Annotated in this window: 33 protein-coding genes (1 of these 33 running past the window's edge); 21 read left to right on the forward strand and 12 right to left on the reverse strand. The window is 66.3% G+C overall.

All coding sequences use genetic code 11. The annotated features are described in order from the left end of the window. Together hpnJ and hpnI are read right to left on the reverse strand one after the other, a co-directional pair. Positions 1-90, reverse strand: partial view of a hopanoid biosynthesis associated radical SAM protein HpnJ gene (gene hpnJ / locus WBP07_RS30800; RefSeq protein ID WP_395397039.1) — the start only. It extends 1,356 nt beyond the left edge of the window; the window shows 90 of its 1,446 coding nt (coding positions 1-90); its start codon is at positions 88-90; the stop codon falls past the left edge of the window. Beyond that, the gene (hpnI, locus tag WBP07_RS30805) at positions 87-1,250 is read right to left on the reverse strand and encodes a bacteriohopanetetrol glucosamine biosynthesis glycosyltransferase HpnI (RefSeq protein ID WP_395397040.1); all 1,164 of its coding nucleotides are present in this window, start codon (positions 1,248-1,250) and stop codon (positions 87-89) included. Before hpnI ends, hpnJ begins: the two co-directional genes overlap by 4 nt. A 130-nt stretch (positions 1,251-1,380) precedes the next feature. On the opposite strand from hpnI, the gene hpnA reads away from it, so the two are divergent. Genes hpnA through WBP07_RS30840 form a run of 7 tightly spaced genes read left to right on the forward strand, consistent with a single transcriptional unit; the run spans position 1,381 to position 9,021 of the window. Next, positions 1,381-2,385, forward strand: coding sequence for a hopanoid-associated sugar epimerase (gene hpnA, locus WBP07_RS30810; protein ID WP_395397041.1), 1,005 nt, complete (start codon positions 1,381-1,383; stop codon positions 2,383-2,385). After that, positions 2,382-3,512, forward strand: a complete 1,131-nt coding sequence (locus WBP07_RS30815) for a glycosyltransferase (RefSeq protein ID WP_395397042.1) — start codon at positions 2,382-2,384, stop codon at positions 3,510-3,512. Before hpnA ends, WBP07_RS30815 begins: the two co-directional genes overlap by 4 nt. Further along, positions 3,512-4,348, forward strand: a complete 837-nt coding sequence (gene hpnC / locus WBP07_RS30820; RefSeq protein ID WP_395397043.1) for a squalene synthase HpnC — start codon at positions 3,512-3,514, stop codon at positions 4,346-4,348. The genes WBP07_RS30815 and hpnC overlap by 1 nt, the downstream gene beginning before the upstream one ends. Beyond that, a complete protein-coding gene (gene hpnD, locus WBP07_RS30825) occupies positions 4,345-5,172 on the forward strand; it encodes a presqualene diphosphate synthase HpnD (RefSeq protein ID WP_395397044.1) in 828 nt (275 codons plus the stop codon). The genes hpnC and hpnD overlap by 4 nt, the downstream gene beginning before the upstream one ends. After that, positions 5,169-6,428, forward strand: coding sequence for a hydroxysqualene dehydroxylase HpnE (gene hpnE / locus WBP07_RS30830; RefSeq protein WP_395397046.1), 1,260 nt, complete (start codon positions 5,169-5,171; stop codon positions 6,426-6,428). Before hpnD ends, hpnE begins: the two co-directional genes overlap by 4 nt. Continuing rightward, on the forward strand, positions 6,428-8,365 hold the full coding sequence (shc, locus tag WBP07_RS30835) for a squalene--hopene cyclase (RefSeq protein ID WP_395398286.1): 1,938 nt from the start codon (positions 6,428-6,430) through the stop codon (positions 8,363-8,365). Before hpnE ends, shc begins: the two co-directional genes overlap by 1 nt. Beyond that, positions 8,362-9,021 carry a phosphorylase gene (locus WBP07_RS30840; RefSeq protein ID WP_395397047.1) on the forward strand — a complete coding sequence of 220 codons (660 nt, stop codon included), beginning with the start codon at positions 8,362-8,364 and terminating at the stop codon, positions 9,019-9,021. The genes shc and WBP07_RS30840 overlap by 4 nt, the downstream gene beginning before the upstream one ends. Before the next feature lie 6 nt (positions 9,022-9,027). On the opposite strand, the gene hpnH is transcribed toward WBP07_RS30840, so the two are convergent. Next, positions 9,028-10,173 carry an adenosyl-hopene transferase HpnH gene (gene hpnH, locus WBP07_RS30845; RefSeq protein WP_395397049.1) on the reverse strand — a complete coding sequence of 382 codons (1,146 nt, stop codon included), beginning with the start codon at positions 10,171-10,173 and terminating at the stop codon, positions 9,028-9,030. A gap of 22 nt (positions 10,174-10,195) precedes the next feature. After that, entirely contained in the window at positions 10,196-11,209 is a 1,014-nt protein-coding gene (gene ispH, locus WBP07_RS30850; RefSeq protein ID WP_395397050.1) for a 4-hydroxy-3-methylbut-2-enyl diphosphate reductase, read from the reverse strand. Positions 11,210-11,375: 166 nt separating this feature from the next. Here ispH and WBP07_RS30855 point away from each other — a divergent pair, with 166 nt between their 5' ends. After that, positions 11,376-11,975, forward strand: coding sequence for an ABC transporter substrate-binding protein (locus tag WBP07_RS30855; RefSeq protein WP_395397051.1), 600 nt, complete (start codon positions 11,376-11,378; stop codon positions 11,973-11,975). Beyond that, positions 11,972-12,997, forward strand: coding sequence for a VacJ family lipoprotein (locus WBP07_RS30860; RefSeq protein ID WP_395397052.1), 1,026 nt, complete (start codon positions 11,972-11,974; stop codon positions 12,995-12,997). Before WBP07_RS30855 ends, WBP07_RS30860 begins: the two co-directional genes overlap by 4 nt. Here the strand turns inward: WBP07_RS30860 and WBP07_RS30865 are convergent. From WBP07_RS30865 to WBP07_RS30880, 4 genes are read right to left on the reverse strand one after another with little or no spacing between them, the layout of a single operon-like run. Continuing rightward, positions 12,994-15,588, reverse strand: a complete 2,595-nt coding sequence (locus tag WBP07_RS30865) for an MMPL family transporter (protein WP_395397053.1) — start codon at positions 15,586-15,588, stop codon at positions 12,994-12,996. The genes WBP07_RS30860 and WBP07_RS30865 overlap by 4 nt on opposite strands. Positions 15,589-15,608: 20 nt before the next feature. Beyond that, entirely contained in the window at positions 15,609-16,061 is a 453-nt protein-coding gene (locus WBP07_RS30870) for a DUF2141 domain-containing protein (protein ID WP_395397054.1), read from the reverse strand. Between the two features lie 19 nt (positions 16,062-16,080). After that, positions 16,081-18,009, reverse strand: a complete 1,929-nt coding sequence (gene dxs, locus WBP07_RS30875; protein ID WP_395397055.1) for a 1-deoxy-D-xylulose-5-phosphate synthase — start codon at positions 18,007-18,009, stop codon at positions 16,081-16,083. A gap of 55 nt (positions 18,010-18,064) precedes the next feature. After that, the gene (locus tag WBP07_RS30880) at positions 18,065-18,244 is read right to left on the reverse strand and encodes a hypothetical protein (protein WP_395397056.1); all 180 of its coding nucleotides are present in this window, start codon (positions 18,242-18,244) and stop codon (positions 18,065-18,067) included. A 479-nt stretch (positions 18,245-18,723) separates the two neighbouring features. On the opposite strand from WBP07_RS30880, the gene WBP07_RS30885 reads away from it, so the two are divergent. From WBP07_RS30885 to WBP07_RS30935, 11 genes are all read left to right on the forward strand, one after another. After that, positions 18,724-19,854 (forward strand): helix-turn-helix transcriptional regulator, encoded by a 1,131-nt coding sequence (locus WBP07_RS30885; RefSeq protein WP_395397057.1) that lies wholly within the window; start codon positions 18,724-18,726, stop codon positions 19,852-19,854. Between the two features lie 101 nt (positions 19,855-19,955). Further along, positions 19,956-20,867: a hypothetical protein gene (locus WBP07_RS30890; RefSeq protein WP_395397058.1), complete on the forward strand. Its 912-nt coding sequence runs from the start codon at positions 19,956-19,958 to the stop codon at positions 20,865-20,867. Between the two features lie 73 nt (positions 20,868-20,940). After that, positions 20,941-21,387, forward strand: a complete 447-nt coding sequence (locus WBP07_RS30895) for a hypothetical protein (protein ID WP_395397059.1) — start codon at positions 20,941-20,943, stop codon at positions 21,385-21,387. Continuing rightward, positions 21,371-22,087 (forward strand): C39 family peptidase, encoded by a 717-nt coding sequence (locus WBP07_RS30900; protein ID WP_395397060.1) that lies wholly within the window; start codon positions 21,371-21,373, stop codon positions 22,085-22,087. Before WBP07_RS30895 ends, WBP07_RS30900 begins: the two co-directional genes overlap by 17 nt. Positions 22,088-22,168: 81 nt before the next feature. Then, positions 22,169-22,849 (forward strand): hypothetical protein, encoded by a 681-nt coding sequence (locus WBP07_RS30905; RefSeq protein WP_395397061.1) that lies wholly within the window; start codon positions 22,169-22,171, stop codon positions 22,847-22,849. A gap of 25 nt (positions 22,850-22,874) precedes the next feature. Continuing rightward, positions 22,875-24,236 carry a hypothetical protein gene (locus WBP07_RS30910; protein WP_395397062.1) on the forward strand — a complete coding sequence of 454 codons (1,362 nt, stop codon included), beginning with the start codon at positions 22,875-22,877 and terminating at the stop codon, positions 24,234-24,236. A gap of 263 nt (positions 24,237-24,499) precedes the next feature. After that, positions 24,500-26,626 carry a TonB-dependent receptor gene (locus WBP07_RS30915; RefSeq protein ID WP_395397063.1) on the forward strand — a complete coding sequence of 709 codons (2,127 nt, stop codon included), beginning with the start codon at positions 24,500-24,502 and terminating at the stop codon, positions 26,624-26,626. 569 nt (positions 26,627-27,195) lie between these two features. Then, complete coding sequence (locus tag WBP07_RS30920; protein WP_395397064.1) at positions 27,196-27,990, forward strand: SapC family protein; 795 nt, start codon at positions 27,196-27,198, stop codon at positions 27,988-27,990. 244 nt (positions 27,991-28,234) lie between these two features. After that, positions 28,235-46,357: a hypothetical protein gene (locus tag WBP07_RS30925; RefSeq protein WP_395397065.1), complete on the forward strand. Its 18,123-nt coding sequence runs from the start codon at positions 28,235-28,237 to the stop codon at positions 46,355-46,357. 105 nt (positions 46,358-46,462) lie between these two features. Next, positions 46,463-51,898 carry a hypothetical protein gene (locus WBP07_RS30930; RefSeq protein WP_395397067.1) on the forward strand — a complete coding sequence of 1,812 codons (5,436 nt, stop codon included), beginning with the start codon at positions 46,463-46,465 and terminating at the stop codon, positions 51,896-51,898. Positions 51,899-52,177: 279 nt separating this feature from the next. Next, positions 52,178-52,663, forward strand: coding sequence for a gluconokinase (locus WBP07_RS30935; RefSeq protein ID WP_395398287.1), 486 nt, complete (start codon positions 52,178-52,180; stop codon positions 52,661-52,663). Between the two features lie 2 nt (positions 52,664-52,665). Here WBP07_RS30935 and WBP07_RS30940 read toward each other — a convergent pair whose 3' ends face one another. The 3 genes from WBP07_RS30940 to WBP07_RS30950 all read right to left on the reverse strand — a co-directional run bounded on the left by WBP07_RS30940 (position 52,666) and on the right by WBP07_RS30950 (position 55,726). Further along, the gene (locus WBP07_RS30940; RefSeq protein ID WP_395397068.1) at positions 52,666-53,343 is read right to left on the reverse strand and encodes a FadR/GntR family transcriptional regulator; all 678 of its coding nucleotides are present in this window, start codon (positions 53,341-53,343) and stop codon (positions 52,666-52,668) included. A 13-nt stretch (positions 53,344-53,356) separates the two neighbouring features. Next, positions 53,357-54,703: a gluconate:H+ symporter gene (locus tag WBP07_RS30945; protein WP_395398288.1), complete on the reverse strand. Its 1,347-nt coding sequence runs from the start codon at positions 54,701-54,703 to the stop codon at positions 53,357-53,359. A gap of 357 nt (positions 54,704-55,060) precedes the next feature. After that, complete coding sequence (locus tag WBP07_RS30950; RefSeq protein WP_395397069.1) at positions 55,061-55,726, reverse strand: Crp/Fnr family transcriptional regulator; 666 nt, start codon at positions 55,724-55,726, stop codon at positions 55,061-55,063. 634 nt (positions 55,727-56,360) lie between these two features. On the opposite strand from WBP07_RS30950, the gene WBP07_RS30955 reads away from it, so the two are divergent. Next, positions 56,361-56,696 carry a hypothetical protein gene (locus WBP07_RS30955; RefSeq protein ID WP_395397070.1) on the forward strand — a complete coding sequence of 112 codons (336 nt, stop codon included), beginning with the start codon at positions 56,361-56,363 and terminating at the stop codon, positions 56,694-56,696. 228 nt (positions 56,697-56,924) lie between these two features. On the opposite strand, the gene WBP07_RS30960 is transcribed toward WBP07_RS30955, so the two are convergent. Further along, entirely contained in the window at positions 56,925-57,506 is a 582-nt protein-coding gene (locus WBP07_RS30960) for an outer membrane protein (protein ID WP_395397071.1), read from the reverse strand. Positions 57,507-57,671 lie beyond the last annotated feature (165 nt).

Genomic DNA, 57,671 nt, shown 5'->3' on the forward strand with positions numbered 1-57,671 from the left:
CTTCACCTCGCGCTTCATCTGGTAACGCGCGCCGGCACCGCCGTCGTACCCGTCGAAGGAGGGGGCTTGAAGGAAAAGCGTAGACATCATGTCCCGGCAGTCTCCGAAGAAGCTTGGACTCGTCCGTCACCCAGCATTGTAAGCGCGCTTCCGCGCCAATCAATCGAGCGCACGAAGAAGCTGGCAAAGAAAATCGCGAAATTCAATGCATCGCGTAACGGCAGCATCCAGAAAGGTGCAGAAATGGCGCCGGCATGACGGTCTGCCACGCGTTTCGTCGATAGCCGAACGGCCAGTGTCACGGCGATTGTCGCCAGCGCGGGCACGGGATGGAACGGAATCGCCAACAGGGCCAGCGGAAGCGGCATGGTGACGATCGAGCCGGCATAGCCATCCGGGGCGATGCCGCGAACCGTGGCCGCCCAGCGCAGTTCATGCCGCCACAAGTCGCGGAAATGCGTGTCCGCGAAGGCGTGGGTCAGCAGTATGGGTGGCACCGCCACCGAAAGGCCCAGCTCTTCCACCGCTTGCCCGATGGCGTGATCGTCTGCCAGCACGTCCGCGAAGCGCGCAAACCCGCCTACGGCATCCAGCGTCCCGCGTCGCAGGGCGATGGTCGATCCCATGCACGGGGCCGCCATGCCATGGGCTTTCGCAAAAGCAAGGTTGGGCAGGAATTGATAGCTGCTGCCCGCCGCCGCCAGGCGGGACCAGAAGCCCGCGTCGCCCCGGCCGCGATAGAGGCAGGTGACGGCGCCGATTCCCGGTTGGCGCAGCGCGGCGAGCACCCCAGACAGATAGGTGCGATCCACCACCATGTCGCTGTCGCTGAGGATCAGCGTGTCATGGGCGGCGTGCCGCATCATGTTGACGAGGTTTGATATTTTCCCGTTCGCCCCATGACATGCGGCATCGACGACCAGATCGATACGGATGGAAGGATGGCGCGCCTGAAGCGTCCTGACCGTGTCTATGGCCGGATCGTTCTGCCGCTGCACGCCGCACAGGATCTGGACGGGGCCGCGATGATCCTGTTCGATGAAGCTGGCCAGATTGTCGACAAGGCGGGGTTCACCGCCATGCAGGGGCTTCAGGATGGTAACGGCCTCGTTTCCGGCCGCGGGCGCCCGTCGCACGGCCAGCACCCGGTTCAACGCCAGCGTTGCGGCCACCATATAAAGGACGCCGACCGCCGCCATCAGCAACAGGGCCCAGCCCAGAGCAGAGGTCACGATGGTCAATCCGGCCATTGCTTTCCTTCGAGAGCGGCACGACGGCAACAGGAAAACTTCTGAAACTCAAGAAATATACTTGCCAGTTGCTTTCACGGGAATAGGAATAGCACAGTCTGTCGGCAACCATTCGGATGTTCGGTCAGAAATGCCTGAATCCAATCGATTGATCCTCATTACCGGCGTTTCGGGTTTTGTGGGTTCGGCTGTCGCCCGGGCGCTGGGCGGCCGTGGTTACAGGCTGCGCGGGCTGGTTCGTTCAGGCAGTTCCCCAGTAAACCTCGTGGATTTTCCCGGCGATCTGGTCGAAGGCGATCTGCGCGATGCCGCTGCCATGGATGCTGCCATGCAGGGCGTCGATACGCTGTTCCATGTCGCCGCAGACTATCGCCTGTGGGCGCGCGATCCGGAAGAAATCGTCCGCAACAACGAGTCGGGCACCCGATGCGTGATGGAGGCGGCGCTGAAGGCGGGCGTGCGGCGCATCGTCTACACCAGCAGCGTCGCCACGCTGAAGCCGTCCGATTCCGGTGCGGTGGACGAACGCGCAGCGGCGGGGCCATCGGAAGCGATCGGCGCGTACAAGCGCAGCAAGGTCGTGGCCGAACGGCTGGTGGAACGGATGGTGGCGGAGCAGGGATTGCCCGCCGTGATCGTCCAGCCTTCCACCCCCATCGGCCCGCGCGACGTGAAGCCCACGCCAACGGGCCGGATCATCGTAGAGGCCGCGCGCGGCAAGATGCCTGCCTATATCGATTCCGGACTGAACCTTGCCCATGTCGACGATGTTGCCGAAGGGCACGTGCTGGCGATGGAGAAGGGCAAGGTCGGGGAACGCTACATCCTTGGCGGGCAGGACGTGATGCTGGGCGACATGCTGGGTGAGATTGCAGCCAAAGTGGGCCGCAACCCGCCCCGTGTGCGCCTGCCGCGCGGGCCGCTGATGCCGCTGGCCTGGATCAACGAGGGGTTCACGCGCCTGTCCGGTGGCAGCGATCCCTTTCTTACGATGGATTCGCTGCGCATGGCGCGGCATCGGATGTTCTTCAGTTCGGCCAAGGCGGAGCTTGAGCTAGGCTATGTCGCGCGGCCCTGGCGTCAGGCGATCGGCGATGCGGTGGACTGGTTCCGCCAGCGGGGAACGATCCAGTGATCGCGGAAGGAATCGGGCTGGCCGTACTGGCCATCTGGCTTGGCCTGATCGTGGGGCGGGATGGCTTCTGGATGGCGCGCGAGCGGGACGATCATGACCTGCCGCCTTTCCCCGCGAACTGGCCGGACGTGACCGCTGTCGTGCCCGCCCGCGATGAGGCGGACGTGATCGCGCGCTCCATCGGCAGCCTGATCGCGCAGGACTATCCGGGCCGCTTCCGCATCCTGCTGGCGGACGATTCCAGCAGCGACGGCACGGGCGCCATCGCCCGTTCGCTGGGATCGGAGCGGGTAGAGGTGTTGACCGGCAAGCCGCTGCCCCACGGTTGGACGGGCAAGCTCTGGGCGATGGAGCAGGGCATAGGGCGCGCCGGCACCGAGCCGGAGTGGCTGTGGCTGACCGATGCCGATATCGCCCACGCCCCCGATACGCTGCGCACGCTGGTGGCTCGTGGGGAGGCAAAGGGCCTTTCGCTGGTCAGCCTGATGGCCCGATTGCGCTGCGAAACTTGGGCGGAGCGGATGTTGGTGCCCGCCTTCGTGTTCTTTTTCCAGATGCTCTATCCCTTTGGGCGGGTGAACCGGCCGGGCAGCCTTGGCGCGGCGGCGGGCGGCTGCATGCTGGCGCGGAGGACGGCCCTTGAACGCGCGGGCGGCATCGCCGCGATCAGGGGAGCCTTGATCGACGATTGCTCACTGGGCGCGCTGCTCAAGCGGCAGGGGCCGGTCTGGTTGGGCCTGACCGATCGATCCGTCAGCATACGGCCCTATGACGATTTCGCCTCGGTCGCGGCGATGATCTCGCGCTCCGCCTATGCGCAGCTTCGCTATTCGCCATGGGTTCTGGCGGCAACGCTGGCCGGCATGCTGCTGGTCTATGGCGCGCCGCCTCTTCTAGCCCTGTTCGGACAGGGCGTGACGCGCTGGGCCGGGCTGATCGCGTGGATGGCGATGGCGCTGTCCTTCCAGCCGATATTGCGGTTCTATCGCCGTAATCCCCTGTGGGGACTGGCGCTGCCGGCCATTGCCGCGTTCTATGCGGGCTGCACCCTGCTGTCGGCCTGGCAGCACACACAGGGGCGCGGCGGCATGTGGAAGGGACGGGCTCAAGCAGGGGCGGAAAGCTGATGGACGCGGCCGTAACCACATCGCAGCGCCTGGCCTCGGGCAAAGGGCACCGGGACGAGAATTTTCCCGTCGCCAGCCTGCTCATCAAGGCGGACTACCGGCCGCCGATCATGGCCTTCTATCGCTTCGCCCGCGCGGCGGACGACATTGCCGACCATCCTTCCGCCTCGGCAGAGGAAAAGCTGGCCCTGCTTGCCCGGATGCGTAGCGGCCTTGATGGAGCGGGCGCTGCGGAGGCGATGGCGCTGCGCGATGCCATGGCGGCGCACGGCATCGATCCTGTCCACGCGCATGACCTGCTGGATGCCTTCGTCCGCGACGTCACCGTGACGCGCTATGCCGATTGGGACGATCTGATCGGCTACTGCCGTCTTTCGGCAATGCCCGTAGGGCGCTTCGTCCTCGACGTGCATGGAGAGGATAGGGCGCTCTGGCCGGCGAATGACGCGCTCTGCGCGGCGTTGCAGATCGTCAATCACCTTCAGGACTGTGGCAAGGACTATCGCATGCTCGATCGGGTCTACATTCCGCTGGATACCGGGCTGGACATCGCCGAACTGAAAGGTGACCGGGCGAGTGCGGCACTGCGCGCGATCATTGCCGGGCTGGCGCGTCGAACGCGCGATCTGCTCGATCAGTCGGAAGCCTTTTCCGCCCGCATCCGCGACCGGCGGCTGGCGGCGGAAGTTGCCGTGATCCATCGCCTCGCCCGCAGCCTGACACACCGGTTGGAGCAGCGCGATCCGCTGAGCGAGCGGGTTCACCACGGCAAGGCGGAAGCGCTTTTCCTTGCTGCCGGGGCAGCGCTTCCCGTGTTGCTGCGGTGGCCGGTATGAGCGAGGCCATCGTCGCCAGCGGCGCCTCGCGCAGTTCCTTCTACGCCGGCATGCGCGTGCTACCCAAGGTGGAGCGCAGCGCGATCTTCGCCGTCTACGACTTCTGCCGGATCGTGGACGACATTGCTGACGATCAGCAGGGCGATCGCGCATCGCGGGCCGGGCAGCTCGATCGGTGGCGCCGCGACATCGACGCGCTCTATGCCGGGCGCGATGCGGGGCAGGCGAACTTTCTGCGTTCCGGTGTCGAGCGTTTCGACCTGGATCGCCGCGACTTCGAAGCGGTGATCGACGGCATGGCGATGGACGTGGAGCGCGACATCTGCTGGCCCGCCGAAGCGGAGCTGGACCTCTATTGCGACCGCGTGGCCTCCGCCGTGGGGCGGCTGTCCGTGCGCATATTCGGAATGGAGCGCGAACCCGGGTTGGACCTCGCCCACCATCTTGGCCGGGCTCTGCAACTCACCAATATCCTGCGCGATATCGACGAGGATGCCATGATCGGCCGCGTCTATATCCCGATCGAAGCGCTGGCGGCGGCGGGCATCGTTCCTTCTACGGCGCAGCAGGTGGCTGCCCATCCCGGCATGGATCCGGCCGGGCGCTGGCTGGCGGGGCGGGCGCAGCGTCATTTCGAGGAGGCGAGCCGCCTGCTGGCCTCTCGCCCGCGTGGTCTGCTGCTCGCTCCCCGGCTGATGGAAAGCGCCTACGCGCGGCTGCTGCAGCAGATGTGCCGGGCCGGCTGGGCGCCGCCGCGCAAGAGGGTGCGGACCAACAAGGTGCGCCTGATCCTCACCGTAGCGCGATTGTTGGTGACCGGGTGAAGGCAGGCCGCGCTATCGTCGTCGGGGCGGGGCTGGCGGGGCTGTCGGCTGCCGTGCGCCTGACCGAGGCGGGCCTCAACGTCCGGGTGATGGAAGCCGCCGCGCAGGCTGGCGGGCGCTGCCGTTCCTATCACGATCCGCAGATCGGCCTCACCATCGACAACGGCAATCATCTGGTGCTTGCCGGTAATCACGCGGTGCGCCGCTTTCGCGAGAGCATCGGCGCGCGTGAGCCTCTGGCCGGGCCGGACCATGCCGATTTCCCCTTCGTCGATCTCGGCAACGGTGATCGATGGACGGTGCGTATCAATGATCGCGCGGTGCCCTGGTGGGTGCTCGTCCGCGACCGGCGAGTGCCGGGCACGCGCGCGACGGATTATTTTGCGCTTCGACGGTTGATCTCAGGCAAGGCAGGGGAAACTGTGGGCGAGCGAATGGCGCCCCGGGGAGCCTTGTGGTCGCGGCTGATCGATCCCGTGCTGCTTGCCATCCTGAACACGCCCCCGGCGCAGGGATCGGCACGATTGACGGCTGCCGTGCTGCGGGAATCGCTGCTGCGCGGCGGGCGCGCGAGCCTTCCGCGCATTGCCCATCCCGGTCTGGCAGCAGCGTTCATCGATCCCGCGCTCGACTGGCTGTCCGCGCGCGGCATGGCGGTGGCGATGGGCCGGCGGCTGAAGGCAATGGAGATTGCCGGAGACCGAGTGGCGGCGCTGGATTGGGGGCAGGGGCCTGAAGCGGTGGCGGAGGATGAGGCGATCGTGCTCGCCGTTCCACCCACGGTCGCGGCGGCGCTCATGCCGGGACTGACCGTGCCCGACAGGTTTCATGCCATCGTCAACGCGCATTTTGCCGTGGCACCGCCCGCCGGTGCGCCGGCGATGCTGGGCGTGCTTGGCGGAGCGGCTCAGTGGTTGTTCGCCTTTGCCGATCGCATTTCGGTGACGGTTTCGGCCGCCGATGACTTGGCGGATATGGATCGCGAAGTCTTGGCCCGGCGTTTCTGGAACGATATCCAGGATGCCTACGGCTTTTCCGCGCCGCTTCCGCGATGGCAGGTCGTCAAGGAAAAGCGCGCGACTTTCGCCGCCACACCTGCACAGGATGCCCGTCGACCGGGGCCGCGGACGATGCTGCGCAACCTGTTTCTGGCTGGTGACTGGACGCAGACGGGTCTGCCCGCGACGATAGAGGGTGCCATCCGGTCCGGAGAAACGGCCGCGCGCCTTGCCACTGAACGGATCAGGGGAGCATGATGGCCACAAGTGCCGCATCCACGCCGACACTGACGGCAATCGATACCGCGATCGACCGTGCGGCGGCGGCCCTTGCAGCGGCGCAGCAACCGGATGGTCACTGGGTGTTCGAACTGGAGGCGGACTGCACGATCCCTGCCGAATACGTGCTGCTGCGGCATTATCTGGGGGAGCCGGTCGACAGCGTGCTGGAAGCGAAGATCGGCCGCTATCTGCGCCGAATCCAGTCCGCCGATCATCATGGCTGGGGCTTGTTCCACGCCGGTGCCTTCGATGTAAGCGCCAGCATCAAGGCCTACTACGCGCTGAAGATGATCGGCGATTCCATCGATGCGCCGCACTTGCTGCGTGCCCGAAGCGCCATATTGAGCGCGGGCGGGGCGGAGGCGGCGAACGTCTTCACGCGCATCCAGCTTGCCTTGTTCGGGGCCGGCCCGTGGTCGGCCGTGCCCGATCTGCCGCCCGAAGTGATCCTGCTGCCGCGCTGGTTTCCCATCCACTTGTCCAAGATGTCCTACTGGGCGCGGACAGTGGTGGTGCCTCTGCTGGTGCTCTGCGCGCGCAAGCCGCTGGCGCGCAATGCCAAGGGGATCAAGGTCGACGAACTCTACACGGGCATGGCGGCGCGGCGGCGCACGCAGGCGGCCGATCCCAAGTGGCTGTGGACCTTGGGGTTCAATACGCTCGACCGTGTCCTGAAGTTGGCTGACGGCTTCTGGCCGTCCAGGTTGCGCCAACGGAGCATCGATACATGTGTCGCCTGGGTGACGGAGCGCCTGAATGGTGAGGACGGGCTGGGCGCGATCTATCCGGCCATGGCGAACAGCGTGATGATGTTCGACCTGCTGGGTTATCCGGAAGATCACCCGCACCGCGCCATTGCGCGGCAGTCGGTCGAAAACCTGCTCGTGATCCATGAGGACGAAGCCTATTGCCAGCCTTGCGTCTCGCCAGTGTGGGATACCGCGCTGGCCAGCCACGCCATGATGGAAGCGGGCGGAAAGGAGAACGAGGCACGCGCCGAAGCGGCGCTGGACTGGCTGAAGCCGCGACAGATACTGGAGGTTGCTGGTGACTGGGCAGAGGAACGGCCAGGCGTGCTCCCCGGGGGCTGGGCGTTCCAGTACAACAACGATCACTACCCCGATCTGGACGATACGGCGGTCGTGGTCATGGCAATGGACCGTGCACAAGTCGCCGATCGCGCGCCGATCGATCGGGGCGTGGAATGGACCGTGGGCCTCCAGTCGAAGAATGGCGGTTGGGGCGCTTTCGATGCCGATAACGCCTACGACTACCTCAACAACCTGCCGTTTGCGGACCATGGCGCCTTGCTCGATCCGCCGACGGCGGACGTCTCGGCGCGCTGCGTGTCGATGCTGGCGCAATTGGGCGAGCCGTTGGACAGCCCGCGCATGGCGGCCGCCATCGACTATCTTCGCCGCGAGCAGGAGGCGGAAGGAAGCTGGTTCGGCCGCTGGGGGGTGAACTATATCTACGGCACCTGGTCCGTGCTTTGCGCCTTCAATGCGGCCGAGCTGGATGGACAGGACCCGGCCGTGGCCCGCGCGGTCGACTGGCTCAAGGCGATCCAGAACGCGGATGGCGGTTGGGGCGAGGATTGCGACAGCTATGCGCTGGATCGCAAGGGCCACGTTCCGGCAGCGTCCACCGCGTCGCAAACGGCCTGGGCGATGTTGGGCCTGATGGCGGCGGGTGAGGTGGATAGCGAAGTGGTGGAACGCGGCGCGGCCTGGCTGGCGGAACATCAGGAGGCAGACGGCCTCTGGGGGCAGGAGCACTATACCGGCGGCGGGTTTCCGCGCGTATTCTACCTGCGCTATCACGGTTATCCGAAGTATTTCCCGCTCTGGGCCATGGCACGCTATCGCAATCTCAAGCGATCGAACGCCCGACGCGTCACGGTCGGCATGTGACCCTGCTGATCGCCTGCGGACTGAAGCGCGAGGCGCGTTTGCTGCACCGGCCGGGCGGCAATATCTTCGTGGTTGCCGGCGGCGGCGATGCCACGCGGCTGGAGCGGGAACTGGACGTGCTGGCCACTACCCGGCCCGGCGTGGTGCTGTCCTGCGGGATTGCCGGCGCGCTGGTGCCGGCCTTGCGATCGGGCGATGTGATCGTCGATGGCGATGCCGTGCTTGTCGCCCATGTGCTGGAGCGCCTGCCGGAGGCCATTTCCGGCAAGATTTTCGGAAGCGACGCCATTGTTGCAACCGCAGCGGAAAAGCGCGGCCTGGCGGAACGAACCGGTGCCATTGCTGCCGACATGGAGAGCCATATTGCCCGCCGCGTGGCGGAGCGCAGGCAACTGCCTTTGGCGGCAATCCGCGTCATTGCCGATTGCGTTGATGACGACCTTCCGCCTGCCGCACTTGTCGGGATGAGGCCGGACGGCGGGTTGGCGTTGGGCCCGGTATTGCAATCACTGGCGGTGCGACCTGGGCAGTTGCCTGCGCTTATTCGAACCGGACGGCAGGCGGATCAGGCGCTCCGCTCCTTGTCGCAGGCGTTCGAAAAGCTCGTTGGCGCGGGGTTCGATCGGATCGAACCGATATCACTGCAGGCCCCCTGATTTCGGTCAGCGGCGTCCCGCGACATGCCGGGCGGCGGAGGGATCGGCGGCCTGGATCTTCGCCAGCTCACGTTCGACATGGGAGGAATAGACATCCTCCGCCGGCCTTTGATGCGAAAGGTCCACATCGGGCGCCATCGGTCCCTCCGTACGGACACCCTTTCGCCCAACGGCGAACATCTTCAGCGGATGCCGAATGGCATCGGTGGCGGCCGTGCCCTCGAAGCCGCAATGGGTCATGCAATTGGCGCACTTCTCGTACTTGCCGACGCCGTATTGGTCCCAGTCGGTACCTTCCATCAGTTCGCTGAAGGTGTCGACATAGCCTTCGCCCAGAAGATAACAGGGCTTTTGCCAGCCGAAGACGGTGCGCAAAGGCATCGACCAGGGGGTGCATTCGTAGGTCTGGTTGCCCGCCAGGAAGTCCAGGAACAGCGGTGAGTTGGTGAAGGTCCAGGCCTTGCCGCCCTTGCCCCGCTTGAACACGTCGCGGAAGAATTGCTTGGTGCGTTCGCGGTTGAGGAAGTGGTCCTGATCCGCCGCGCGCTCATAGGCATAGCCGGGCGAGACGGTGATCTCGACGCCCAGCCTCTCCATCTCATCGAAAAAGGCCGCGAGTCGCGCCGGGTCCGCACCGTCGAACACGGTGCAGTTCACTTGCACGCGAAAGCCTTTCGACTTGGCGAGGTGGATGGCCTCCACCGCCACGTCGTAGGTACCGCCCTGATCCACGGCCTCGTCGTGCATCTGCCGGTCGCCATCGAGATGGATCGACCATGTGAAGAAGGGGGAGGGCTGGTAATCGCCGATCTTCTTCTTCAGCAGCAGCGCATTGGTGCACAGGATCACCAGCTTCTTGCGCTCTATGAAGCCCTGCACGATTCGCGGCATATCGCGGTGCAGCAGGGGTTCGCCGCCGGCGATGGAAACAGCCGGCGCACCGCATTCCTCGATCGCTTCCATGCACTGATCGAAGCTGAGGCGCTGGTTGAGGATAGAGTCGGGGTAATCGATCTTGCCGCAGCCGGGGCAGGCCAGATTGCAGCGGAAGAGGGGTTCCAGCATCAGTACCAGCGGGTATTTTCCGCCCTTGATATGCCGGCTGAGAGTATAGGCGCCGATTCGCGCGATCTGAGACAGGGGGAGGGTCATCGGATGCTTCCTATTCGGCGGCCTATTCTGCGGCGGGCACCTGTGCTGGGGCGGCATGGCGCAGTGCGGCGGGCAGGCGGAACTGGATGGTTTCCTTCACCCCGTCGAGTTCGGAAACGGTGGCCGGGCGCAGCCGCTTGAGCGCGGCAATCACACTGTCCACCAGTTCGTCCGGAGCGGAGGCGCCGGCAGTGATGCCCACCGTCCGCACATTGTCCAGCCATTGCGGGTCAATACCGCTGCCATCGTCGATCAGGTGGCTTTCGACGCCCATTTCCGTCCCGATTTCACGCAGGCGCATGGAATTGGAACTGTTGCGCGCGCCGACCACGAGCACCAGGTCGCTGATCGAGGCCAGTTCGCGCACGGCGGTCTGGCGGTTCTGCGTGGCGTAGCAGATATCGTTCACCTCAGGCCCCACCACGTCGACGAAACGTTCGTGCAGGGCGGCGATCACGCTGCGCGTATCGTCGATGCTGAGCGTGGTCTGGGTGATGTAGGCGATCGGCTCATCATCCGCGAAAGGCAGCGCCGTCACGTCTTCGGGCGTTGAAACGAGGTGGATCGGCGCATCGATCTGGCCGATCGTGCCGATCACCTCCGCATGGCCGGGGTGGCCGATCAGCACCACCGTCCGCCCGGCCTTTACATAGCGGCGGCCCTGGAAGTGCACCTTGGTCACCAGCGGGCAGGTGGCGTCTATGGTTGGAAGGCTGCGTTCGCGTGCCTCCTCCTCCACCGATCGCGCAACGCCGTGCGCGCTGAAGATCGTCATCGCGCCGGGGGGGATTTCGGAGAGTTCGTCCACGAAAACCGCGCCTTTGCCGCGCAGTTGATCGACGACGTGCTTGTTATGGACGATTTCATGCCGGACGTAGACCGGCGCGCCGAAACGTTCGAGCGCGCGTTCCACAATTTCGATGGCTCGGGTCACGCCCGCGCAGAAACCGCGCGGGTTGGCGAGCACAATCTGCAACGGTCCGCCTGGGTTGGAATTCGGAGTTACCACCGATATCTCCCCTACTGGGAATGGCATTGCCCCATTGATACTGGTTTAATGCCTTCGAGGGAAGATACGCTAACACAAGAATAAAACAAAGGAAGTTGCAGCGTGATGCAGCTCGTCCTTGCCATCGCGACGGGTGATGGTGCACCACCGTCCGTGCAGAGGGATCGCGATCCGCCAGTGACGGAGTTCTTGAATGCGCCATCCGATTTTAACGCTGGGCCTGGTTTTCTCGCTCGCCCCCGTGGCTGTTGTCGCCCAGACTGTCGACCCAGCCCGCGTAACGGTTCAGCAACTTAATGACAATCTTATCAAGGTGATGAAGGGCGGCGGCACGTTGCAGGCGCGAACGGCCGCGCTCTCGCCGGTGCTGGACCGGGCGTTCGACCTGCCGTTGATGACCCGGCTTGCCGTCGGGCCGAGCTGGACCAAGCTGAGCGCGGCCGATCAGGACGCGCTGGTGCGCAGTTTCCGGCGGATGACGATTTCCCAATATGCCCGAAATTTCGATAGTTGGTCCGGCGAAAGTTTCACAACGGACCCGCAGGTTCAGCAACGCGGCGGGGACAGACTCGTGCGCACGACGCTGAACGTGCCCAAGGACGCGCCCGTCGCCATCAGTTATCGGTTGCGGCAGAGTGGCAGCGACTGGAAGATCATCGACGTCTTCTACCGCAATGCGATCAGCCAGATCGCCACGCGCCGGTCCGATTTCGCTTCCGTGCTGCAAAAGGGAGGCGCGGCTTCGCTGGTCGCCCACATGGATGCCATTGCGGCAAAGGGCGAGAAATTTTGATCACTCCACTGGTCGTTCCGGCGGTGCTGCTTGCGTCGCCGGCCGATCTTCCCTTGCCGAACGATGCTACGGTGGAGGTCGGTCAGCTCCCCGCCGGGACGCTGGCCGCTGCGCAGACTCCGCCGGTCGTGGTGGTTCCTTTGCCGCCGGTGGTTCCCTTTGTTGATCCGGCGCAGGCTGCGAATCAGGTTCCGGCCGCTCCTGCCGCTGAGGGAGATTTGGACGATTTCGGCGCCGATAGCGTCCAGGTCGACAAGGATCCGCTGGAAGGGTTCAACCGTGCCATGTTCGGCGTCTATCGCGCGATGGACAAGGTGCTCTGGCGGCCGCTCGCCATGGGGTACAAGACCGTGGTGCCCAAGCCGGTCCGATCCGGCGCACGAAACGCGCTGAGCAATCTGACCGAGCCCTATATCTTCGTGAACTTCCTTCTGCAGGGCAAGCCGGGTAAGGCCGCGGAGACGTTCGCGCGCTTCGTGATCAATTCCACGCTGGGGATCGGCGGGCTGATCGACGTTGCGAAGACCAAGGACTTCAAGCTGCCGCACAGGCCGAACGGCTTCGGCGCCACGCTGGCACTTCATGGCGTGAAGGCCGGGCCGTATCTGTTCGTGCCTTTCGTCGGCCCGACCACATTTCGCGATGTTCTGGGCGACACCGCCGATGGTAGCTTTCTGCCTCTGGTAGTGGGCAAGCCGTTCTCGACCTGGAAGTATCAGATCGTGACCGGCGTCGTGGACGGGTTGGACATGCGGGCCGAGGCGGATGCCGAACTGCGGACGCTGTTTGCGGATGCCATAGATCCTTATGCCACGCTGCGCGCCGTCTATCTGCAGAACCGTGCGGCCGAGATCGAAGAGGTGCGCGGCCGCCACAGGGCAAAAAAAGTGGACGCCGCGCCGGAACTGGATGAGCCGTTGGACGATCCGGCCGGTTCGCCCAAGGCATCCGATACGCCGCCCAGCCCCCCTTCCGATGCGCCGGAATTGCAGGACCCGATGAAGGATCCTGCAACGAACTAGCGCTTGGCCTGCTCGCGGGGCGGACCAAGCAGCGCGGGTTCGAAGATCAGCGCGCAGATCAGTGTCCAGATCAGCGATATCATCAGGATCTTGCCCATGCTGGCGGTGCCGGGATGGTGGGACAGCCACAGGCTGCCGAAGGCGGTGCCGGTGGCGAAAGCACTGAACATGACCGCACGGGCCAGGCTTGATTGAAGCAGCCCGGTCGCCCCGCCGCGCCAGGCCATGACGAAATAGATGTGGAACGCCACGCCCACGCCGAACAGTAGCGGAAACGCGATGATATTGGCGAAGTTGATGGGTTGGCCGATCAAGACGCAACTGCCCAGCGTCAGGAAAATGGAGAGGATGACCGGGGCAAGCGTGAACGCCACTTCCTTCAGGTCGCGCAGGACCAGGAACAGCAACACGCTGACCAGCAGGAACGCGAGCACGCCTGCCTGCACGAAAGCCCAGGCAACCGTGCCGGCAGCGGCCTGCGTCGCCACCGGAAGGCCGGAAATCGCCGGGGTCACCTGGGCGACGGCATTGCGGAACTGGCGGATGACCGCATTGTCGTTGGCATTCCCGCTCGGGAACACCTGAAGGCGGACCTGCCCGTCGGGCGTCACCCAGTCGCGGACGAGATCGGGGGGCAGCGTCTCGCGCATCACGGGCGCGGCCTGCAACGCCTGCCGGATCTGCTCCAGCATCACGCCGAGCGGCTGGGAGAGCATGGTATTCACCGTCGTGCGCTGCGCTTCGGAGGCCATGTTCAGCCGTTGGAGGGACGCAGCCAGTCGGCGGGCCTCGTTCCCGTCGGGCCCCGTGTGAGCCTTTGCTGCTTCGCGCAGCTTGATTTCGGTGGCACCGATGGCCTCGCGCAACTCTGCATCGCTCGGCGGGGCTGCCGTTTCGAACGGGTTGATCGTCAGGTCGAGCAGCAGCGACGCATCCTGGATCAGCGCCAGCTTGGCATCCTGTTGCTCCGGCACGAAACTGTCGAGCGAGACGACGTGTGCGACTTCGGGCAGACCGGAAAGGCGCTGGGCCAACTTGCGCCCTTCGGCGGGATTGGCGGCCAGCACATCGATCACGTTGGGCGTTCGGTCGGGATCGCGGGTCAGGTCCTTGAGTGCGCGCATCGCGGGGGCATGGGGATCGCGCAAGTCCAGCGGGTTGAAATCGAACACGGCCCAAGGCAGCAGCGCAATGCCTGCGGTCATGGCGATTCCGAAGCTCCACAGGACGGCGCGGCGCTTGCGCTCCAGAAATCGGTCCACCGGGGCGAGGGCCTTGAAGCCGACATCGCCTCGAGGTTTACCGGGGCGCAGTAGCAGGATCAGCGCCGGCAGCAGCGTCAGGCTGAACAGCAGTGCCACGATCATGCCCAGGCCGGCGATCACGCCCAGTTCCGCGATGCCGATATAGGCGGTGGGAAGGAAGGCGCCGAAACCCAGGAAAATGGCGCCTGCCGCCAGCAGGAGCGGCGCGCCCAGCGCCATGGCTGCCTGCCGCAAGGCGGCATCGGGATCGGCCCCGGCAACCCTGTCGGCATTGAAGCGAACGCAGATCTGGATTCCGAAATCGACGCCCAACCCGACGAACAGCGGTATGAAGGCGACCGAGATCAGGTTGAACCGCCCGATCGCCAGCAGCCCGACAGCGCCGGTGACTATAAGGCCGGAAAGGATGGTGATCATGATCGCCGCGACCAGACGCACCGAACGGGTGGCGAGCCAGAGCGTCAGCAGCATCGCGCCCAGCATTACCAGCGCGACCAGCCCGATGTTTTCCTGGAGCGTCGCAAACTCCTCATCGGCAAGCGGCACTTCGCCGGTCAGGCTGATGCGCAGGCCATGTGCCTCGTCCAGCGCGAGTGCCTGAGCGGCCTTGGTCACGGCTTCGCTCGCCGCGGCACCCGGCATCAACGCGCCATGGTCGAGCACGGGCTGGGTCAGGATCAGGCGCCTTGTCGGCGGGTTCAATCCCTTGCCTTCGCCGGCGAGCAACCTTTGCCATGAAAAGTGCGGGTTCTTCCCGTCCAGCGAACCGTCGATAGCGGTGCTGAGGGCGTGGAGCGGCCGATCGATGCGGCTGAGCGGGATGTCGCCGGAGGAAACGCCGTCCAGCATGGTCGAGAGCGAGACCGTCACGCCGCGCAGGCTGGGGTCGGCGGCGAGGGCCCCCAGCATCGGCTGCGCGTCGATCATCGCCTGGGTAGCGCTGCGTACATCGTCCACCGATCCGAACAGCAGGCCTTCCCGCGCGAAGAAATCGCCGCCGTCCGGCCGCGTGACCAGGCGGAAATGCGTCTTGTCGCCGCTGAGGCTGGCCGCAAGCCGCACAGTGGCATCCTCGGCCAGTTCGGGCGTTTCGCCATCGACGATGATGAGCATATTGTCCCGCAACTGCGGGAAAGCGGCCTCCATCCGCTGTTCCTGCTGCCGCCAACCGACCGTGGGTGAGATCAGCGCAGCCGTGTCCGTGGTCATCGCGATACGATCGGCTGCCACGAACAGTGCCAATCCAGTAAGAATCGCCGCCAGTGCCAAGGTCAGCCAGGGCCGGCGAATGCTCGCGATGACGAGCGCGGAGGGCGAAAGGCGCATGGTGCTCGATCTCCGCGTGCTCAATGTCCGCTCGGCCCCTTGTCGCCCAGAAAATAGCGCAAGCCGAAGTGGATCGTTTGGGCGCTGCCGTTGAAATCGAATGCCGCTTCGGCAAATTTGGGCGGGCCAAGGGCGATCTTTGCGTCGTTGGAAAAGCCGACGCCTTCCTTGGGAATGCCGAACAGCGCGCGGTCCACCTTGCCGTTGCCGTTCTCGTCGAGGAACGCCTGTACGGCATAGCGCCCGGCGGGAAGGGAATGGACCTGCACGCGGGTCACGCCCTTCGTGGCGGGCGCTTCGGCGGAATAGGGGCAATCGTCCTTCAGGAACCGGCTTTCGGGGCAGGCATCCACATGCACGCGCCCCTTGCTGATGCGAACGTTGCCGACATCGATGGTCAGCACGCCGCCGCCCGGCGCGGATGCGGCAAGCAGGCAGGGCGCAAGGCACAGCAGCCATGCCGGCCGGTGCAACAATCGGGGGGTGACAGACCTAGGGATTGATCGACCCACGCGTCCGCCCATATTCCGCGCTCTCCCGCCCCAGCGCGGAAAGCACCGTATCCACGATTGCCGTCGCATCCAGTCCAGCTTCGGCATATTGCTTTTCGGGCTTGTCCTGCCCCTGGAACACGTCCGGCAGGCGCATGGTACGAATCCGGAGACCGGCATCGACCAGCCCCAGATCGCTGGCCAGCGTCAGCACATGTCCGCCCAGGCCGCCTACCGCGCCTTCCTCGATCGTGACCGCCACGTCGTGGGTAGCCAGCAGCTTGCGGATCATCGCTTCGTCTAGGGGCTTGGCGAAGCGCAAGTCGGCCACAGTGGTGGAAAGGCCCTTCGCTTCCAGCGTATCGGCGGCCTTCAGCGCCTCTTCCAGCCGCGTGCCCAAGGACAGGATGGCAACGTGGCGCCCTTCGCGCATGATCCGGCCCTTGCCGATCTCCAGCCGCAGGGGTGTTTCGGGCAAAGGCACGCCCACGCCGTTGCCGCGCGGATAGCGCACGGCGATCGGGCCGTCGTCATGGACGGCGCAGGTGTGGACCATGTGCACAAGCTCGGCTTCGTCGGCCGCCGCCATCACCACCATGTTGGGCAGCGTGGCGAGGTAGGCGATGTCGAAACTGCCCGCATGGGTCGATCCATCCGCGCCGACCAGCCCGGCCCGATCTATCGCGAAACGGACCGGCAGGTTCTGCAGCGCCACGTCGTGCACCACCTGATCGTAGGCGCGTTGCAGGAAGGTGGAATAGATTGCGCAGAAGGGGCGCATGCCCTGTGCGGCCAGCCCCGCTGCGAAAGTCACCGCATGCTGTTCGGCAATGCCGACGTCGAAGGTGCGATCGGGAAAGGCGGCGGCGAATTTGTCCAGCCCGGTGCCGGCAGGCATGGCGGCGGTGATCGCGCAGATCGTCTCGTCACGCCGCGCCTCGGCCATCAGCGCCTGCGCGAAGACGCCTGTGTAGCTGGGCGGTCCGGCCGGCGCCTTGGCCTGTGCGCCGGTGATGACGTCGAACTTCTGCACGCCGTGATACTTGTCCGCCGCCGCTTCGGCCGGAGCGTAACCCTTGCCCTTCTGCGTCACGACGTGGACGAGGCATGGCCCTTCCGCCGCATCGCGGACGTTTTCCAGGATCGGGATCAACTGGTCCAGATTGTGGCCATCGATCGGGCCGACATAATAGAAGCCCAGTTCGTCGAACAGGGTTCCCCCCATAGCCATGCCCCGCGCGAAGGCATCGGTCTTGCGCGCGGCGATCATCAGCGGGCGGGGCAGCTTACGTGCCAGTTTCCTGGCAATATCGCGCAGGCCAAGGAATTCGCGGCTCGACACCAGCCGCGCCAGATAGGCAGACAGCCCGCCGACCGGCGGCGCGATCGACATGTCGTTGTCGTTGAGGATGACGATCAGGCGATTGCCCGCCGCGCGCGCGTTGTTCATCGCCTCATAGGCCATGCCGGCGGACATCGATCCATCGCCGATCACGGCGATGGCCTTGCCCGGCTGCCCGCTCAGCTTCCGGGCGACCGCGAAGCCCAGCGCCGCGCTGATCGAGGTGGAACTGTGCGCCGCGCCGAAAGGATCGTAAGGGCTCTCGTCCCGCTTGGTGAAGCCGCTCAGGCCGCCGCCCTGTCGCAAGGTGCGGATGCGGTCACGCCGCCCGGTCAGGATCTTGTGGGGGTAGCATTGATGCCCGACGTCCCACACCAGCCTGTCGTCGGGCGTATTGAACACATAGTGGATGGCGGTAGTCAGTTCCACCACGCCCAATCCCGACCCCAGATGCCCCCCGGTGGTCCCTACTGCGGAAATAACTTCCTGTCGCAGTTCGTCGGCCAGTTGCGGTAGCTGATCCGGCCGCAAGGCGCGCAAGTCAGAAGGCCAGACAACCTGATCGAGAAGGTTCCGCTTGGGCATCATAAGCTTGGGCTCCCTGTATACTTCAGGCTGCGCAGCGCACGATCGGCCCCAAGGGTTAAATCAACTGGTTGATGGATGCCATTAAAATCATGCCGTTCAATACCATGTTGCCGCATCGAACCGCCGTTTCGGATCCATTCTGAACGGCGATTTCGTGCGCCGGGCGCAGGTCTGGCGAGGTTTCGGCACCCGGCAACCGCTGGCCATCGTCATCAGCGCCGGGTTGCCGCTGCAATATCCGCCGGCACTGTTTGCGTGGCCCGTGCTCGTTTGCCCCAATTTGGCGAACAGAGTGGCGATGATGCAATCGGACTTCGCGAAGCGGGGGGCACAAGTTATGCAGCGGCCGCAGGGATTCGGGGAGAATCCCGTGTAAGTCACTCAATCAAATGTAATTAATACGAAGTTGAACTTCTGTGGCAGGAGACTCTTCCTACTGATTTTCACTACTTTTCCGCGGCGGCGAATTCGAGTTACTAAGAGTCGGGAAAGGATAAGTGATAATGTGTCAATATTTCCATTCGTTGTAGTTCTTATGATGTGATCTTGATGATCATCTTAAGAAGTAATACGAGACTTCAAGAAATAAGCGTAATTTGGGTGGAGAAGGCTTGGCCTGTCTGTGCGAATTCGACTGTTGCAAAGGCAATTGTCGAAAGGTGCCAACTTGTGCCTGAGCTACTCCTTCCCGAATGAGTCGGAAGGAAATTTGCCATGGTGCGATCCTCGACGACGCAGTGGGACCAACTGGCGATTGATAGCCTGTTCGATCTGGTAACGCGGCATGTCGATTACCCCATGGCGGTTTTAACGCAGCACAAGGTCGACAGCGAGCATCCGGAGGTCATAGCCGTATCGCAAATGGCGGACAGCCTAGCCCATGGGATTGCCCATTCGATCCAGCAGGCCGCCGCCTATGACGATTGGCGGCCCGAATCCACCACCTTGCGTTGCGGGCATTTCGACATCGAGAACGTGCATTTGCCCGATCGGGTGCGAAACGGGCGAAGGATCACATTTTCATGTCCGATGGACCCGGCTTCGTTCCTGGCCCTCTCGGTCTGCCGCTTCGACGCCGATGAGTGGGCCATGCGCGCCTTGGCCGCGCAAGGTATTTACGGCTGGGTAGAGGCCTATCTCCGGCTGTTCTGGGAGGCGAAGCTGCATCGCAGCCGCGCCGGCGCGCTTGTCGACGTGCTGGACCTATTCGATTTCGGCACTTTCCTTCTCGGCATGGATGGAAACATCATTTTCGCCAATGTCCGCGCGCTGCAATTGCTGGAACTTGGCAATGGACTGCGCCGGGCAGGCCAATCGGTGACGGCAACCGATTTCGACAATGCGGTGCGGTTGCAGACCGCCATCCAGCACCTTTCCCATGACCGGCATGGCTCTGCCGAGGGCGATGGAACGCCGCTGATCCTTATAAAACGCACGAATGCGAGGCCGCTCGTTGCCGTCGTGACGCGACTGTCTGACGCGGCCCCGGTTCATGGCGGGGCGGCGATCGCCCTCTACGTTCTGGATCCGGACATCGACGCCAAGCCGCTGGCCACCGCGCTGTGCCGCGCCCACGGGCTTACGGTGTCGGAGACCGAACTTGTCATGCGTCTGGTCAGGGGGCTCACCATCGAGGCGGCGGCGCGGGACATGCGCATCCAACCGCAGACGGCCCGCGCCTATCTGAAGCAGATCTTCGCCAAGACCGATACGCACCGGCAGACGGATCTGGTGCGGATGATCCTTCGCGGCGTGGTCCACATCCGGCCGTTTGCGGCGCCCCCTTCAAATGGGGGTAGGGATTCCACTCATTTGGGGGCGGGGCATGCACCTGTCTGGGGCTAAGCCGCTCAATCGCTCCGGGTTATATCGCCAAGCCACGGCGTCTTGCGGAAAAGGTGTCGTCAACTGGCTCTCAGCAGCCATCCTAACCAAGAGGATTAGCCATGAGATATGCCCTTTTACTGACTGCATCGGTCGGTGCATTCGCCCTGGCTGCGAGCCCGGCGCTTGCGCAAACGGCCGGCGCCGGCGGCAGCGCTGCGGACGCCACGCGTGGTTCCACGGCAACGTCCACGAACAGTTCGACGAACACGAATACTTCGACGAGCACCCCCACGGACAATTCGAACGCGAGCGACTCGTCCGGCCTTGGTTCCGCCAACAATGGCGGTACATCGGCGGTAACCACTGACGTCAACGCCACCGGCGCCGCCAGCGATTCCAGTGGGCTTGGTTCTGCCAACAACGGCGGCACTTCCGCGATTACCACCGACTCGCACGATTCAAGCAACAGCAGCGATTCCAGCGGTGCGAACTCCGCCAACAACGGCGGCACGTCCAACCTGGCGGTCGACTCGCACGACTCCAGCAACAGCAGCGATTCGAGTGGGCTTGGGTCCGCCAACAACGGCGGTACTGCCAGTTTCGCCCTGAATGCTACCGGCGCGGGCAGTGATTCCAGCGGCGTTGGCTCTGCCAACAACGGTGGCACATCGACCAGCACCTATACCACCCAAACCACATATTCGTCGCTTGCCGGCGAGGTGACGGGCGGTCAAGTCACGTTCTGGCAGCCTTCGGAAGGCGGCTCAGGCGGCGGCGGCGGCGGTGGCGGCAATGCGAATGCCGGCAGCCGCGGTGGCGGCGATGGCGGCACCGGCGGAGCGGGCGGAGCGGGCGGCTCCGGCGGCAATGGTGGATCGCCGGTCATGACCTGGAATGCATCGTTCGATAATGGCGCATTCTCCAACTTTGCCGGCCTGAACGCGATGAACGTCAATACCGGCGTCTTCGCATCTCAAAACGCCAGCATCAATGTTGGCGCGACGATCGGCACGCTCAGCCTGGGCCAATAGTCCGGCAAGGAAGAACCGGCCGCCCGCGTGGCGGCCGGTCTCCGGTGCAACTCCATACGAAGGGGGAACTCCTTTGGCCCGCGTTCATATTTTCCTTGCCGGAATCGTCGCCTCGGGCATTTTTCAGGTTGGGCCTGCCTTCGCCGCTGACGAGGCCGCTCAGCCGGGCCCGGCGGCATCGCCGAGTGCTCCGATCGTGTCCCCGGAGGAAACCTCTCCGCGCGACGCTAAGCCGCAGTTCGGAAACGACGCGCCCTTCGCCAGTGCTGCGGTGGTCGAGGAGACCAAACTGGCCGACATCACCGGCATGGCCGACGTGAATGTCATCGAGCAGGCGGCAAACGTCAGGAATACCAGCACCATTACCGGCAACATCATCAACGGCGATCCGACGACGGGGACGATTTCGTTCGACGGCGGATCGTTCGGCGCGTTCAACGGACTGGCGCTGGTCAGCGCCAACACCGGCAACAACGTATCCATCAATTCCGCGATGAATGTTAATGTCGCGATCCAGTAATGGCGCGGCTTGCCTCCTTCTGGCGGCGGGCGCCATGCTGACGGCCTGCGCCAGCCAGCCGGTGCCGCGTACCGGCTCCACGCTCAGCCTTGCTGCCGGCGATTATGCGCTGCCGGTCAAGAGCATGGCGGAACGCCGCTTTCTCACGGTAGTTCGCCAGCAATACGATTTCAGCTGCGGATCGGCGGCGCTGGCAACCCTGCTGCGCTACCATTACGGCGATCTCCAGAACGAACAGAGCATCTTCGTCGGCATGTGGGACCACGGCGATCGCGACCAGATCAAGCGCCTGGGTTTTTCGCTGCTCGACATGAAGCGCTATCTCAACGCGCGGGGTATCCAGGCGAACGGCTACATCGTGACGCTGGACGACATCCAGAGGACGGGCGTGCCGGGGATCGCGCTGATCAATCTGCGGGGGTACAAGCATTTCGTAGTGGTGAAGGGCATCGAGAACGGCAAAGTTCTCGTCGGCGACCCCTCGCTGGGAATTCGCCTGATCGATACGAAGCAGTTCAGCGGGATGTGGAACGGCATCCTTTTCGCGCTTGCCGATGGGTTGGAGCGCGGCAAGAGCAGCTTTGGCCGCAGGGAAGAGTGGGCCCTCGTCCCGCGCAGCCGCGCGACGCTGATGATGGAGCCGGCAAGCCTGCAGGCCCTCGAACTCACCCGCGCCCAGCCATATCCGTTCGTGATGTAGGAGTGGACGATGGCATCGTGGCGCTCTGGCAAACGGTGGATCGCGGGAGGTTTGCTGCTTGCGACCACTGCGGGCCCCGGCATGGCCGCCGCCGCGGTGCCTCCCCCGCCATTCGAGGGCGGACTGGACGGTGCCGCCGCCGGGAACGCTACGCAGGCCGCTTACCTGCCGGGCCCCGTGTTCGGATCGTCGGCAACTCTCACCGATGCCCAACTCGACGAATTGCGCGGCGGCTTCGAGTTGCCGAACGGGATGGATGTGGTCGTCGGCGTGGACATCCAGACGCTGGTGAACGGCGCGCTGGCGCTGCGCAGCGTGCTCAACACGGATACGGGCACGCCGGTCGTGTTCGTGGGCGATGGCAGTGGTGCCACCAGCTCATCCAGTTCCTCAGGCACGGCAGCGGGTGGCGGGGTTGTCGTCAAAGTCGGGGATACGGCAATGACGATCCAGCCCGCAGCAGGCCAGCAGCAAGTGACGCTGACCGCGAACGGCCCGGCGGTATCCACGCCATCGGGTACCGTGCAGTTGGTCAAGGATGCCAACGGCTCTCAAGTCATTCTGAACGGGAATTCACTTGAATTACGCCAAATGATCGGTAGCTTGACGGGTAGTATTGTTGCAAATACCGCGAACGATAGAACCATCGATACCGTAGTAAACGTCAATGTAGACGTGCGGAATTCCGCGCTGCTTGCGGGTAGTGCGATGCTGCATGCCGATACGATTGCACTTGATGCGGCGGGGCGCGGCATTCGTTAGTGCCGCGCGATTGTGGGGAGGGTTGATGAAGGGCTTCCTGGCAAGCACGGTTGTGCTGTTCGCGATACTTCCCCGACCGGCACTGGCGCAAGCCGATCCGGATGGCACCACAACAGATGCGGCGAAGCGCCCGGTGCCCGACCTGCAGAAGCTTCAGCAGCAGATAGACGCCCAGCGCCGCGCGATAGAGCAGCAGCGCCACGTCCTGGATACGCAGGAAGCGCAGCTTCGCCAGCTTCAGGACTCCTTGCTGGATGCCATGCGCGGCACCGGAATTCCCGGGCCGCAGTTCGCCCAGGCTGCGCCGACGGCGGCATCGCTGGCCGCCGTTCCGCCATCCGATGCGGCCCAACCCGGCGCGCAATCCAATGACGCGATAACCAGCGTGGGCGAGAAGCCGACCGAGCGCCCCCGCCCGCAGGAAGTCGCCGTGCTGGCAGCGCAAGGCAGCGTCCTGACAAGGGCGGGCCGCCTTACGATCGAGCCAACCTTCGAATATGCCCGCGACGACCGCAACCGGTTCGTGTTCCGCGGCATCGAAATCCCGCAGTCCGTGCTCGTTGGCGTGTTCGACATCAACGAAAGCCGGCAGGACATTGTCACCGCTGCGGCGACGGTGCGCTATGGGCTGACCAACCGCATCGAACTGGGTGTCGAGGTTCCGTGGATCTATCGCGACGACACCGCGGTTCTGGTGCCGTTGGTGCAGAACCCGCCGCAATCGGGCACGGGCACGGTGAACACCTCCGCGCATGCATCGGGCCTTGGCGATGTGGAACTGATGGCCCGTTACCAGATCAACAACGGCACGCATGGCTGGCCGTTCCTGACCGCCAATGTCCAGGTGGTGACGCCTACCGGAACCGATCCCTACGGCGTTCCCCGCGATGCGCTGGGCAATGCGACAAAGGCGGCGACGGGCTTTGGCTTCTGGGGTGTGCAGCCCAGCGTCACGGTCATCATGCCGTCCGATCCGGCGACGATATTCGGTGTGCTGGGCTATAACCTGAACTTCGGGAAGAACGTGAATACGCGGATCAGCGATGCCCAGATCGACCATGTGACGCCGGGTTCGGGACCGAACATGACTCTTGGCGTCGGCCTTGCGCTCAACGAACGGACGTCGATCAGCTTCGCCTATGCACACAACTGGCTGTTCGGGACGAAGAGCATCATCCGCCCCATCGAGATCCAGAACGGCATTGAAACATACGGTGATCCGCTTTCCACGAAGACCCGCGATGTCCAGATCGGGCGTTTCCTGTTCGGCCTCAGTTATCGCGTGAACCAGCGCACGACCGTCAACTGGACGGTGGAAATGGGCGTGACGCAGGACGCCGCCGATCTGCGGACCAGCTTCCGTATCCCGATCACCTTCGGCCAATAGGGCCGGGATACCGGACGGAATAGCGCGATCACGCTGGCAGCATCGATCGATGCTGCCAAGGCAGGCCCCAACACGCCGCCTTTCTTCTTACGGATCACCTTGAACGGTTCTGGCTCGGCTTTCGTCGGTCGCGCCGGGCTGCAAAGTCGAAAGCAGCTCGGATCCTAAAATGTAATGTTGTAACATATCACTTCATTCGCTAGGAGGGCCGCCCGGCCGGAATGAGCCGGCGTCTCGTCCCCAAGACAATCAAGGTGAGTGAAATGAGGGTACAACTTCTCGGCGGCTGCGCGATCGCGGCCATGCTGATCCCGGCTGCAGCCCAGGCCCAGGAAACCGCGTCGCAATCGGCGCCGGACAGATCGGACAGCTACCACCACCAGCCGTCCAACGACATTGTCGTAACGGGTGTGCTTCCCACCCGGCGCGAAGACATGCTGTCCAGCGTGGCGGTCGTGCAGGGTGAGCAACTGACCCAGGCGCTGCGCCCGTCCATCGGTGAAACGCTCCAGCATGAACCCGGCGTTTCCGCCACTTCGTTTGGTCCCAGCGCTTCGCGCCCTGTGCTGCGCGGCCTGCAGGGGGAGCGCGTGCGCGTGCTGACCGATGGCATCGGCTCGATCGACGTTTCCAACACCTCGGTCGACCATGCCGTCGTCGTCAATTCGCTGCTGGCCGATCGTATCGAAGTGCTGCGCGGCCCCCAGTCGCTGCTTTACGGTTCGTCGGCAATCGGCGGCGTCGTCAACGTGATCGACAAGCGCATTCCCACTTCGGTGCCGGAAAAGCCTTTCCACCTCGACGCCATCGCCGGCTACGGCTCGGCGGCGGATGAACGCTCGGTGGCGGGATCGCTGGACGTGGCGCTGTCGAAGAACTGGGTGGCACATGTCGACGGCAGCTACCTCAAGAGCGACGACATTCGCATCGGCGGCCATGCCCTGACGCGCGATCTGCGCGACCAGGCGATCGCCTCCAGCCTGCTTCCCGCCGATCCGGATGAGGAAGAGCCCATCGATTTCGCCGCCAATGCCGCGGTGAAGGGCAAGCTGCCGAACTCCGCCGCCAAGACCTGGACGGCTGGCGCCGGCATTGCCTACATCGGCGATCGCGGCAGCTTTGGCCTGTCCTACAGCCATTACGACAGCCTTTACGGTGTGCCGATCCGCCTTGCCACCGAACCGGGTCAGGAACAGGAGGCGCCGCGCCTCAGTCTGCAGCAGGATCGCCTGGACGCGCGTGCCGAAATCGACGCCGGTGGCAGCGTGATCGACAAGGTGTCGCTGCGCCTCGGCTATGCCGATTACCAGCACTTCGAACTGGAAGAGAACGGCGACGTCGGCACCGCCTTCTACAACAAGGGTATGGAAGGCCGCTTCGAGCTGACCCAGACCAAGCACGGCGCCTGGCGCGGCGTTACCGGCATGCAGCTGTTCACGCGTGACTTCAATGTGGTGGGGGACGAGGCGTTCCTGCCCAAGAACTCGACCTCTCAGATCGGCTTTTTCACGCTTCAGCAGCTCGATTACGGCGCGCTGAAGTTCGAGGCCGGCGCCCGGTACGAACACAGCGACCTGAAGGCCCGTCCCGGCAGCGATCAGGATCAGTTCTTCGATGGTTCGCGCAGCTTCGACGCGTTCTCGGGATCGCTTGGCGCTTCCTATGGATTGGGCGGAAACTGGCGCTTCGGCGTCAACCTTTCCCGCACCGAGCGCGCCCCGGCGGCGGAAGAACTCTTCGCCAATGGCCCGCACGCCGGCACCGAGGCTTACGAACTCGGCAATCCCGATTTCAAGCTGGAAAAGTCGTGGAGTGCTGAGGCGATCCTGCGCGGCAGCGGAGAGAACTACACTTTCGAGGCGTCGGCCTATCACAGCTGGTTTTCGAACTTCATCTACGAAGACCTGACCGGCGAAGTGGAGGACGGCCTGCCCGTCTACGCCTTCCGTCAGGCCGATGCGCGCTATTACGGTTTTGAGGCCCAGGGATCGCTGACTTTGGCCAGGATCGGTTCGGCCAAGATCGTGGCCGATGCTTTGGGCGACTATGTTCACGCGAAGATCGTCAATGTCGGCCCTGCGCCGCGCATTCCGCCGCTGCGCGTGCTGGGCGGGCTTGGCGTGCAGACGCCGAAGGTCGATGTGCGGGGTGAGGTCGAGAACGTCTGGGCGCAGAACCGCGTTTCCGGTTTCGAAACCAGGACGCCGGGCTACACGATGGTCAATGCGGAGATCAACGTGCGCCCTTGGGGCGATACGCGCCCGCTCAGCTTCGCGCTTTCGGCGAACAACATCTTTGACGTCAACGCGCGCCGCGCCGCGTCCTTCCTGAAGGACTACGCGCCGCTGGCAGGGCGTGACCTGCGCATTACCGCGCGATTGAACTTCTGACGGTGATGTCCGGCGCCCGCGCCCATCTGGGCGCCGGACCTTCAAGCCATGCAACCCCAGCGGGACCAGCCTGCGAGCCGAACGGCGGTAAGGAGGGCGTCAATCGCACGGCAATCCTGTCAGTCGCGTGGTTAATTACCGCCCTAACCCTCAAAAATGCCCCATCCGAGTGCCTGCTGCTGGATTATTTGGCGATATCGACCTCGAAGCCCCGATTATCTTCCTATGAAGAGGCAGGAACTCCAGTTCCTGCGGCTTATCATGCCAAGCAATTTGCGTGTCATTTTGTACAGATGCAACATGGCTGTCGAATTACTTGATGCGTTATTCTGTGGATACCCGATCGGACCGGCAAAGGCGCACGTCTTCGCTATCCACGGGCAATTCAAGCGCTAAGTAATCGTCCTTATTGCGGCACTTTCACGATACGCCGATAGATTTCGCGCAACACGCGCTTGCAGGGCCGTTAACCTTCGCGTAGGGCCTGCCGGCGTGTAATGTACTGATTTATAACGAAGGTTAGCAAACCGCTTCGTTGGTCAGTGGGGTAAGATTTTCCGGTGGGGCATATGACCGAAACGAAGCAGAAGAACCGCAAGGCCGCCAATACAGGGGCAGCAGACACCAACGTTCCGCAAGTCAACGGCAGCCTGCCGCTCTATCGCGATCCCCGTCCGGTCCACAGTGCGACTCATGCCGATGCTGCTGTGCTCGTGGCTCCGACCGATTTCGGCTTCGCGGCGGAAGCGCCGATGATTCAGCTGACCGTCGATGAATTCGAACGCGCCGGGCTGGACTATCCCATCCTGTTCTTCGGCGACGATCGCCAGCCTTATGTCGTTACCGGCCTGGAGGCAGGGCGCAATCTGTTCGTATCGGAAGGGCAGTACCAGGTCGGTGCCTATATCCCGGCTTACCTGCGCCGTTATCCCTTCGTTTTCGCGCGCGATGAAGGCAGCGAACGTCTGATCCTGTGTCTGGACCATGCCTCCGGTCGGGTCGCCGGCAAGGATGCCGATGGTGCCGTTGCCCTTTTCGACGCGGGCGATGCGACCGAGCTGACGCAGCAGGCCCTGCGTTTCTGCGAGAACTACGAAGGCGCACAGGCGCGTACCCGCGTGCTGATCTCGCTGCTGGAAGAGCTGGACCTCTTCGAAATCAAGCGCGTCCACTACACGGCGCCCGGTTCTGCGGAGCCGAGCCTGCTGGTGGAATATCGCACCGTCGATCGCGCGCGCTTCGAAGCCCTGCCAACCGATCAATTCCTGCGTCTGCGGGAAGCTGGCGCACTGCCGGCGATCCATGCGCAGATCGCGTCGCAGGCTAAGTGGGACGCGCTGGCGGCAGTCGCCCGCACAACCTGATTTCGACAGATCGAGGCCGCTTGACCCGCATTGCCCACGCAGTGCGGGAAGGGCGGTCTTGACGCGTCGGCGCGTCGACAAGCACGGCAAACGATTTCCTAACGCTTTGATAAGCAGGAAATTTTTCTGACATTTTCTATGTGTTGTCCCGGATTCCTGCTGCCTGCCGCCTGGCGTACAGCAAGAAGAACCCACTCCAGAAGTGGGCCGGACAACAGGCCGATCAGGCTCCGGGGGGACCACCTTGAACACTATTGACACTTTCGCTGGCCGTTCCACCGAGAGCAAGGCAGAGGCGCGCGCCTCCCGCTCATGGCGTGCGGGCACTTCCGTGGCGACGCTTGCGGCAATGATGGTGCTGGGCGGGGTCATGCCGGTTCAGGCCTCCGCGACACCGACGCCGACCCCGTCCTCCACGCCTACCCCCACGCCCGATCCGATCGAGCTGCCGCAAATCGGCACCCAGATCGTGAACCCCGTGACCGGTGCGATGGAAGTCGTGACGGCACAGTTGCCGCCGATGCAGGTGCAGACGGCCAGCAACAATGTGATCCTCTATGCCAACGAAGTCGGGCAGACCTTCACGGTATCGGGAACCACCTACACGGTTACCGCCGTAACCACCGGCTCCAGCGGGGCGGTTACGTCCGTTTCGCTCCAGAGTTCGGCCGACGGATCGACCAGCACGACCGACGTCGTCACCTCGATCGCGCCCGCTGCCAATGCGAGCGGCGCCGATACGATCGATCTGCCTTCCGATCCGGGCGACCATACCTATCGCAACGTCCAGCGCGGCCGCAGTGGCGGCAATGGCCATATCGGCGCGCTGTTCATCTCGGCCGGCGATGGCGGTGCGGGCGCGAATGGTCCGGACATCCGGGATTCCATTTCCGGCTCGATCACTTCGCAGTCGAGCGGCCTTGCAGCGGTTATCGTGCAGAGCATCGGTGGTAACGGCGGCAAGGGCGGCAACGGCTATCTCGGTTCCGACGGCGGCACCGGCGGCACCGCCGGCGTCGGCGGCGATGTCAGCCTGGTCAGCACAGCGAATGTCGTGACCACGGGCACCAGCGCCTACGGTATCCTGGTCAGCAGTTCGGCGGGCCAAGGCGGTGCCGGCGGCGACGGCTGGCTCTCCAGCGGCGGGTCGGGCGGCGGTTCGCCGGGCGTTGGCGGCGATGCTTCGGTCACCAACAACGGCAGCGTCGCGACCAGCGGCGCCGGTTCGATCGGCATCCTGGCGCAGAGCCTGGGCGGTACTGCGGGCAGCGGCGGCGACAGCTACGGCCTCGTCGCGTCGAGCGGCGGCGGCAGTTATGGCGGCAAGGGCGGCAATGTCCTCGTCAACCAGAACGGCGTCGTCCAGACTTCGGGTGAAGGCGCGCATGGCGTGCTGGCGCAGTCGGTCGGCGGGTCCGGGGGCAGTGGCGGCACCAGCGGCGGCGTCTTCGCCGATTCCAGCTCGGGCGGCGCGGGCGGCCCCGGCGGCAATGCCACGATAACGGCCGGTTCGGACTCTTCCACGAAGACGACCGGCGACTATGCGCACGCCTTCTTCGCTCAGTCGGTGGGCGGTGGCGGCGGCAATGGTGGCACCACCATCGGCGCAGTCGCGCTCGGCAGCTCGGGCAGCGAAGGCAGTGACGCGGGAACCGTGAGCATTGCCATTGCCGATGGCGCATACGTCTCCACGGCAGGCATCGGTTCGTACGGCGTCATGGCGCAGTCGATCGGCGGCGGCGGCGGCAACGCGGGCGTCAGCGGCGGTCTCGCCGCGCTGGGTGGTACGGGCGCGGGCGGCGGCAATGGCGGCACCGTCTACGTGTCTTCGGGCGCGACGATGGTGACCACCGGCGATTCCGGCAAGGGCATCTTCGCCCAATCGATCGGCGGTGGCGGCGGTTCGGCAGCCGGTACGGGCGGCCTGGTCTCGCTTGGCGGTTCGGGTGCAGGCGGCGGCAACGGCGGTCTGGTCCAGATTGGCCAGAGCGCGGAAGGATCGATCACCACGTCGGGCGCGTGGGCGGACGCGATTTTCGCGCAGTCGGTTGGCGGTGGCGGCGGCGCGGGCTCCGGCTCGGTCGGCCTGGTCGGCCTTGGCGGTTCGGGCGCGAGTGGCGGCCTTGGCGGCACCGTGATCGTCGAAAATGACGGCGCACTGAAGACCACGGGCAACTACGCCCGTGGCATTTTCGCGCAATCGGTTGGCGGCGGCGGCGGTGCCGGTGGCAATTCGACCGGCCTTGCCGCAATCGGCGGCAGCGGTTCGGGCACCAGCCCCGGCGGCAACGTCACGGTCAGCAACGGCGGTTCGATCCTGACGACCGGCCTGCGCTCCATCGGCATTCAGGCGCAGTCGGTCGGGGGCGGCGGTGGCGACGGCGGTACCTCCACCGGCCTGATCTCGATCGGCGGCGCCGGCGGCGGCGGCGGTGACGGCGGGATCGTTACCGTCAGCAACAGCGGGCAAATCACGACCCAGGGCAAGGAAGCCCTGGGTATCATCGCGCAGTCGATCGGCGGCGGTGGCGGCAACGGGGGCTCCAGCACGGGCCAGCTTGCCATCGGCGGCGACGGTGGCGACGGCGGCAAGGGCGGCAAGGTCGTCCTCAACCAGACCGGCCTCGTCTCGACTTCGGGCGACGATGCGACCGCTATCTTCGTACAGTCGATCGGCGGTGGCGGCGGTAACGGCGGCTCGTCGGTTGCAGGGGGCCTCTTCGTCAGCGCCGCGTTCGGTGGTTCGGGCGGCGGCGGCGGTGCCGGCGGCGACATCTGCGTCAACACCAATTCGTCTTGCACCACGGCCAGCTCCAGCATGGGCGCGGCCTATATCGAGACCTATGGCGACCGCTCCACGGGCCTTTTCGCCCAGTCGGTCGGCGGCGGCGGCGGCAACGGTGGCTTTGCGCTCTCCTCTTCGGCGGGCCTGGGCGCGTCGGCGTCGATCGCCTTTGGCGGTTCGGGCGGCTCGGGCGGTTCGGGCGGCAATGTCCGCGTCGGCCTGCAAGGCACCATCTCCACCAAGGGCGATCTTTCGGACGGCATCTTCGCCAGCTCGGTTGGCGGCGGCGGCGGCAACGGCGGTTTCTCGGTCGCGGCGGGTGCCTCGCTCGGCGGTTCGCTGACGATGAGCTACGGCGGTGCCGGCGGCGTCGGCGGTGCGGGCGGCCTCGTCGACGTGCAGAGCGCGACGGATATCACCACCGAAGGCGAACAGTCGCGTGGCATCTTCGCGCAGTCGGTCGGCGGCGGCGGCGGTAACGGCGGCTTTGCGGCCAGCGCGGCGCTGGGCGTAGGGGCGATCACCTCCACCTTCGGCGGCGTCGGCGGTGCGGGTTCGGATGGTTCGACCGTCACTGTCGTTTCGGTCGGTTCGATCTCGACCAAGGGCACCCAGTCGGACGCGATCTTTGCGGAGAGCGTTGGCGGTGGCGGCGGCAACGGCGGCTTTGCCGTGGGCCTTGCCGGCGGCGCTGCGGGCGCGGTCAGCCTCACCTTCGGCGGCGGCGGCGGCAACGGCGGCGCGGGCGATGACGTGAACGTTTCCTCGACCGGCGATCTGGCGACCGAGGGTGCCAGCTCCAACGGCATCTTCGCGCAGTCGATCGGCGGCGGCGGTGGCAACGGCGGTTTCGCCGTTTCCGGTTCGGCCGGCGGTATCGGCGCGATGTCGGCCGCGTTCGGCGGTAGCGGAGCGAACGGGGGCAGCGGCGGCAAGGTGACCGTCGCCAGCACCGGCACGATCACCACGGTGGGCGACCTTTCCAACGGCATCCTGGCCCAATCGGTCGGCGGCGGCGGCGGTAATGGCGGCTTTTCCGCCGCGATTTCCGGCGGCGGCATCGGCGCGGCGGGCCTCTCGATGGGCGGTGCAGGCGCCAACGGCGGCGATGGTGACGACGTTTCGGTCACTTCGGACGGCGGCATCTGGACGCAGGGTGCGGCATCGGCTGCCATTCTGGCGCAGTCGGTCGGCGGCGGCGGCGGCAACGGCGGTCTGGCGATTTCGGCCAGCGGGGGCTGGGCCGGCGGCGCGTCGCTCGCCTTCGGTGGCGGCGCAGGCAACGGCGGTACGGCGGGCAACGTTACGCTCGTCAGCACCGGCAATATCCTGACCGAGGGCGACAGCTCGCAGGGTCTGTTCGCGCAATCGGTCGGCGGCGGCGGCGGTAACGGTGGCGGCGCGATCGCTGCATCGGGCGGCCAGGGCGGCGGCATCTCGGCCTCGTTCGGCGGCAATGGCGGCGCGGGCGGCTCTTCCGGCGATGTCAGCATCGGCAGCATCGGCGACATCCAGACGCTGGGCAACAATGCCGACGCAATCTTCGCCCAGTCGCTGGGCGGCGGCGGCGGCAACGGCGGTTTTGCGATTTCGGCAGCCGGTGGCCAGTTCGGCGCGGTCAGCCTTTCGATGGGCGGCACCGGCGGCCAAGGCGGTTCGGCGGGCGACGTCTCGGTTGATTCCGATGGCGACCTGACGACTTCCGGCGACTTCTCGGCCGGCGTTCGCGCGCAGTCGATCGGCGGCGGTGGCGGCAACGGCGGCTTCGCTATCTCTGCCTCGGGCGCCCAGTTCGGCGCCGTTTCGCTCTCCTTCGGCGGCGATGGTGGTTCGGGCGGCACGGCGGGTGACGTCACGCTCACCTCGACCGGCGATATCAGAACAGAGGGAAATTATTCGCAAGGCCTGTTTGCGCAGTCGGTCGGCGGCGGCGGCGGCAACGGCGGCTTCTCCGTCAGCGCGGCGGGCGCGCAATATGGCGCGGCGACGATCGGCTTTGGCGGCAAGGGCGGCACCGGCGGCGCGGCGGGTGACGCAGACCTCACCAACACTGGCGACATCGTTACGCTGGGAGACTTCAGCGCCGGCGCGCAAGTCCAGTCGATTGGCGGCGGCGGCGGTAACGGCGGCTGGAGCGTCAGCGCGGCGGGCGGCCAGTACGGCGCCGTGGCGATCGGCTTCGGCGGATCGGGCGGTGCAGGCGGTACGGCAGGCGATGTAACGCTCACCTCGACCGGCCAGATCGCGACGACCGGCGACCAGTCCAGCGGCCTTGTTGCGCAGTCGATCGGCGGCGGCGGCGGTAACGGCGGCTTCTCCGCCAGCGTCGCGGGCGCGCAATACGGCGCGGCGGCGCTGTCGTTCGGTGGCACCGGCGGCACCGGTAACGACGCGGGCACGGTGACCCTTGTCAACACCGGCGACATCTACACCGAAGGCACGCTTTCGAACGGCATCTTCGCGCAGTCGGTCGGCGGCGGCGGTGGTAACGGCGGCTTCTCGGTCGCTGTCGCGGGCGCGGAATATGCATCGGCAGCGTTGGCGCTGGGCGGTAAAGGCGGCTCGGGCGGCGCCGGCCAGGCGGTCTCGGTCGTCTCCGAAGGCAACATCACGACGCTGGGCGATCAGGCGGACGGTATTCTTGCCCAGTCGATCGGTGGCGGTGGCGGCAACGGCGGCTTCGCCGTCTCCGGCACCCTGACCGCCAGCAGCGACGGCATTTCAGCCTCGGTCGCCATCGGCGGTAAGGGCGGTTCCGGCGGCGAGGCGGGCGATGTCTCGCTCGTCAGCACCGGCGACATTTCGACCAGCGGTGCCAGCGCAGTGGGCCTGTTTGCCCAGTCCGTCGGCGGCGGCGGCGGCAATGGCGGTTTCGCCGGCGCGCTTTCGCTGTCCGTGGGCAATGCGGTGGCCGTCGGCATCGGCGGTTCGGGCGGCACGGGCAATACGGCGGGCAACGTCTCGCTGAATTCGACCGGCAATGTGGTCACTTCGGGCAACCTTGCGGCAGGCATCCAGGCCCAGTCGATCGGCGGTGGCGGCGGTAACGGCGGCTTCAGCCTCACCGCTTCGGCCACGGTCGAAGGCCAGTCGATCGGCAACAGTAGCGGCGGCACAGGCGGCAGCGGCGGCCTTGCCGGCAATGTCGACGTGACCAGCCTCGGCACCGTGCAGACCACTGGCGAATTGGCCAACGGTATCTTCGCGCAGTCGGTCGGCGGCGGCGGCGGCAATGGCGGTTTCTCCGTCAGCGCCAGCCTTTCGGCCAAGGGCGATTCCGACACGCAGAGTGTGGGCGGCAATGGCGGCACCGGCAATGACGCCGGCATGGTCAGCGTCTCGGCCACGGCGGGCGCCAATGCGGCGATCGAAGGCTATTCCGTCGTCACAACGGGAACGGGTTCGAACGGCATCCTCGCGCAATCGATCGGTGGCGGCGGTGGCTCCGGCGGTTTCTCGGTCGGCGGTGCGTTTTCGGGCGAAGGCGATGCGTCTTCCAACCAGGTCGGCGGCAGCGGCGGCGCGGGCGGCAACGCCTCGACCGTGGATGTCGTCAACATCGGCAAGATCCAGACCAGCGGCAATATCGCCAATGGCATCTTTGCGCAGTCGGTCGGCGGCGGCGGTGGCAACGGCGGCTTCTCGGTCGGTGCGGGCGTCTCCATCAAGGGTGACGCGTCATCCAGCGTCGGCGGCGGTGAAGGTGGCGCGGCGGGCAATGCCGACGACGTCAGCGTAGACACTACCGGATCGATCTACACCGAAGGCGCTGCTTCCAACGGCGTGCTGGCGCAGTCGGTCGGCGGCGGCGGCGGCACCGGCGGCTTCTCGGTTAGCGCGGGCTTCAGCGCGGAAGGAGATTCCACCAGCGACAGCGTTGGCGGCGGCGGCGGTTCCGGCGGCAATGCCGGCAACGTCACGGTCGTGGCGCGCGAAGGCATCACCACCAAGGGCGATGGCTCCAACGGCGTATTCGCGCAATCGGTTGGCGGCGGCGGCGGTTCGGGCGGCTTTGCCGTCGGCCTTGACGTATCGCTAAAGGGCGACGCGGAATCGAACGTCGGCGGCGGCGACGGTTCACTTGGCGGTACGGCGGGTGACGTTTCGGTCACCACCGAAGGCACGATCTGGACCGAAGGTGCTGCGGCAGCGGGCATCTTCGCGCAGTCGGTCGGTGGCGGCGGCGGCAATGGCGGCTTCTCGGTCGGCGCCGGCTTCTCCAGCGAGGGCGGCTCCTCGTCCAGCAGCGTCGGCGGCGCCGGTGCTGGCGGCGCAACGGCGGGCAACGTGACCGTTCATGCCGATAGCGACATCCAGACCAAGGGCACCGGCTCGAACGGCATCCTTGCCCAGTCGATCGGCGGCGGCGGCGGCAACGGCGGGTTCGCCGTAGGCCTTGGTGTCTCGATCAAGGGCGACGCGGAATCCTCGGTCGGCGGCGGCGGGGCGGGCGACGGTTCGGATGCGGGCGATGTGACCGTGACCGGAACCGGCACGATCGTAACTCTGGGCGACCAGGCCAACGGCGTGTTCGCGCAGTCTGTCGGCGGCGGCGGCGGCAATGGCGGCTTCTCGGTCGGCGCGGGCCTCAGCCTTGACGGCACGGCGACCAGCGACAGCGTAGGCGGCTCGGGCGGCGGTGGCGGCAATGCCGGCACCGTCACGGTAGACCGCGTGGGCGACATTGGCACCAGCGGCGCCAATTCCAATGGCATCCTTGCCCAGTCGGTGGGCGGCGGCGGCGGTAACGGTGGCTTCGCCGTGGGCCTCGGTGCCTCGATGAAGGGTGATGCCACGTCCAGCGTCGGCGGCGGCGAAGGCGGGACCGCCGGTGACGGTGGGGACGTGATGGTTTCCGACGTAGGCACGATCGTCACCAGTGGTGCCAACTCCAACGGCATCTTCGCGCAGTCGGTCGGCGGCGGCGGCGGTTCGGGCGGCTTCTCGGTCGGGGCCGGTTTCAGCCTCGAAGGCGGGGCGACCAGCACCAGCGTGGGCGGTTCGGCCGGTGCCGGCGGCAGCGCCGGCACGGTTTCCGTTAGCCATGATGGCGATATCCAGACCGCCGGCGCATCGGCCAACGGCATTTTCGCGCAGTCGGTCGGCGGCGGCGGCGGCACCGGCGGCTTCTCCGTGGGCGCGGGCGCGTCGATGGATTCGGACGCCAAGTCCAGCGTCGGCGGCGGCGCGGGCGGCGCGGCCGGTTCGGCTTCCGACGTGACGGTGATCCAGACCGGCACCGTGATCACGGCGGGTGACGCGGCCAATGGCGTGCTGGCCCAATCGGTCGGCGGCGGTGGCGGCGTTGGCGGTTTCTCGGTTTCGGCGGCGCTGTCGTCTTCCGGCGGCGCGGCGTCGGATTCGACCGGCGGTGCAGGCGGCTCGTCCGGCGATGCCGGTGCGGTCAGCGTCACGGTCGATGGCGACATCCAGACCGACGGCGCGCAGGCGCGCGGCGTAATCGCGCAGTCGATCGGCGGTGGCGGTGGTTCGGGCGGCTTTGCCGTCGGCGCCGGCGCATCGATCGAGGGCGACGCGGATTCGACCATCGGCGGCGGCGCGGGCGGATCGTCCGGCAATGCGGGTGACGTCAGCGTCGTGGTGAACGGCAATGTCGTCACCAAGGGCGCGGCATCGGTGGCGCTGCTGGCGCAGTCGATCGGCGGCGGCGGCGGCGCGGGCGGCTTCGCGGTGGGCGCGGCGCTGTCCTCCAGCGGCGGCGCGACGGCGGAATCGACCGGCGGCGACGGTGGTTCGGCAGGTGACGCGGGCGATGTCAGCGTCACCCACACCGGCGGGATCGAAACCTTCGGCGCGCAATCGGGCGCGATCCTGGCGCAGTCGATCGGCGGCGGCGGCGGTTCGGGCGGCTTCTCGGTCGGCGGCGCGCTGAGCGTAGAGGGTGAGGCGAACTCCACCATCGGCGGCGGCGCCGGCGGTTCGGCCGGCAATGCCGGCACCGTAGACGTTTCGAACACGGGCGACATCTATACCCACGGTGCCAACTCCACCGGCATCGTCGCTCAGTCGATCGGCGGCGGCGGCGGTAATGGCGGCTTCTCGGTCTCGGCCGGTCTCGCGCTTTCGGGCGCTGACGCGGTATCCAGTTCGACCGGCGGTGCGGGCGGCTCGTCCGGCTCGGCAGACGACGTGACTGTCACTTCCATCGGCGACGTCATGGTCGAAGGCGATCACAGCCGCGGCATCGTGGCGCAGTCGATTGGCGGCGGTGGCGGCACCGGCGGCTTCTCCGTTTCGGGCGCGATCGCGACCAAGGGGTCCGGCGCGTCCGACAGCGTTGGCGGTGCGGGCGGCGCTGGTAACGCGGCGGGCAATGTCACGGTCGTTTCGGCCGGCCAGATCCTGACGGCGGGCGATGCCACCAATGCGGTGCTGGCGCAGTCGATCGGCGGCGGCGGCGGCGCGGGCGGCTTCTCGGGCAGTCTGGCGGCAGCGTTGGGCGGTGGCTCGGCGGTCAGCTCGGTCGGCGGTGCGGGCGGCATCGGTTCCGATGCGGGCAATGTCGACCTTACCCTGAGCGGCGAGATCGGCACGCTGGGCAATGGCTCTACTGCAATCGTCGCGCAGTCGATCGGCGGCGGCGGCGGCGTGGGCGGCTTCTCGCTCGGCCTTGCGGCCGCTTCGGACGGTGAGGGCGCAAGCGCGGTCACCGGCGGTTCGGGCGGCGACGGCGGCGTGGGCGGCAATGTCCTCGTCTCCACCAGCGCGCTGATCCAGACCCACGGGGCACTGTCCGACGGTGTGCTGGCGCAGTCGATCGGCGGTGGCGGCGGTTCGGGCGGCTTTGCCGTGGCGGGCACGCTGGCGCTGGGCGAAAAGGCGGCTTCCAGCGCCACCGGCGGCGCGGGCGGGTCCGGCCAGGACGCAGGCACGGTCACCGTGCAGAACACCGGCGATATCTACACCTTCGGCGCGGCATCGAACGGCGTGGTTGCACAGTCGATCGGCGGCGGTGGCGGCACCGGCGGTTTCTCCGGCTCGCTGACGATCTCCTCGACTTCCGAAGCCGTGGCCAACAGCCTCGGCGGTTCGGGCGGCGTCGGCGGCAATGCCGGCGCGGTCAAGGTAGTCACCACCGGCAATATCCAGGTGCTGGGCGATCGCTCCACGGCCATCGTCGCGCAGTCGATTGGCGGTGGCGGCGGTTCGGCCGGCTTCTCGCTGGGCGCGGCAGCCTCGAAGGCCGCTTCGGCCAGCGACGCGGTGGGCGGCAGCGGCGGCGCCGGCGGTGACGGCGGCACGGTGGAAGTCGCCAATGGCTCGACCGGAACGGTCGTGACCACCGGCAACTTCGGTTACGCGATCCTTGCGCAGTCGATCGGCGGCGGCGGCGGTTCGGGCGGCTTCGCCACGGGCGGCGCACTCTCGCTGTCCGAAGGCGCGACGTCCTCGGTCGGCGGCGGCGCCGGCGGTGCGGCAGGCAATGGCGGCGATGTCGGCGTCAACAACTACAGCCTGATCCAGACCAGCGGCGACGGTGCAGTGGCGGTCTTCGCGCAGTCGATCGGCGGCGGCGGCGGCTCCGGCGGCTTCGCGGTCGGCGCGGGTCTGGCCGGCGGCAGTGACAGTACGCTGTCCAACGCCATCGGCGGCGGCGCGGGCAGCGGCGGTTCGGCGGGCACGGTCTCGCTCTACAACGACGGCACGATCCTGACGCAGGGCGCGAACGCGACGGCGGTGCTGATGCAGTCGATCGGCGGCGGCGGCGGCAACGGCGCCTTCGCGGTGAGCGGCGCGCTGGCCAAGGGCGGCGCGGCGAACAGCTCCATCGGCGGTGACGGCGGCACGGCGGGTTCGGCAGGCGACGTAACGCTGGTCAACACGGCGAACGCAACGATCGTTACCGAAGGTGCGATGTCGATCGCGATCCAGGCGCAGTCGATCGGCGGCGGCGGCGGTTCCGGCGGTTTCTCCGTCGGCGCTGGCCTCGCTCTCGAAGGCGACGCCAGTTCGGCAGTTGGTGCAGGTTCGGGCGGTGCGGGCGGCTCGGCCGGCGTGGTCTCGATCGACAACGCGGGCGATATCGGCACGCGCGGCGACGGTTCGCTGGCAGTGCTGGCGCAGTCGATCGGCGGTGGTGGCGGTTCGGGCGGCTTTGCCGTCTCGGGCGGCCTCAGCGTCAAGGGCGGCGCGGCCAGCAACGCAATCGGTGGACAAGGCGCGGGCGGCGGTGACGGCGGCCTCGTCTCGGTCACCAGCAGCGGCACGATCCAGACGCTGGGCGCCAATGCGACCGCGATCCTTGCGCAGTCGGTCGGCGGCGGCGGCGGCGCCGGCGGGTTCTCCGCTGGTGCGGCAGCGGCCAGCGCGGATGCGGCTTCCAACCTCGTCGGCGGCAGCGGCGGCGCGGCAGGCGCGGGCGGTAACGTCACGATCGCCAACAATGGCGGCACGATCACGACCGATGGCGACTTGTCCTACGCGGTCTATGCGCAGTCGGTCGGCGGTGGCGGCGGTTCGGGCGGCTTTGCAGCCGGCGCGGGCCTCAGCCTCGAAGGCGATGCCGAATCCGGCGTGGGCGGCGGCAGCGGTGGCGGCGGCGGTGCTGGCGGCCTCGTCAGCCTCGACAACACCGGCACGATCGCGACCAAGGGCGCGGGCTCGGTGGCTGTGTTCGCCCAGTCCGTGGGCGGCGGCGGCGGCGCGGGTGGCTTCGCGGTGGGCGCAGGGCTGACCGCAGAGGGCGGCTCGGCATCCGACAGCGTTGGTGGCTCGGGCGGCGCGGGCGGTGCTGGCGGCGTGGTTTCGATCACGACCGATGGCCTGGTTCAGACCGAGGGCGCCAATGCGACCGCGATCTTCGCGCAGTCGGTCGGCGGCGGCGGCGGCAAGGGCGGCTTTGCTGTGGGTGTCTCGGCGTCCAAGGCGGACAGCGCCTCGACCGTGGTCGGCGGTAGCGGCGGCGCGGGCGGTGATGGCGGCGAAGTGACCGTGGCCAATGGCGCGGACGGCGAAGTCGTCACGCTGGGCACACTCTCCTACGCCGTGTTCGCGCAGTCGGTTGGCGGCGGCGGCGGCCAGGGCGGCTTCTCGGCCGGTGGCGCGCTTTCGCTTGAAGGCGACGCGAATTCGTCAGTCGGCGCGGGCGACGGTGCCGGCGGCGGCATCGGCGGCGTGGTTTCGCTGAGCAACGCCGGCAAGATCGGCACGGCCGGGGATGGTTCCATCGCGATCTTCGCCCAGTCCGTGGGCGGTGGCGGCGGTGCTGGCGGCTTCGCGGCGGGCGGCGGCCTGACGATCGAAGGCGGCGCAGCCTCCAATTCGGTTGGCGGTGCGGGCGGCGACGGCGGTGCCGGCGGTGTGGTTTCGCTGGTCAACACCGGATCGATCCGTACCGAAGGCGCCAATGCTACGGCGGTCTATGCCCAATCGGTGGGCGGCGGCGGTGGTGCCGGCGGCTTCTCGGTCGGCGCCAGCGCATCGAAGGCGGACAGCGCCTCGAACACGGTTGGCGGCTCGGGCGGTGCTGGCGGCGACGGCGGCGAAGTCTCCATCAACAACGGTGCGGGCGGCTCGATCACCACCTTGGGTGACTTCTCCTACGCGGTCTTCGCGCAGTCGGTCGGCGGCGGCGGCGGTTCGGGCGCTTTCGCGGCCGGCGGTGCGCTGAGCCTTCAAGGCGACGTGGACTCAAGCGTCGGCGGCGGCGCGGGCAGCGGTGGCGGTATCGGCGGCAACGTCACGCTCACCAGCCTCGGCGCGATCCAGACGGCGGGCGAAGGCGCGATTGCGGTCTTCGCTCAGTCGATCGGCGGCGGCGGCGGTGCCGGTGGCTTCGCGGCCGGTGGTGGCCTCTCGGCAGAGGGCGGCGCGATGTCGAACACGGTCGGTGGCTCGGGCGGCGCGGGCGGCTCGGGTGGTACGATCGCGCTGGAGAACGGCGGATCGATCCTGACGATCGGCAGCAATGCGACCGCGCTTTTCGCGCAGTCGGTGGGCGGCGGCGGTGGTGTTGCCGGCTTCTCGACCGGCGGCGCAGCGTCCAAGGCCGGTGCGGTTTCGCAGGCGGTTGGTGGTGACGGCGGCACGGCGGGTGACGGCGGTGACATCACCGTCAGCAACGCGGCCGGCGGCAAGATCGAGACCGATGGCGCCATTTCCTACGGCGTCTTTGCACAGTCTGTCGGCGGTGGCGGCGGCGCGGGCGGCTTTGCGGCCGGTGGCGCGCTGGCGCTGGGTGACGACGTGGAGAACGGCGTCGGCGGTGGCTCAGGCGGCGCAGGCGGGCTTGGCGGCACGATTGCGATCGACAATGCCGGTCAGGTCGTCACGCTTGGCGATGCCTCGATTGCGATCTTCGCGCAATCGATCGGCGGCGGCGGCGGTGCCGGTGCTTTCGCGGCAGGCGGCGGCCTTTCGGCCGAAGGCGCTTCGGCCAGTTCGTCGGTCGGCGGAGCCGGCGGCGACGGCGGCGCGGGCGGCAATATCACGGTCTCCAACAGCGGCCTCGTGGCGACGGCCGGCGATCAGGCGGTGGCGATCCTTGCCCAGTCGGTCGGCGGCGGCGGCGGTGTCGGCGGCTTTGCCGTCGGCGGTGCAGCTTCGCAGCTCGATGCCGTGTCCGACACGATCGGCGGCAGCGGCGGCGCGGGCGGTATCGGCGGCGACATCACCGTGAACACCAGCGGCGCAGTCTACACCGAAGGCGCCTTTGCTTACGGCATCCAGGCGCAGTCGATCGGCGGCGGCGGCGGCAACGGCGGCTTCGCGGCCGGTGCCACCGTGGCCCTGACCGGCGATGCACAGTCGACCATCGGCGGCGGTGCCGGCGGTGGCGGCGGCCTTGGCGGGACGATCACGCTGACCAACAGCGGCACCATCGAAACGCTGGGCGCCAGCGCGGTTGCGGTCTTCGCCCAGTCCGTGGGTGGCGGCGGCGGTGCCGGCGGCTTCGCCGGCGGCCTCACTGGCTCTGGCGACGGCGCTTTCGGCTCGACCATCGGCGGTGCCGGTGGCGATGCCAGCCAGGGCGGTGACATCACTGTCAGCAACAGCGGGCAGATCCATGCCGGCGGCGCCAATTCGGCGGGCGTCTTCGCCCAGTCGGTCGGCGGCGGCGGCGGCCTTGGCGGCTTCTCGCTGGCGGCGAGCGGTGCGGTCTCCAGCCTGTCCAACACGCTTGGCGGTTCGGGCGGAGCCGGCGGTGACGGCGGCGCGATCAGCGTCTCCAACGCGGCGGGCGCGACCATCGTGGTCGATGGTGACCTGTCCTACGGCGTGTTCGCACAGTCGATCGGCGGCGGCGGCGGTTCCGGCGGCTTCGCGGTCGACGGCACGATTGCCACCGGCGGCGCGGTCAATTCGACCCTCGGCGCGGGCTCCGGCGGCGGCGGCGGCAATGGTGGTGCCGTCACGCTGACCAATGCCGGCAACGTGCTGGCGCAAGGCGCGGGCTCGGTCGCGGTCTTCGGCCAGTCGGTCGGCGGCGGCGGCGGTGCGGGCGGCTTTGCCGGCGGGCTTTCCGTCGGCGCAGGCGGCGCGATCAGCCAGAGCATCGGCGGCGCGGGTGCCGGCGGCGGCAACGGCGGCGACATCGCGGTGACCAACAGCGGCGTGATCCAGACGCTGGAAGCCAATTCGATCGGCGTCTTTGCGCAGTCGATCGGCGGCGGCGGCGGCCTTGGCGGCATGTCCATCTCGGGCTCGCTCAGCACCGGCAGCTCCACGACGACCAGCCTTGGCGGCTCGGGCGGAGCCGGCGGTGACGGCGGCACGATCACGGTCAGCAACAGCGGCGTGATCGATGCCAAGGGCGACTTGTCCTACGGCGTATTCGCCCAGTCGATCGGCGGCGGCGGCGGCACGGCCGGCATGGTGGTTTCCGGCACGCTCAGCACCGGGCTTGGCGGCCTGACCTCTGCCCTCGGCGGCAGCGGCGGTGCTGGCGGCAATGGCGGTGACATCACCGTCACCAACACCGGCACGATCCTGGTGGAAGGCGCGGCCTCGGTCGGCATCCTGGCCCAGTCCATCGGCGGCGGCGGCGGTGCGGGCGGCTTCACCGGCTCGCTTGCGGTCACCGGCGGTTCGCTGAACAGGCAAGTGGGCAGCACCGGCGGCGCGGGTGGCGACGGCGGCGACGTCACTGTCACTTCGACCGGCAGCATCGTCACCATGGCGGACGATTCCATCGCCGTGCTGGCCCAGTCCATCGCGGGCGGCGGCGGCCAGTCGGCCTATGCCATCGCGGCGCAGGCCGGCGCGTTCGATGGCGTCAACCTGACGCTGGGCGCGCAGGGCGAAGGGATCAGCGGCAAGCAGGGCAAGGTCGTCGTCAACCTCTCGGGCGGTGTGCTCCAGACGGCGGGCGCGCTTTCCTACGGCCTGCTGGCACAGGCCATCGGTGCGGGCGGCGGCAACGTCGCGCTCTCCGTGCCCGATCCGCTGGAAGTCGGCTCCAACGGTCTGACCTTGCAAGTGGGCAGCACCGGCGGCGTGGCCGGCGACGGCAACGTGATCGACGTGACCAACGCCAACGAGATCCAGACCAAGGGCGCAGGCGCCATCGGCTTCGCGGCGCAGTCGATCGGCGGCGGCGGGGGTACTGAGGGTGTTACCGGCGACGTGGTGTTCGGCAGCGGCGATGCCGTGTGGTCCACCGTTGTCGGCGGCAGCGGAGACTCGGCCGGTTCGGGGGCGGCGATCACCATCGCAAACAGCGCAACGATCGTTACCGAGGGCGACGGGGCTATCGGCCTGCTTGCCCAGTCGGTCGGCGGCGGCGGCGGTGTCGGCACCATGGCGCTCGGCCTTGCCGATGGCTCGCTGGCGGGGGCTTCGCTGAACGTCGGTGGTGCGCAGACAACCGCAGGCAATGGCGGCGACGTGACCTTCACGACATCGACCGGCGCCATCGGCACTTCGGGCAACCTCGCTTCGGCGCTGGTGGTCCAGTCGATCGGCGGTGGCGGCGGTGTTGCCACCCTGTCCTCCATGGAAGGCGGCGCGCTGGGCGATATCACCCTGGCAGCCGGCTCTACCGGCGGTGCGGGCGGTGACGGCGGCAACATCACGCTCGACCAGAAGGCCGACGTGGTGACCAGCGGCACCGGCGCCAATGCGGTGCTGGTACAGTCCATCGGCGGCGGTGGCGGTCTGGTGACCCTCGACAACACTGGCGGCACCGGCACGGTCACCAACGTCGATCTCGGCGGCGCGGCCAGCGGTTCGGGCGGCACTATCGACTTCACCCTCGATGGCCGTGTCCAGACCACCGGTGCGGGTGCGGCGGGTGTCGTCGTGCAGTCGATCGGCGGCGGTGGCGGTTACGTCAGTGCCGTGGGCGCCAATGGCGACGGCACGCTGACGCTGGGTACGTCGAACGGCGCGACCGGCAATGGCGGCGACGTCTCCGTGGCGATCAACCAAACGATCACCACCACCGGTGCGGGTTCGACGGCACTGCTGGTGCAATCGATCGGTGGCGGCGGCGGTGCGGCGTCGATCGTCGGCGCGGATGGCACTGTCCAGACGCTCGACGTGGTCGACGCCAGCGCGGTCAGCACGCTGCGCATGGCCCGCTTGATGGCGCTGGCAGCCCCGACCGGTACGGTCGATGCCGGGGCGGTGGACGTCACCGTGGGTGCGGCGATCCACACCAGCGGCGCCAACGCCAATGGCGTGGTCGTCCAGTCGGTCGGCGGTGGCGGTGCGGCCGCGGGCTCGGGAACGGGCGTGCTGGCGGGTGCCGGCGCGGGCAATGCGGTGAACCTCACCGTTAATGCCGATGTGGTGACCACGGGTGCCGGATCGAACGCACTGGTGGCGCAGAGCACGGGCGGCCTTGGCGGCAGCGCGATCACGCTGGACATCGGCAAGGTCAACGTCGTCGGCGGTCTGGGCGGCCATGCCGTCTCGCTGCTCGGCGGCGCGGACAATACCGTGACCAATGCCGGTACGCTGCAGACCATGGACGGGCAGGAAGGCCTGGTGATCTATGCGGAAGGTGGCGACAACACGATCGTCAACTCCGGCACGATCGTCGGCTCGATCGACCTGGGTGAAGGCTACAACAGCTTCACCAACGTCAACGGTGGCATCTTCCTGGCCGGCTCGCTCGTGAACGTGGGTGCGGGCACGTTCGTCAACTCGGGCATCCTCAATCCGGGTGGCGGCGGCGTCGTGTCGCAGCTCGCGGTGAGCGGCGGCCTGACCTTGACGGCGCAGAGCGAGTACAACCTCGATCTCGACCTGAAGAGCAACACGGCGGACCGGGTGACCGTCTCCGGCGCGGCGGTGCTGGCCGGCAAGGTCACCACCAACCTGCTCAATCTGGGCTATGCCCGGACCGGCGCGCACGAAGTCGTCATCCTCGATGCGGCGGGCGGCATTACCGGGCAGGATGCGGTTCAGCTTGATGCGCCCAACTCGGCCGTGGTGACTTTCGCGCTCACCTATCCGTCGACCACCGAGCAATCGATCCACTACGTGGTCGAATATGCACCGACGGGGCTGACCCAGCGTCAGGCCATGATCGGTAACGTGATCGACCAGATCCAGCAGGCCCCGACCGACGCTTTCGCGCCGACGGCCGCCGCGATCGTCTCGATCCCGACGGTTGGCGCGCTGGGCACGGTCTACGACAGTCTGACGGGTGAAGGCGTCACCGCCGCGCAGAGCGCGACGCTGACGGCCGTGGGCAACAACCACGACGTGATCGACAGCCAGATCCTCGGCCGCATCGGCACTTTCGCGCCGGCGTGGGAGAAGGAGAAGCTGGGGAATCTCTGGATGTCCGTCCAGGGTGGCCGCCAGCGTCTGGACGGAACCGACGGTGCGCACGATACGCACACCGACGGCTACGTCGTGCAGGGCGGATGGGACTATCGTCCCGATGCCCGCACGCTGGTGGGCGCCAGCTTCGGCTTCGATCCGCAGAGCTTCTCGGTTGCCGGGGCAAGCACTTCGGGCAAGGCGAAGGTCTACACGGTGGGCGCCTATGCGGGCTTCCATCCGGGGGCATGGACGCTCAGCGCGGATCTGCTCTACAGCGTGGCGAACACCCGTTACTTGCGCGACATGTGGCTCTATGCGGGCGGCAACGTGCAGGCGCGGGGCGACTTCACCGCGCATGCATGGTCGAGCCGTGCCCAGGTGGCGCGCCAGTTCGGCACGGGCAACGTGGTGTTCCAGCCCTTCGCTGCGCTGGAAGCCACCCGCCTTAAACTGCCCAGCTATGTGGAGACGCAGGGCGAGGATGGGGGCAGTTCGGCCCTTGGCCTGGCCTTCTTCGGAAAGGACTGGACGCGCGTTCGCAGCCTGGCCGGCACCAATGTTGCCGGACGGATCGAACTGCCGCAAGGCAAGGCCCTGGTCACCACGCTACGCGCGGCATGGGTCCACGATTTCGATCCCGATCGCTCGATCACCGCGGCATTCGCCGGGGCGCCGGATTACCGCTTCGTCACCACCGGTGCGCGGGCGGTCAGCAACAGCGGCCGGATCGACCTGCGTTCCACCCTGCAAATGCGCAAGGTGGACCTGCAAGCCAGCATCGGGGCCGATCTGGGCAAGGGCTACAACGATGTGACCGCCATGGTCGGTGTCCGGTTCCACATGTGAGCGCGGCCACCGTCATGACCATCGCTCTCAATTCCAACTTTCATTCGATTTCGGCCGGATCCTTGAGGATCCGGCCCACAGAACTGCGCTAACAGGAGAATTGCCTTGAAGACCAAGCTCATGGCCGGCGCATCGGCGCTGACTCTGGTGATGATCGCACCCGGAGTGGCCGTTGCCGTTACGCCCACCAATTGCGGCGTGCCCAATACCTCGTCCGATCCCAACGTGGCGTCCTGCATTTCGACTTATACGGACGGGATCGTCTACGATCAGTCGACCTACGGCACCCCGGCGGACCTCAAGGCGGACCTCTACGGTACGGTCGTCGTCACCACGGCCACTGTCGATACGGGCGTGAGCATTACCGGTTCGGCCGACCATGATGCGATCATCGGCGCGCGCAGCGGTTCGAAGGTCACTGGAACCGTCACCGGCCTGCTGACGCGAACCACCGGGACCGGCGATGCCGTCATCGAGAACCACGGCACTGTGAATGCCGGCGCGCTCGGTGCGGTTGCCAACGCGAACGGCACCGGCACGGCCACGATCACCAATGCCAGCGACGGCACGGTCACGGTAACGCAACCAGTCGGTTCGACCGTAACCACCGGCGCGGGGCTTGCCATTACCGGCACGAACGGCGGCGCAACCAACCAGGGCATCGTCAATGTCTCGTCCGCTGCCGCGGCCGGTACCAGCCTCTATGGCATTCAGGGTACGGGGCTTGGCGGCGGCACGATCGCGCTTACCAATGCCAGCCAGGTTACCGTGACCACCGGCGACGCGGACGCGATCGGCATCGGCACGTTGCCGAGTGCGGGTAACGTTGCCGCGACCAACACCGGCACTCTCGCGGTCTCTTCAGGTGCCGGTAATGCCACGGGCTTTCTTGCTCTGGGCGATACGACGGCTGGCACGACTGCGCTGACCAATAACGGCGCCTTCTCGGTCACTTCGACGGACGGCGATGCCGTGGGCATGTCGGCCCAGCAGCGCAGCGATGTGGCGATGGCAGCCACGCGCACCAGCGCTGCCAGCACGTTCAACGTTTCCGGTGCCAATGCGACCGGCTTCGAAGTGATCGATGCCACTGGCGCGGTCAGCGTGACCGGGACCGGCCAGTACGTCCATGTCACCGCGACCAACGACGCAACCGGCGTTTCTGTAGCCGGCGGCACGACGCAGACGGTTTCCTTCGCACCTGCCACCGTCAGCGGCACCGCCTATTCGGGCGATCTCGACGTCAGCGGCGGCGGTGATGCCAGCGGCGTGGTGCTGAGCGGCGCAACGGACGCGGTTTCCGTGGGCTTCACCGGCGCGAACCTGACCGTCACCAGCACGGATGCGGGGGCCAAGGGCATCGATGTGACCGGCGGCAGTTCGGTGGACATCTCCGTGCAGCCGGGCAGCGGCAACGGCGCTTCGTTGACGGTTTCGGCGGCACGCGGCGATGCCACCGGCATCTCGACCTCCGGCGCGACCGGGGCGCAGAGCGTCACTTTGGGTGACCTGTTCAGCGTGACGAACTCGGCCGGCTCGGCCACGGGCATCGCGCTGGAAGACGGCACCGATCAGACCGTTTCGCTGGCCTACGGGGCAACGATCAACGGTTCGGCCAATGCTGCCGCCATCAGCCTTTCCGGCGGCACGGGCAATCTTTCGGTGACCAGCCTTGGCGCGCTTTCCGTCGACGGCGGCGCGGGCACGGCCTATGGCGTTTCGGTGCGCGATGGCGCCAGCCTGCAGGTGAAGCTTTCCGGTGCTCTCCATGTAACTGGAACGGGTCCGGCTTATGGCGTGCAGGCTTTCGGCAGTGCCGGCACCGTGGCGATCACAGCGGCAGACACCGTCGATGTCACCAGCACGGACAGCTATGCCATCGGCGCTTACGTTTACGGCGGGACCGATGTTGCGATCGACTTCGCCAAGGGGCTGAACGTAGAGGGCAGCGACTGGGCAGGCGGCGTGTTCGCCTATGGCAGCGGCGCTCTTTCGATCACTTCGGCGCAGGACGTCTCGGTGACGAGTGCCGACGGATATGCCCTTGGCATCGGCATGGAGGGCGGCTCCTCCCAGACCGCAACTCTCGGCGGCAATCTCGTCGCTAGCGGGTCGGGTGGCTACGGAGTGTATCAGAGCGATGCCTCCGGCCCGGTTTCGCTGGAAATTGCAGGCGATTTCACCGGCACCGACCTGTCCGAGGGCCTTGTCCAGCAGGCAGGTACTACCCAGTCGATCGATCTGGGCGGCGATTTCTCGCTCTCCACGGCAAGCGGCGATGTCTACGGCGTTGAACTCGTGGATTCGACCGATACCGCCAGCCTGAATGTCGACGGTACCTTCACCCTTACGGCAAGCGACGGATCGGCATTCGGCGTCAACCTGGGCGGCAATGACGCCACGGTGTCGCTGGCGCAGGGTATGACGGTCTCGGCGGCGGGTTCGTCGGCGGTTGGCCTTTCGGCCTCGCTCGACGGCGCGGCGAACGTCACGCTTGGCGGAGCGCTTACGGTCACCAACGACCCTGCTTCCGTCGGCGGCACCGCAACCGGCATCTCGATCGAGAGCACCGGCGCGCAGACGGTTGCGCTGGCCGGCCCGGTCACCGTTTCGGCGGACGATGCGGTGTCTGGCATCGAACTGTTCGGCGATACCGGCGCGATCTCGCTTGCGGCCAACGATCTGGTTTCGGTGACGAGCGCCAGCGGCACCGCGCAGGGCGTGACCGTCGATGGCGGCACCGACCAGACGGTCACGCTGACGGGCGGTCTTACGGTCGAGGCGGCTGGCAATGCCGGCGGCGTGGAACTGGCGGACGGCACCGGCACGGCGACGTTGCACCTTCCTGCGGCGGTCACGGTCACCAGCACCGGCGGTACGGCCACCGGCGTTCTTGCGAACTTTGGCAGCGACCTTGTGGTCGATGGCGGTGGAGCGATCACCGCATCGGGCGTGTCGGGTGCCTATGGCGTGCAGACCACCGACTTCACCGGCAGCCAGAGCCTTGTGCTGGGCGACGTATCGGCCACCACGCAGACGGGTGAAGTGTTCGGCGTCACCCTTGCAGGCAGCGGTGCGATCGGCCTGACCGACACCGGCAGCATTGTCGCCACGGCGGAAAACGGCACGGGTGCCGGTGTTTCGCTTGTCGGCAACGGCCCGGATGGCGCGATTACCGCTTCGCTGGCCGACGTTCAGACGCAAGGCGACGGCGTGCAGGGCGTGATCCTGTCGCAGACAGGCACCGGGGCCACCGGCGCGATCACGGCGACCTTGGCCTCTGTTGCCACGACGGGCGCCGATGCCAGCGGCGTGACCGTGCGCGGTGCGGATGAGGGCACGACCTCGGTCACCTTGGGCGGCTCGGTCGCTTCGCCGTTGCTGCGCGCGGCGGTGGTCGATCATTCGGGCGGTGTCTCGACCCAGGGCGACAACGCCAACGGCGTGAACTTCTACGTCGGTAACGGTGCGGGCTCGCTGACCAACCTGGGCACGGTCACCACCTCGGGCGCGAATGCCATCGGCATTGCGGCCCAGGCCACCGGCACCGGATCGATCGAGATCGACAGCTGGAACGTAGTAACCAGCGGCGCCGGCTCGGACGGGATCACCGTCCAGACCGGCAGCGGCGCACAGAACCTGACGGTTCAGACCGTGGCCGTAACCGGTGTGGACGCGCGCGGCATCGTCGCCACGTCTGGCAGCGGCGCGATCACGCTGGCCAGCACCAGCGTTTCGGCAGCTTCCGGCGATGCCATCAGCCTGACTTCGACCAGCGGGGACATTTCCGCCTCGCTGGCCAGCGGCGGCTCCACCACTTCGAAGACCGGCGCAGGCCTTGCCATCACCACGGGCGGCAGCGCTGCAGTGACGCTGGGCACCACCGCCACGCTGAAGGGCGCGACCTACGGCCTCGTCTCGGATGCCGAGGGCGGGCAGACCGTCGTGCTTTCGGGCACCGTTGGCGCGGACAGCAACCATGCCGTCGCGCTTTCGGGAGGCGCTGCGACGCTCACCAACAATGGCACGATCAACGGTTACATGACCTTCGATACGGCCTCGACCACGCTGACCAACGCCGGCACCTGGAATGCCCAAGGTGGCAACAGCACGTTCGCGGGCAATGCCACGGTGATCAACAGCGGCACGCTGAACGTCAACGCGGCGGCTGCCGCTGCGGCGACGATGAAGCTGACCGGTGTTACCACGTTCCGCAACTCCGGCACGATCAGCCTTGCCAATGGCCATACCGGCGACGTGCTCGATCTGGGCAACGCGGCCTTCGTAGGCAGCGGCAATTCGCGCGTGGTGCTGGACGCCAACCTGGGCGCCAGCGCGGTGGGCAGTAATGCGGCGCAGTCGGCCGACCAGCTCAACGTCGGCGCGGCTTCGGGCACGACCACTATCGTCATCGACGATCTCAGCGGCAGCACGGCGGCGAAGTTCAACTTCGACGGCATCCGTCTGGTGAACGCCACCTCCGCCACGGCCGGTGCGTTTGTTCTGGACGGCGGCGCGGTCAACAAGGGCTTTGTCGACTACCAGCTCGTCACCGATGCGAACGGAAATGTCGATCTGGTCGGCGTGCCCAGCACGCAGGCGTTTGAACTGGTGCGCACCGGCGCCGAAGTGCGCCACTACTGGCGTCGTTCGGGCGATGCCTGGTCGGATCAGATGCGCGCCATGGCATCGCAAGAGGGCATTGCGCTCTGGGGCCAGGTCCTTGGCGGCAGCGAAACCAATCGCTCGCGCCCGGTCTATTCCGAAACCGTGCTGGGCACCGCCACCACGTTCACGCCCAACCTTGACGTGCGTGACACCTGGTGGGGCGGCCAGTTCGGCGTAGACTGGGGCCACGGCGGCAACCAGAGCGGCGACTGGGGCGTCGGCGTGACCGGCGGCTACGTCTCGCAGGAAGGCAAGGTGAAGTCGACCGGGGACCGCATCAAGCTGGATGGCGGCAACATCGGCCTCTATGCGCGCTATCGCAGCGCCGACGGGTTCTTCGCCCATGGTCTGGCGAAGCTCGATCGCTATTCGCTGAAGTACGAACTCGGCAACGGAGCCAGCGCGCCGAAGACCAACGCGACCAGCTATGGCGTGGAGATCGAGGCTGGATACCACTTCAACACTGGCATGCTGTTCCTTGAACCGTCCGCCAGCGCTTCGTGGACCGATTCCAATCTCGATGGCTTTGCGGCAACGCAGGGCGGCGTCGGCGCGAAGTTCGATCATGTCCAGAGCTTCTATGGCCGCGCGGGCCTGCGCGCCGGTATCGAGACGCATTCGGGCAACTGGTCGATCCAGCCTTATGTCGGCGGTAACTGGGAAGGCGAATTGAACGGCCAGCCTGGCGCCACGCTGTCTTCGGGCGGTGAAGACCTCTACTTCCGCGACGATGCCGAAGGCGGCCGCGCTCGCTGGGAAGTGGGCGTTCAGGGCGCATCCGAAGGCGTCTCCGCTTTCGCCAAGGTGGAAGGCGTGACCGGTTCGGGCAGCAGCGGCGTAGCCGGACGCGCAGGCGTTTCCTTCCGCTTCTGAGCGATACGGGTTCGAAAATGAAAGGCCGGCGCACCACGGTGCGTCGGCCTTTTTCATGGGTTTTGGGTTTGGTGCCGTGGTCCTACGTCGAAATGGTCGGCCGGCGCGTGAGGAAATCGGCTTGGGCGAGCATGGTGCTTGCGGGAGAGGTTGCAGTTTCCGGCACGCGCGTCGAGGATCTATGAACCGTGTTCACCGCCACGCGCGGAATGCAAGGAGCCTTCCAGCTTGCCTGAGTCTTCCGAAACGCCTGCCGGTCCCTCGGGCGCGATCATCGTTATGGGCGTCAGTGGCTGCGGTAAGTCTACGCTCGGGACTGTACTGGCCAAAGCGCTGGACTGCGCCTTTCTGGAAGGCGATGCCTTCCACTCGGTGGAGGCGGTGGAAAAGATGCGCGCCGGGCAGGCGCTGAGCGACGCGGATCGCTGGCCGTGGCTCGACCGACTGGGAGAGGCTGCCGCCAAGGCCGTTTCGGAGCGAGGCCGCGTCGTGGTTGCATGCTCGGCCTTGAAGGTCGTCTATCGTGACCGCCTGCGTGCGGCGATTGGCGCGCCCGTTCGTTTCGCCCTGCTGCAGGCAAGCCGTGAGAAGCTCTACGCGCGGATGAAAAATCGGCCAGGGCATTACATGCCGGCCAGCCTGCTCGACAGCCAGCTTGCCACGCTGGAGTATCCGCTGGATCGCGAGAACGCATTGGTTCTCGATAGCGAGGAATCGCTCGAAATCCTGCGCGACCGCGTCCTGACGGCATTTCGCGGGCATTGAGTTCACGGCATCAGGCGCCGGCGGCCTTCCCATAGGTGCCAGCGCATGGCCAGCGCGGCACCCTCCGGATCCTGCGCGCGGATCGCTTCCACTATGACTTCATGCTCACGCAGCATCGTGGCGATGACGTCCGGTGCGCGGGAGCGCGAGATATCGACGCCTGCGCGCATGATCTTCTCCACATAGGGCCAAAGCGCGTCGAACGCGGCCAGGAAGGCGGGATTGCCCGTTGCCGCCGCGATACGGCGGTGCAGTTCCATGTCTTCGGCATGGGCCGGGGCGTTGGAGAGGAGGGCGGCGCGCAGCATCTCCAATCCCTCCTCCACATGTGCCATTTCCTGCGAAGTGCGGCGCGTTGCGGCCAGCCGGGCGGCTTCCGCCTCCAGTACAAAGCGCACTTCGTAGCTGCCCAGCGTGGCCGGCAACTCGCTCATGGGCATGTAGGCGGCCAGCCGGTCCGATGGCCGGCTCTTGACGAAAGAGCCGGCACCGCGCCGCGCTTCGGTAATCCCGTCGGAAGCCAGGCGCACCAGTGCCTCGCGCACGATGGCGCGGGAAACGCCGAAGATCTCCGCCAGCTTCGCCTCGGACGGAAGGCGCGAGCCGACCTCCAGATTGCCGGACTTGATGATCTCGACGATGCCCGCATAGGCATGATCGGAAAGGCGTGGCTGGTTCATCGAAGCTCCGGCTCTAGAACAGGCTGCTGCCCACAAGCACCAGCAGGAGGCCGACCACCGCCACAACGGTTTCCATGATCGACCATGTGCGGAAGGTACCGGGCATGTCGGTGCCAAGGTAGCTTTTCACCAGCCAGAAGCCCGGATCGTTTACGTGAGAGAAGAACACCGATCCTGCGCCGATGGCCAGCACCACCCATTCCGGTGCTACCCCGGAATGGGCGACAAGGCCGGTCATCACGCCGGCCGTGGTGATCGTGGCGACGGTTGCCGAACCGGTGGCGAGGCGGATGCACACCGCGATGCCCCAGGCCAGCAGCAGCGGAGAGATCGCGCCGCCGCCGGCAAGGCGAACCAACATGTCGGACAGGCCGGCCGTGACCAGCACTTGCTTCAGTGCACCGCCCGCGCCGATCGCCAGCAGGATGCCGCCGGCCGGGGCCATCGCCTCCGCCCAGATCAATTCCTGGATATGCCGCTCGCCAAGGCGTCGCCCGAACAGCAGCGGCAAGGCGCAGAGGTTTGCCAGCAGCAGCGCGATAACCGGATCGCCCATCCAGCGCAGCCAAGCCAGCCGATCTGCCAGCGACGGCGGAGCGAGAACCACGGCCTGGCCTGCCCCGATCAGCACGACGGGTAGCAGAACCACCGCCAGCGCCCGGCCGATGGAGGGAGTTGCGATGTCGATCGTCCTGGGCGCAAGCAGCGGCGGGCTGAGCTTGACACCGCGCGCGGTGAAACGCGCGAGCACTGGTCCGGCGATGATCGCGGTGGGTATCCCCACCAGCAGTCCATAGGCGAGTGTAAGCCCAAGGTTCGCGCCCAGCGCGTTCACGGCCAGGAGCGGCCCCGGATGCGGCGGCACCAGCGCATGGACGACCGTGAGGCCGGCCAGCGCGGGCAGCATCAGCCTCAGCTTGGAATCGTCGTCATCCAAGCCTTTCGGCAAGGCTGCGGCGGCCGACGCGACGATCGGTAGCAGCAGCACCAGACCGGTTTCGAAGAACAGCGGCAGGCCGATCAGCAGCGCGGTGAACAGGCTTGCCCAAGGCGCGCCCCTGACCCCCGATACGCCAAGTGCGGCGCGGGCCAGCCCGGCCGCGCCTTTCGACAACTGCAGCATCGCGCCGAGCCCCAGCCCAAGCGCCACCACCAGCCCGGTGCCGCCTAGGATGGTGCCGGCACCTTTCTCTACTGCCTTACCAGTATCGTTCAACGGCATCCCGGCAAGCACACCCACCGTGAACGCGCCGCAGAGCAGCCCGACGAATGGGTGAAGGCGGCCACGGACGATGAGTGCGATCGAAAGAGCGATGCCGGCGATGGCGGATAGGATCAGCTTGATATCTTCCGGCGTCATGATTGGCCGGTTCCGATCGCGCAGCGCTTCCATGGGCCGAACGACTGCGTTCGGCGAAATGACAGCGTCATTCCCCACCTCTCCTGTGTCTTGTTTCTGTTTTGACGGGATAGTTCCGCCGGATTTGTTGGACAGGTTATAGCTGCGTAGCAGCCGTATTCCAGCTCAATCCATGCCGAGAGCCACATTTTCGCGAAATCTGTCAGACCGATTTTCCTGTCGCCATGCCCGGAAATAGTGGCGGCGGACTATGGTCATGCTTGGAGCTTCGCCGGAGATGCTCCGGGCACATGCGTTCCGGCGATTTCGTGAACGGACTGTCGGTAATTCGGGCGGCAATTTGGCAGAGCCGGCAACTTACTGCGAATGGCCCATTATCTCCAGATAGCGGGCTTCGGCGACGCCGTAGAACGGGCCGCAATATTTGATGAGCCCCGCCCGATCGCGTATCTGCACCAGTCCGCGCGTGGCCTTGATCCAGCGCTCGGCCTCCAGATTGTGAATGGCATGCGTGATGCTTGCGCGACGGACGCCCAGCATGATCGACATGTTCTCGTGCGTCAGTGGAAGGTCGTCCTGACCGATCCGGTCATGATACATCAGCAGTTTTCGCGCGAGCCGCTGCTGGACGGTCGCCCGCACCCCGGCACTCGCGGCCAGGCTGAGTTGGACGATCTGGGTCTGGATATAACGCAGCAAGTAGGCCAGCAGCGTCGAACTGCTTATCACCAGGGCCTGGAATTGCTCACGGTCTAGGGTCAGCGCCGCGCCTTCGATCTGAACGCAACTGTCGCGTTGGGGGAACAGATTGCAGATGGCGCTCGCGCCGACGATGCCTTCGCAGCCCACTACTCCCACTTCCAGCGGCGTGCGGATATCGCTGGTCTCCAGGTTGGAAATGACGCCGGTTTCGATGAAGTAGATCTTCTCCTGAAGCTCTCCGCGGCGTTCCAGATAGCTGCGCGCGGCCAGCGTCTCGTTGCGCAGCAGCGGGCGCAAACGCGCTCCATCGTCAGGCTGCATGCCCAGCAACAACCTGTTGCAGGTCCATCTTTGGTCCAGCCCGCCAATCATTGGCAGAATCCTCCCCCTGACTCCGACGCCAGGAGTTTTTCCATGTTATCAAAAGAGTGCAACTGCCGATCTTCGTTGCGGTTCCCAAAAATATTCCGAATTAAAATGCGGTATTAGTAAATAAAGGGAATTTACTCATTAATTTTGACACCGGTAACCGCGAGTGGTAGCCGTATGGGCCCAATGTACGGGGCCGTACAAAGATTTCCTCTTTGTTGCATGTAAGATCCCCGCTAAGTATTTCGTCGAGGTTCTGGAGAGGGCTGGATAGTAGAGAATATACGATTCCAGAATTGTCTGAAGAGTTATCCGGCGGGAAAGACAGCGCCTGATTACTCAAATTCCTTGGATGGAGGATTTGTCATGGGCTTCGCCGCAAGGGGAAATCGGCCGCGTGCGTCATCTTATGTCCCCGCGCCGCCACACAGATCATGGTCTCATGAGGACAGGGACGGGCGGCCATCGCTTACCCCCACTGAATCGCGGGCGCTTCAGCAACGGCTCTGGGCCGTATTTGACGGCGACTGATTGTATCTGAAGTTGTTCCGCGTCGCGCCAGACGCATTCTAGCAAAGGTTGGCAAATGATTGCATTCACCGCGTTCGGAAACGGTTTCGACCATGCCCAATCATTGAACGAGCAGATTTCCTCCAATGCAAAAGCCGCAGTCGAACAGTTTTTGACCAGTGGGCAAGAAATTCAGGCCCAGTTCGCCAACCAGGCTGCCGCCGCCCGCAATCGCCTTATTACTTGCCTTGACGAACTGGCGCGATCGCCGGACGCCGCTGCGGCCTCTCAGGTCGGGGCCCACTTCTTCACCGCTTCCATGAGGGACATGGGGGAAAACCTGACCCAATGGAGCCAACTGCTGATGCGGGGCTTCGATGCCCCAATTCCGGCACCGGCGCAGGCGGAATAGGCTGATCACCGGGGCATCCGATCCGGAAGCCCCGACAGATGTACGACCCAGACTAGGCCTCGGACGCTTGCGAGCGTGCGAGGCCTCATTGTGGTTTGGGCATGCCTCCGAGCGGGATGCCCAACGCAGTATCCGCGCGAGGCCCCGAGGGGAAGGGCATCGCGCGGCGGGGGGGAGATACTGCCGGGGCCGAAGCGCGAATGGTGCGCCCCGGCCTCGGGAAAAGCGTCAGAAGTGGTAGGCGACGCCGACCAGTGCCTGATGGCGGTCAAAACCGTTGCCGTTGCTGCCCAGGTCCGAATAGCGGTACTCGAGGCGCGCGGTCACGTTGTCGAGGATCGCACGTTCCACGCCGCCGCCGACACTCCAGCCGTCGAAGGTTTCATGGCCCTGCGCCACGCCGTCCGAAACGCGGGCGCGCATGTTCTCGTAGCCGCCCCGTACATAGAGCATGGTCTTGGGGGTGACGAGGTAGCCGGCACGGGCGGACAGGTCGAATGAGTAGTTCGGGTCTAGGACCGCGGCGCCGCTGCGCACCGCATCGTCCGCGCCCAGATTGAAGCCGCTTTCGGCACCAATCACCACGTTCGGCGTGATCTTGTAATTGTAGCCGGCGAAAGCGCCGCCGGTGAAGGAATCGCGGCTGTCGCGCACGTCAAGGTCGCCAATGTCGGTATCGGCGCCGCGCACGCGGTCATGGTTCCAGCCGGCCTGCACACCGACGTAAGGGCCCTCGAACGCATCCGCAAATGCGGGGGAGACTGCGAACACCGATGCTGCGGCGAGGATCCCTGCTACGAACGTCTTCATTGTTGTTATCCCTGTATTGCTGTCCTCCTGGACAGGGGCGATATGGTCCCTTGATCGCGCCGGGATAATTCCAATAGTGTTCGACAGACTGTTTCCCTAGCGGAGACAATCGCATGGCCTTTCGGCAGTTCTCCGCCATCTTCGGGTGCGCTTCCATCGGCGGGG

This window comes from Novosphingobium oxfordense (assembly GCF_044029435.1).
GTDB lineage: Bacteria > Pseudomonadota > Alphaproteobacteria > Sphingomonadales > Sphingomonadaceae > Novosphingobium.

Bases quoted from the DNA above. Each gene is read 5' to 3' on its own strand.
- WBP07_RS30910 (WP_395397062.1), top strand. From the start codon at position 22,875: ATGAAGGGCTTCCTGGCAAGCACGGTTGTGCTGTTCGCGATACTTCCC.
- WBP07_RS30935 (WP_395398287.1), top strand. From the start codon at position 52,178: ATGGGCGTCAGTGGCTGCGGTAAGTCTACGCTCGGGACTGTACTGGCC.
- WBP07_RS30885 (WP_395397057.1), top strand. From the start codon at position 18,724: ATGGTGCGATCCTCGACGACGCAGTGGGACCAACTGGCGATTGATAGC.
- hpnA (WP_395397041.1), top strand. From the start codon at position 1,381: ATGCCTGAATCCAATCGATTGATCCTCATTACCGGCGTTTCGGGTTTT.
- shc (WP_395398286.1), top strand. From the start codon at position 6,428: ATGGCCACAAGTGCCGCATCCACGCCGACACTGACGGCAATCGATACC.
- ispH (WP_395397050.1), bottom strand. From the start codon at position 11,209: ATGCCATTCCCAGTAGGGGAGATATCGGTGGTAACTCCGAATTCCAAC.
- WBP07_RS30905 (WP_395397061.1), top strand. From the start codon at position 22,169: ATGGCCGCCGCCGCGGTGCCTCCCCCGCCATTCGAGGGCGGACTGGAC.
- hpnD (WP_395397044.1), top strand. From the start codon at position 4,345: ATGAGCGAGGCCATCGTCGCCAGCGGCGCCTCGCGCAGTTCCTTCTAC.
- hpnH (WP_395397049.1), bottom strand. From the start codon at position 10,173: ATGACCCTCCCCCTGTCTCAGATCGCGCGAATCGGCGCCTATACTCTC.
- WBP07_RS30955 (WP_395397070.1), top strand. From the start codon at position 56,361: ATGATTGCATTCACCGCGTTCGGAAACGGTTTCGACCATGCCCAATCA.
- WBP07_RS30915 (WP_395397063.1), top strand. From the start codon at position 24,500: ATGAGGGTACAACTTCTCGGCGGCTGCGCGATCGCGGCCATGCTGATC.
- WBP07_RS30865 (WP_395397053.1), bottom strand. From the start codon at position 15,588: ATGCGCCTTTCGCCCTCCGCGCTCGTCATCGCGAGCATTCGCCGGCCC.
- WBP07_RS30945 (WP_395398288.1), bottom strand. From the start codon at position 54,703: ATGACGCCGGAAGATATCAAGCTGATCCTATCCGCCATCGCCGGCATC.
- WBP07_RS30960 (WP_395397071.1), bottom strand. From the start codon at position 57,506: ATGAAGACGTTCGTAGCAGGGATCCTCGCCGCAGCATCGGTGTTCGCA.
- WBP07_RS30950 (WP_395397069.1), bottom strand. From the start codon at position 55,726: ATGCAGCCTGACGATGGAGCGCGTTTGCGCCCGCTGCTGCGCAACGAG.
- WBP07_RS30920 (WP_395397064.1), top strand. From the start codon at position 27,196: ATGACCGAAACGAAGCAGAAGAACCGCAAGGCCGCCAATACAGGGGCA.
- hpnC (WP_395397043.1), top strand. From the start codon at position 3,512: ATGGACGCGGCCGTAACCACATCGCAGCGCCTGGCCTCGGGCAAAGGG.
- WBP07_RS30940 (WP_395397068.1), bottom strand. From the start codon at position 53,343: ATGAACCAGCCACGCCTTTCCGATCATGCCTATGCGGGCATCGTCGAG.
- dxs (WP_395397055.1), bottom strand. From the start codon at position 18,009: ATGATGCCCAAGCGGAACCTTCTCGATCAGGTTGTCTGGCCTTCTGAC.
- WBP07_RS30900 (WP_395397060.1), top strand. From the start codon at position 21,371: ATGTCGCGATCCAGTAATGGCGCGGCTTGCCTCCTTCTGGCGGCGGGC.
- WBP07_RS30855 (WP_395397051.1), top strand. From the start codon at position 11,376: ATGCGCCATCCGATTTTAACGCTGGGCCTGGTTTTCTCGCTCGCCCCC.
- hpnI (WP_395397040.1), bottom strand. From the start codon at position 1,250: ATGGCCGGATTGACCATCGTGACCTCTGCTCTGGGCTGGGCCCTGTTG.
- WBP07_RS30890 (WP_395397058.1), top strand. From the start codon at position 19,956: ATGAGATATGCCCTTTTACTGACTGCATCGGTCGGTGCATTCGCCCTG.